Below are 57,671 nucleotides of genomic sequence, written 5' to 3'. Positions count from 1 at the left end.
CATGAAAGTAATTTCTGGTTAAGGCAAATGGTAGACCATTTAATCTTTATCAGTCATTACGTAGATGCATCAAACTACCAACTCCATGATGAAGTTAGAGCGATGACGAAGAAATTCGAGAATTTGATGCTTCAAGCAATATCGCTTAAAACAATGATACGGCGTCCACGTAATAAAATTTCACCCGTCTTAAATACGTTTAACCAAATGGTAATTAAAGAGGCGAAGGCGTTGGAAGCATTTAAGTTGGAACTAAGTGAGCTTATCAAAGCCTGTGCCGCCGTAACTACTGCTCCGCCAAATCTGTTAGAGCATATTGCCAGGGAAGCACATCATTTATGGCGGAACTTGGAAGACGAAATTGTAACTTAAAAAGGAAATACTGAAGCCACAAATTATCCGTGTGATATGGATAATTTATGGCTTTTATATATTATAAAAGTAGCAATGCATCTACATCAATAATTTCAATGTCACGATGATTTAGTTGTCTAATCCAGCCAGCATCTTCAAAGTCGGCAAGTTTTCGACTGACTGTTTCGGGAGTTGTCCCAAGATGTGAAGCGAGATCTTTTCGACTCATTGGTAGTGTTATCGTCTTACTCAGCGTTTCATCGGCAACCTCTGCCAAATACATGGCAATGCGTGTTTCAGCAGTTTCCATCGCAATATTTGCCGCTTGTTTTTCAGTTTTTGCTAATCTTCTAGAAAACTCACTAAGAACTTTCAGCGAAATCGCCGGATATTTTAAGATGAACTGTTGAAAGTTATTCCGACTCATGACGCATAGTTCAACGGATTCCATTGCTTCTGCATAAGAATCATGAACCGATTCCGTGAACAGTGATAGATCGCCTGTAAAATCGCCTGGACCTAAAATCCGAACCAGTTGTTCTTTGCCTGTCTCGGATAAACGATAAATTTTCACGCGGCCTTTGTGGACGATATATAATCCGTCGGAAGTATCCCCAGCGTGATAGATTGTATGACCGCGAGGATGTTTTACAGAGTTGGTCTCCTTTACAATCTCGCTCATTTCATTCGCATCTAAATGGTTGAATATCGGTACAATTGAGATGCACATTTTCTGCATCTCAACTGTACCTTCTGCATGATGTTCGCATTGATTGTTGCCCATCAATTGTCCCCCCCAATTCATTCTGTCTGTAAAATCGGCACCGGCTGTTTAACATCTACTTGCTTTTTAGTATACCGTATTAATCGCACCGCGTTTAGAATAACGAGGAGTACACTCAATTCATGGATGAGCATACCGGATGCGAGAAACACTTTTCCTAAGAGAACGCCGGCGAGAAGAAGGACAACTGTGCCAACTGCGAAATATGTGTTTTGTTTCATATTTCGAATGGTTGCTTTGGCTAGCGAGTAAGCGTGTGAGAATTGATCGAGTCGGTCGGCCATCAAGACGACATCAGCTGTTTCCATTGAGATATCTGTGCCGCCTTCTCCCATCGCAAGTCCTATATCCGCAGTTGCGATTGCAGGTGCGTCGTTAATACCGTCCCCAGCCATTGCAACTTTGTGGCCTGCGTCTTTCAATCTTTGAATCATGGCGACTTTGTCTTCTGGTAGTAATTCTGCATGAACCCCATCTAATCCTAGTTGTTTACCAACAAGTTCTGCTGTATGGCGATTGTCACCAGTAAGCATGATAATCTGTTTTACGCCACTGGCCCGAAGTTCATTCAATGCGCCTTGAGCCTCTGGTCGAATTTGGTCTGCAATGGAGAATATCCCTGCAACGACACCGTCTATTGCTGCAAAAATTGCAGTGTTGCCAAGTTTTTCGCGCTTCACAGCATAACTATCAACTGCATCCTCCACATTGATTCCATTCGCTGCCATCAATTTGCGATTTCCAATCGTGAGAAGTTTACCTTCGATTTGCGCTTGGATACCATTTCCTTCAATAACTTCTGCATTCTCAGGTTCATTCAATAGAGGAATTCCGCGTTTTCGAGCTTCCTTCACAATTGTTTGCCCAAGATGATGTTCAGAAATCATTTCAGCTTCCGCGACGATACGAAGCAGGTCATTTTCATCGCTTGAAAATGTATGAATGTCTGTCACTTCAGGACGTCCTCTTGTGAGCGTTCCTGTTTTATCGAAAACTACGGTGTCGATTTTGGCGAGGGTTTCCATAATGTCTCCGCCTTTAACGAGCACACCGTTTCGTGCGCCGTTACCGATACCTGCAACGATAGAGACAGGTGCGGAAATAACGAGTGCACCAGGACATGCGACAACGAGGAAGGTCAGTGTCATTTCAATATTACGTGTGAAGATGTAAACGAGTACGGATAAGATGACAATAGACGGTGTGTAAACGTTTGCGAATCGATCTAAAAATTTTTGTGTTTTAGATTTAGCTTCTTGTGCATCTTCGACAAGTTCGATAATGCGTGCAAACGTTGTATCATCGCCAACTTTATCGGCAATAACTTCGATGAATCCGTTGTCGACAATCGTTCCGCTAAATACGCGGTCGTCGATGGACTTAGTTGCTGGAACGGATTCGCCGGTAATAGCAGCTTCGTTTAATGAAGCTTTACCCAAAACGATTGCCCCGTCAATCGCAACTTTCTCACCGGAACGAATGATAACGCGGTCACCTTTTTCCACGTCATCCACTGAGATCGTAACCGCTTCTCCTCCTCGCATGACAGTCGCTTCCTGCGGTGCCATGTCAATAAGAGAGCGAAGGGAAGAACGTGTTTTTTCGAGCGTACGCGCTTCGAGGAATGCCCCGAAAAGGAAGAGAAATGTGACGGCTGCAGATTCCACGTATTCGCCGATGAAAAGAGCACCGACAACTGCGATTGTGACAAGAAGTTCAATACTGAAAGCTTTCATTCGTAATGCTTGAAATGCTTTTATAGCAATTGGTATGCCTGCAATAATCGTCGCCGCAATGAGCGTACCTTGACGCCATTCGTGAAGGCCCCCGAAATGGAGGCCAAATGCAATAGCAAGAAGAATACCGGTCACCGCAGTAATTTGGGATGTGCGTCTTGCGTTCATGATATTCCCACCTTTCTATAGTTAGGAAACTTTTTGAGATACAACTGGATAGCCGAGCTTCGTAATGACTTCATGAATCTGCTCCACCTGCACAATATCTTCATTGAAACGAGCACGAACCTTGTTGGAATTAAACAAGACTTTTATTTCTTCCACACCATCCATTTTTCCAACGGTGTTTTCGATCTTCTTAATACAAGTTGGACAGCTTAACGGTTCCAAACCAAATACTGCTTTTTTCATTTTCCTCATCCTCCAATAGGTTATTTACTTTCTATATCCATCATAAGACGCTTTTGGTAATGAATCCTTGACCTGCATCAAGTAAGCGAATAATCTTTATGAAACTTTTTGCGATATAACTGGATAGCCGAGTTTCGTAATAACTTTGTGAATCTGCTTCGCCTGCACAATATCTTCATCAAATTGTGCACGGACCTTGTTGGAATTAAATAATACCTTAACTTCCTGCACACCATCCATTTTTCCAACAGTGTTTTCGATCTTCTTAATACAAGTTGGGCAGCTCAACGGTTCTAAACCAAATACTGCTTTTTTCATTTATCTCATCCTCCAATAGAGTATTTACTTTCTATATACATCATAAGACGGTTTTGGTAATGAATCCTTGACCTGCATCAAGTAAGACGGAGAAAATTGGTTTTTGATCAATCGTAGTGTTCACGAATATCGATTTCCACTGGAAAACCTACACATTTCTTTTTCTTCCCGTGAAATTGCTTTATACTAGAACTATAAGAATAAAGTTGGACGGAAAGGGACGAGGGAATGGAACTCATTTATAAAGGCAAAACAAAGGACGTCTATCATTTGGACGGTGGAAATGTTCTCTTAAAATTTAAAGATGATGTAACAGGTGAAAACGGCGTGTTTGATCCAGGTGCGAACCAGGTTGGATTGACGATAGAAGGTGTAGGAAAATCTGGACTGCGTATGTCAAAATACTTTTTTGAGAAAGTAATTGAAAAAGGCATTCCGACGCATTATGTAGATGCAGATCTCGAGGATGTCTCAATGACAGTAAAGTCTGCGGTCGCATTTGGAAAAGGACTTGAAGTGATTTGCAGGTACCGGGCTGTTGGAAGCTTTCTTAAAAGATTCGGAGCGTATTGCGAAGAAGGCCAATCCTTAGACGCTTTTGTTGAAGTGACATTAAAAGATGACGAGCGAAATGATCCACCTATCAATCAAGACGCGCTGAACCAACTCGGTCTTTTAACAACTGAGGAATATGCAACACTTGAAAAGTTAACGAAACAAGTATCGGGAATTGTTAAAGATGAGCTCGCTGCTAAAGGACTCGAACTCTATGATATCAAGCTGGAATTTGGTCGAAACGGTGAAACTGGCGAAATCATGCTGATAGACGAAATTTCTGGTGGGAATATGCGTGTTTATAAAGATGGAAACGCCATCGTTCCCCTCGAATTAGAAAAACTATTTCTAGATTGAAAAAAAGCGACTCAATCCTTAAAGGAGAGTCGCTTTTATTATACGAATATTTTAATGGAAAATAGGACATCCTAACAAAATGAAAGTATTTTAAGGAGGAGTTCTATTGAAACGTATATTGCTATTGTTTATAAGCAGTTGTCTATTATTTGTCTTGTCGGGTTGTTTTCAAAAGGAAACAAAACTACCAGTCAGTGGAGAGAAAGTGGAAAGCCTAGAAACCCCAATCGTGAATATTGACGGGGAAGAAATTGGACATGTAATATTTACAGAGAATGGTAAGGGTTTAACGATTGATATCCGGGCTGAGGGACTTGCACCAGGTTTCCACGGTACGCATATTCATGAAACAGGCGTCTGTACACCGCCAACATTTGAGTCAGCGGGCGCACACTTTAACCCGACTAGTAAAGAGCATGGATTTGATAATCCGAAAGGTTTCCATTTAGGTGATTTACCTAATCTAGAAGTTGACGAAGAGGGACAGGTGAATGTTCGCTTACATTTAACGGATATTACACTAAAGCAAGGTGTGGAGCATTCAATCCTAGACGATGATGGTAGCGCGCTCGTCATTCATGAAGAAGCAGACGATTACGAAACAGATCCAGCAGGTAATTCCGGTGCACGGATTGCATGTGCGGCAATTACAGCAGATATGCTCAAGTAAATTATTTTAATAAGAAAGTTTCCGTGTAAAACGGCGTTGACTTTTCATTGAAAGCTACCCCTGTGCCGAGATGGCTATATAAATCTTGTAAGATATTATCACGGTGGCCTTTTGAATTCATCAAACCTTCATGCGCGAAAATACTACTTGTTTGACCATATGCAAGGTTTTCTCCTGCCCCTCGAAACTTGATGCCGTTTTCTTCCATGCGGTCGAAAGGGGATTGACCTTCTAAGTTGTCATGGCTGAAGTAATCTTTATCAGCCATATCGATGCTATGTTTCCTAGCGGTATCGGCAGATTGGTCATCCCATTCAAGCGCACCGAGACCATTTCTGACTCGTGAAGCATTTGTTAAGTCGAATAATTGGACTTCGAACCCGTTTCGAAGTGATTGATCTCCGCCGGCGTACATGCCGGTTTTTTTCCGTTCTAAAGAAGTAGAAACAAGTTGCATCGCTGTCACGGTGTCGTTTTTATGTAAATCATAAAAGACATAAGCGTACATACCGTCTACTTCAAACATGTCGAATTCTTCACTGTCTTGTAAGATATATACATTTAAGCCTTTGCGAATTTCTGTTAGTGGCTTGCCAAAAGTTTCACGTACAACCTCTTTAGAAGAACCGTATTCAATACCAATCTCCGAAGAAATTAAATCATCATTCGTATAAATGGCATTCACCTTTTTGTTGGTATCATATGAAAGCATCATGAAATTATGGTAGCCATCGTGATATGTATTCCAGGTGGCTCCGTATTCATTCAATGACTGTCGGTTTGGTTCACCTAATATTTCTAGGACGTCTGTTTCTGAAGTTCCAAGTTCTATATTATAAATCGCAAGTTTGCTATTTACAGGTTTGTCTAATTGAGGTTTATCAACAGGGTCTTCAAGTACATCTGTACCGGCAGTTTTTGAAGATAAGAAAAAATAAGCTTTATCGACCGTATTATTTAATGAGTCAATTGCAGAATGGAAAGATTCGCTAGTTAAGAAAGTCTCAACCTTTTCATCAATCGGTGTTAGAAATGAAAGGTCAACATACTTTGAGACCGGTTCTTCCCAAAGCGGTTTTATAAAATAAATTGTGCCAATGACTAAGAGTAAAAGAAATAGTCTTCTCATAAGTGTAAACTCCTTTATAATAGTATAACCCGAATCAGGCTGAGATTTATAGCGGAAACCTTTCCCACTAAGGATTTCCTATAGCGGTCCACAAAATGTATACTAGAGAGACAACTATGAACGGAGAAAAAGAAATGATGATATCTAAAAAAATGATGAATGCTATGGTAATTGAAAACAACGCCCATTTATTCAGTTGTCCAGTTTGCAGAGAGGGACTAGAACTTATCGATAAGACCAGACTTGTCTGCAAGGAAAACCATTCGTTTGATCTATCGAAACAAGGCTATGTGAATCTAACTTCGGGCGGCCATGCAACAAAATATGATAAGACCCTCTTCGAAGCCAGGAAAATAGTGATCGACAGTGGTTTTTTTGAGCCGTCGCTAGTTCTGATGACCTCTCTCATTGCCAAGCATTTAGCAGATGCAACTGATGCGACAATTATCGATGCTGGGTGCGGAGAAGGATCCCATTTGTCGACCATACGGACAAAACTGAATCGAAATATCACTGGTGTAGGAATTGACCTTGCGAAAGAAGGAATTCTATCAGCGGCAAAGGATCATCCTGGTAACATCTGGAGTGTTGCAGATCTTGCCAACTGCCCGTTTGCAGATGAACAATTTGATGTCATTTTAAATATTTTATCGCCGGCCAACTATGCTGAATTTTCCCGGCTTCTCAAATCGAATGGCTTATTTATAAAAGTCGTCCCAGAAAAAGATTATTTAAAAGAGTTACGTGCTATATTTTATGATGAAGACGAGCGGCAACAAGATGCTGATCCACCATCACGAGTTGCAGAACATTTTAGTACTGTTAAGACGGAACGAATTACATATAAGTTCCAGCTAGATCAGGCATTACTTGTTGAGTTAATTCGCATGACGCCTTTGACATGGGGTGCTAGTGAAGAAAAAGTGGAAGAAGCACTCCGTATCGGAATTCCAGAAATCACAGTTGACTTTACAATCATATACGCCACTAAATAGTATGAGAAATGAGGGTCATTTATATGTTAAGTAGTGTTCCAGGCTGGTTTTATATTCTTGCCATTGCAGTTGTGATTTTATTCATTATTTATACAGAATGGAAAACACGTTAGGAGGATAAGGATGACGAAAAAGAAAGTAGGCAAGCGTCAACGGCCGAAAACATCATTCAATCACGAGGAATTATCGGTTGATGATGTTTGGCGTTTTGAGGGCTACATAGAAAGATCAAGTTTTACTGGCGGAACATTAACTGGCTCTGAAGAGGAACGACTCAACTTCGATGATGTTGTTTTTAAAGATGTTTCATTTTCAGGAAGCGAACTAAGAACAGCAGAATTTGTGGATGTTGTGTTTCAAAACTGCGATTTTTCCAATGTCCATTTTCAAAATGCCATCTTTCATCGATGTGAGTTTTCGAACTCGAAACTGACGGGTTCCGATTTTGCAAATTCGAAAATGAGTCACATATTATTCGAGGATTGCGAAGCACGTTACAGTAATTTTAGTTTTTCAAGTATGAAAGAAGTCGACTATGTGAATTGTAATTTATCAGATGCTGATTTTTACGAATGTCTTTTTAAAGAAGTTCGTTTTGCTAAATGTAAAATGGATAATATTAATTTTTTTGAAACGGATTTAAATGGTGTCGATTTATCGGACAGCACCTATGAGCGTATTGAAGTGACGCTTCCCAACATTGCGGGTTGCATCGTGTCAAAAGAACAGGCAATTGGTTTTGCACGTGTCTTAGGGCTTACAGTAAAAGAAACCTAATGTTATACTAAAATATAAAATGGAAAAGAGAGACTCCTATGCTAACATTTGAACAAAAACAAGAAATTATTGAATCATTTCCCGAATTGACTAAAAAAGATGTGTCCATGAAGCGCGTGAATTATCATTATAAAGAAAGCCGATTCGACAAAACAGTTGTCGTGCAGCATCTACATCCGAATGGCAACGCCTTTGTCTATGTTGAAGGTGTTCCTGGCTATGACACAGATGACCGCGGACTTGTGAATGTCCGAGAAGCAACTGAAGAAGAACTCCGAAAAACGATTGCAGACAGCATTGCTTTATTATCAGAAGAAGAAGCTGAAGAATTGGCTGTTGAAGAAACTTGGGTGAACAGTGAAGGTGTCGAGCTGAAATTAGTGGAAGAAGAAGGCGCATGGAATATTTATCATGGTCTGAACTTAGAAGAAAGTTTTGGTAATTACGGCTATGCACAAGGGTACTTGAAAGATGAACAATTTACTCAAGTTAAGGAGTGATTTGGAATGAATGGGAAACACATGGTTATCGGCATCATCCTCTTTGTCATCGTAGTAATCGCTGCAATCTATTTCGCAGTCATGGCTGAATATAATAAAGATGAAAACAAAACTGAGACCACATCAATTGGTATTGAAATTATTGAAGAAAATCATATAAGTTAACAAAAAAACACACCTGGAATAGTAACGGGTTCGGTTGATGGGGAGAAAACACTAAATAACAATCAATTTGGAGACACAATTCACATATGAATTGGTGTCTCCTTTTTCGTTGGCATATCAATACTATATAAGTTTTAACATACTAATCAGCACATCAATTCGCACACCAATTGAAGACACCGCATAAATTTATGCGGTGTTGTTAAAACACGTGCTAAAACTGGTGCGAATTGGGTATACTAGATGCAGGACTATTCAGACAGGAGACTGATAAGGATGAAGTTCATTAAACCCAAAAATCACAATGCAGACAGAGTAGATTGGCTCATTTCTGAACGGGCAAGAAATATCGTAAAAAGCTATGCAGAGTACACAGAGCATAGCGAGAGCGAAGTGGTCAATTTGTTCCTTCTCAACCTTTTGGATGACAAGGACTTTATTGCTTGGATTGAAAGCAAGAGGAATAACAGAAGGATGGTTAAACAACTTGGAATTGAAAATCTGGTAGGTGACGAAAAGATTGGCTAAATTGAAACGATTGGCTACCAAAGAAGATAATTTAGTGGATGTCCTATCCCCTCTTTCAGCAAGTGAAATCGAAGATAGGAATACAGATTATGACCTACTAACACCCAAGCGGTTCGGAACAAAATATAAGAATCTGCTTTTCACGCCTACCGAATTCACTTGGAATGGCATTACGCATCAAATCCAATACAATCATTGTGCTAATCCGTATTGTAGGTATCACGGTATTCCTCAAACGAAGTTTGCAACCAAAGGAAAGCCGACTCGTTATAAATTAACAGGAACCTCTGATCACAAATCAATAAAATGCAACCCAGACCCGACAAGAGTGACAGGCGATGCGGTACTAGGATGTTACACCTCCACTCTTTCCAATTGGTCTATTGCACAAGAGATGCAACGATTAGTTCAAATCAATTCAATTCTAGACAAAGAAGAGGAATATGAGTTTCATAAAGACGGTTGCATTACGGAAGACTTCACACCGTTCAATGATCCTGATGGATTCTATAAGCAAGGAAAAAGCAGGTTGGGAATGCAGCGGTATCAGTGCAAGGCTTGCAAAAAGAAAACAGCTCTTACGCCAAGGAGAGATGACTCCATCACGTACAATCATAAGCGAAGCGACATTCATCACCTTTTTGCTAAATTGTTGTTAAGTCGTACGCCCGTAACGCGAACTTGCGAAATTTTAGAAATTGGCAGAGGGACTTACTACGATAAATTAGAGTTTCTTTACCGAAGGTGTTTGGAGTTTCTTGAGCGACACGAAACCAAACCTTTTCAACGGTTTAAATTTAAAGAAATGTGGATTAACACTGATAAGATGGTATATTTCCTCAACAACGTTCGGCAAAAAGGGATGGGTGGCAGGCGTTACGATGATGTGGAAGAAATACAATTTCCAACTCACGTATTGGTGTCGGCAGATGTTCTGTCAAGATATATTCTCCGTTCCGATGTAGCCTACGATTGGGAAATCACGCTTGGGGACATTGCTTTCGATACGGCTCTGCAAAAAGAAGATCATCTGAATGAATTTGCCAAAAAATATGCCAGATACCCAAGGTATTCACACTATCCAATGCCCCCTTCGAAAAACGATACTCAAAGTAAAGCGGATTATTATAAAGAGTTGACTCAAGTAGAACGGAGAATGAACTATACGGATGGGTTGCACGTTGGTTCGACTTATACGACAGTTGCACACCTATGGCTCATCAAACAGCTCGTGAATGCGACTGAATGGCGTTTTGTGACCGACGAAGACAATTCTCTGATGACGTCTATCAATCGGGTATTCTCGAAGGAAATACAACTAGCCGATGCTCATCATTTCCTATGCCAAACTGATAAGACGAAAACGAGAAAACAGGCTCGTGAAGAATTTGTTCAGGCAAGAGTCGATTTGATCGATTGGGGGACAATGCAAGGAATTGGAACAAGGTCTCTGAGAGCGTTAGCATTTCTGCAATTGCAGGAATTGTTTAAGCATCACCATTTTCACAAGAAGGTTTCAACCCGTTCAGGAATACACCTGGAATATGCTGATAATCCAATTCTGCATCCCCTCGCTACAATTGATAGAGGGCTGCGTTCCGTTGATTGTACAACAAATCTATCATCGCTCGATCCAAAAGATGTCGCCGCCTTAATAATGAATGTGAATGACAACGCTACCAATACTTTCATCCAACAAATTCGAAGAAGGCTGTCCATTTTAGAAAGACCGTTAACTACTGCACGAGGTGATGGGAAAAGCTATATCTATTCAAATTTCAATCCAAAATATGCTCAAATGGCTATCACCATCTTGCGAACTTATTACAACTTTTGTTTCCCCTATAATTCTAACGGAACAATGGAAACGCCCGCCCAACGATTAGGTATTACCGATAAAAAATTCAACCTAAAAGATATTATTTATCTTAGGTAGTTAGATTAGTGTGAAAATAAATGATTTTCTTGAAGGGAATAGGGAAATCTATGCTAAAATAAAATTATAGATTATAAAGTGATGTTCTTAAACTAATAGGGCAGGTTTATGGAACTAGAAAAATTGAAATTTTATAGGGGGAGAGTGCTCTGGAAAAACGATACAACTTTTGGTCTCTTTATTTAATACTAATTTGTTTAGGAGCAGCCTTCTATTCATTATATTCTAACATTAACAACACTTGGTTAATTTCACCGCCAAATTACATTCTTTTTATAATTAGTGTACTAGCGTTTATTTTAGGTATTAAAGGTCTTAAAGATAAGAGAAATTGGCGGACAAAAACAAGAAGTTGGTTCACGATAACCTTGTCGTCGTTATTATCTATTGCACTTTTTTTAGCACTATCGTTTACACTCCTTTTTTCATCATTTGGGGCAAATGAACATATAAAGACGGTGAGTTCTCCAGACAATAGCTATACCATAGATTTCTATCGTTGGGATGCAGGAGCGGCGGGAACATTTGGGGTAAGAGGAGAATTGAATGGACCACTTTGGTTTAAAAAGAGAATTTATTATGAAAAAAGAACTGAAAACGTAAATGTTGAATGGAAAAGCAATAATAAAGTTTCGATTAACAATCATATTTTGAAATTAAATGAAGGCGATACTTTTGGATATTAATGTTTCTTAGCAACAATCTACTTGAATTTAACGGGTGCTTTAATTCAATAAGGATAGTAAAATATTTTACCAAAAAAACGCTCAGAAATCTGAGCGTTTTTACTTGTTTTTTATATAGCTATTTCACTGTTGAAATATATGCTGATTAACCTGTTATTTACGTTGTTAATTGCACTTTTCTCCCCATCAACCGAACCTGTTACTGGAATAGGTGTGTTTTTTTGTTTTTTGTATGGCTTTATTTTTTCTTTTCAAATCGTCGATTGTCAGAGCGGTAAAGGCCTTTTCCAAATGGCAGCCACCAGTTCCATTTGCCGAATAATTTCATGAGGCTTGGAACGAGTAGTAGGCGAATTATCGTTGCGTCAATGGCGACTGCAATGGCAATGCCGACCCCGATTTGTTTCACCGGCATGACATCGGTAAAAGCAAACGCCCCTGTTAAGACAATCATAATCAGTGCAGCAGACGTAATCACTTTACTTGTCGTTGCGAGTCCTTCAACCGTTGCTTTATCATTATCGAATGACTTGGCATACTCTTCTTGCATCCGTGAGATTAAGAACACTTCGTAGTCCATACTTAATCCAAACACAAGGCTAAAGACGATAACGGGAATGATGAGCGCAATTGTCCCAGCTTCTAGACCGAAATGTCCATATTGGAAAATATAAACGAGAATCCCGAATGTCGCGGACAATCCAATTATATTCATCAAAATTGCCTTAATGGGAATTATGAGCGATCTAAAAGCGATCATAAGAATGATAAACGTCGATATAACGATGAGTGCCAGAGCGTATCCGATTTTATTCCAGATTTCATCAAATATTTCTTGGTTGAATTTGGCTTCTCCACCAATTAGTAAATTCCATTCAGTCTCTTTCTCAGACCAATCACGCACCCAGTCCTGAGCGGCGTCAGCTGAACGGTCCGCTGCAAGTGTCAACGGAATCATCAGTTGATCGCCACTTACAAATGTTTCGAGTAAGGGAGTAAGTTGTGCCGTCATTTCGGGTACTTGCATGGCTTGGTTCCACTGCTGGGCTGAATCTATTTCGCTCACACTAAAGATCGTTGTCATATTCTTTACTAGTGAGTCGTTTTGTAATTGATCTTCAAGTTTCTTCATCGACTCAATTCCATCTTCATCCGTCCAGCCACCAGCTCGTTCGGCAATCATATAGACCTGAGACTCACCAGAGAGCTCAAATTCCTTTTCTATTAATTCGTAGGAGGAACGAGTGTCGTATGACTCGGGAAGCGAATCAATTTCCGGAATGGATAATTCCATATTTTTTACTGGAATGACGGCGATTGCAAGGAGAGCTACTGCAACAATTGTAATAAGAATCGGACGTTTTATGACACCGTTGGCAAATTTTCTCCAGCCATTTGAGTCGCTTGAGCTTACTTTTAATAAGCGGAACTTTTCAATTCGATCGCCAAGTGCAATCAGAACCGATGGTAACAACGTCACTGAACTGAGAACTGCCATAGCAACAACAATCATCCCACCGACAGCGATGTTCTGGAAAATATCCACTCGTATTAATAACATTGCGCCGAGCCCGATAAACACACAAAATGCTGAAAATATGACCGAGCGTCCAGCTGTTAGAATGGTTGTTGTTGTTGCAGCGAGTAAATCGCTATGCACACGTTCCTCACGAAAACGGCTAATGAATAACAATGCAAAGTCTATACTAAGCGCAAGTCCGAGCATTGGAATAATATTTAATACGAATATGGATAAATCAATTTGAGCACCTAGAATTGTCAAAACCCCAAAAGAGGTAACCACAGTGATTATACCAATCATCAGCGGCACTAAGGATGCGACTACGGTGCCGAAAGCAAATAGTAATACAATGATGGCAATTGGAAGTCCAATCGCTTCAGCAGTTATCAGGTCTTTCTGACTTGCTGCATTTATATCTTTGGATATTGCGGGAGCACCCGTTAATGTTATTCCGGCTTCATCTCCAATGACATCTCGAATCTCTGTTACAACATCAGACATATTGTCCATTTCATTTCCAAAGTGGAGGAGTGCATAGGACACATCATCTTTATAAAGTGATTCGTCATCCAGTGGGGAATCGATTGCGGATGCTAACTTAAGTTTACTTATGTCTTCGATGGTGGCGGAGATTTTATCATCACTCACCTTGTCGAATACGAGTAACATAGTTTCAGCTGGCATATCAAAAGTATCCGAGACGATGTCCATAACGGCTGCATGATCTCCGTCCATTTCAAAGCCGTCTCCTTGTAACATACTTGGCAGACGAATTGCGAAGATTGCCATGACGATAAAGATGGCAATCCATGCGAAAATTATGTATTTATAGCCTTTGGTAACAAGGCGTGCAAGTGACTGCAAATGACTCAACCCTTTCATTTGGATATAAAATCCTATTCTTCAATAATAACGGATTAGAACATAAATGTCTTTTTTCATAACCCCATTAATCATTATTAGACAAAGAAAAAAAGCCATTCCCCTAAGGGAATGGCTTTTGAATGGTTAGTTCAAATTAGTTTTTTTCAACGTTTGAAGCTTGAAGTCCACGTTCGCCTTGTTCGATTTCGAAAGTTACGTCTTGGCCTTCTTCAAGTGACTTGAATCCTTCACCTTGGATAGCTGAGAAATGTACGAATACGTCGTCGCCATCTTCACGTTCGATGAAGCCAAATCCTTTTTCTGCGTTAAACCATTTTACTTTACCTTGTTCCATGTTTGTTTCCTCCTCGTGTGTAAATTTTTACACACATTGTGTTACTATCCTTGCTCAAGTCTTGAAGCGGTCAAGAGACCATCATGTTGTCGAACAAAAATAATTCTTCTTTATCATAGCAGAGATGTTTGAACAATGCAAGGGAAATGTTGAAATTAAATAAACAATTAAAAACATCTTAGTTAAATCTATTGCGTCATACGATAAAAAGCTTCATCTTCGAATGTAAAAAACTATTCAAATGAAATCTAGAAAAAATGAAAGAAAAAAATCATATTTGAAACTTTCGTTAACTTCATTCGTATGTATAGTTGATGAAGAGTATAGTAGTATAAAGGGGTGTGGAATATGGAACTATTTGGTTTACCAATCGTGCAATTTTACTTGTATGCATTAATCATTTTAGCTCTCATTACAATTTTGTATGTGTTTTTCAGCGACATCGCCGAAGGAATTGGTGAAGGAAGTCCCTTATTGGATCCGGCAGTAGTGCTTTCATTTTTTACTTTTACAGCCGCAGCCGGTTATATTTTGGAACTCGTTGTGAGCTGGAATAGCGGTATCATTCTAATAGTAGCTTTAGCCATTGCCTTCGTGCTGGATCTATTACTATACTTCTTTGTCTTACTACCACTTTCATCAGCAGAAGTATCACTAGCCTACACAGAAGCCTCGTTAGCAGGCCAAGTTGGGAAAATTATCGTACCTGTACCAGTTGATGGATTCGGTGAAGTTGTCATTGAAACTGTGAATGGACTCATTTCTAAACGTGCATCAGGCTATGAAAACAGCAGCATTGATTACGGGAAGGAAGTACTTGTGATTGATGTGAAAGAAGGTACGCTGATTGTAAAAGAATATGAACCATTCCGTTTCGCAGATACCAATAAAAAAACATAAGGGGGAGTAAACAATGCCAGAAATTTGGATAGCAATTGGCGTCGTCGCATTTGTTTTATTGGCAGTAATTCTTGTATATATTTCGAAATACAAGACAGTAGGTCCAGATGAAGCCTTAATCGTAACAGGTAGTTATCTCGGAAGTAAAAATGTCCATTCGGATGATTCAGGAAACCGAGTGAAAATTATTCGAGGTGGAGGTACATTCGTATTTCCGATATTCCAACAATCAAAACCGTTAAGTCTCCTGTCAAGTAAACTTGAGGTAACAACACCTGAAGTCTATACTGAACAAGGTGTTCCGGTGATGGCGGACGGAACTGCGATTATCAAAATAGGTGGATCAATAACCGAAATCGCGACAGCAGCTGAACAGTTTTTAGGGAAATCGAAAGAAGACCGTGAAAACGAAGCGAAAGAAGTACTAGAAGGTCATTTAAGATCAATCTTAGGATCAATGACTGTAGAAGAAATTTATAAAAATCGTGATATGTTCTCCCAAGAAGTACAACGAGTTGCTTCACAGGATCTTTCCAAAATGGGACTCATCATCGTTTCATTTACTATTAAAGATGTGAGAGATAAAAATGGTTACCTCGATTCACTAGGGAAGCCGCGTATCGCACAAGTTAGACGTGATGCAGATATCGCAACAGTTGAAGCTCAAAAGGAAACACGTATTAAAAATGCGGAAGCATCAAAAGAAGCACAAAAAGCAGAGATTGAACGTGCAACTGAAATCGCCGAAGCTGAAAAAGAAAATCAGTTGAAAGTTGCAGAGTATCGTCTTGAGCAAGATCGTGCTAAAGCGAAAGCGGACCAGGCATACGAATTGCAAACAGCGCGTTCCAAACAAGAGGTTATGGAACAAGAAATGCAAATTCAAATCATCGAGCGTCAAAAACAAATTGAACTTGAAGAACATGAAATATTACGACGCGAGAAGCAGTACGACTCCGAAGTTAAGAAAAAAGCGGATGCGGATCGTTACGCAATCGAGCAAAATGCAACGGCAGCAAAATCTAGACAAATGGCTGAAGCAGATGCTGAGAAATATAGTATTGAAGCGAGAGCAACAGCTGACGCCGAAAAAGTTCGTCTTGATGGTCAAGCGAGAGCGGACTCTCAACGTGCACAAGGTGAATCTGAAGCAGATATTATCCGCCTGAAAGGTCTTGCAGAAGCGGAGGCGAAACGCAAAATCGCGGAAGCATTCGAACAATATGGCCAGGCAGCAATGCTTGATATGGTAATTACCATGATTCCTGAGTACGCGAAACAAATTGCGAGCCCACTTTCAAACATTGACAAGATTACAGTTGTCGATACAGGTGGTGGAGAAGGCGGCGGTGCGAACAAAGTTACTTCGTACGCAACTGATCTAATGTCTACACTCCAAGAAACATTGAAAGCCACTTCAGGCATCGACGTTAAAGAAATGTTGGAAAGCTATGCGGGCAAACACAATCTACGCCCAAGTATCGACCAACTAACACACGCTGTAGCAAAAAGTGATACAGTCGAAGCTGAAACTGCAACAACAGAAGAATAATAGCTTGAACGAAAACGGAACCCATAAAATCGGGTTCCTTTTTTTATGTTGCCATACCGACATGAGGAAGAATACTGGAATCGTCTCGATCCGGGAATAAACGTTGCCGCACCGAGCACAACGGACATCGCAACGGGAGCAACCCGCCCCGCACCGCACCGATCATAAAAACAGGAATCGGCTCGATACGGGAATAAATATTGCCGCACCGAGCACAACCGTCTTCGCACCGGGAACAAACCACTCCTTATCGACCACAACCGTCCCCAAACCGATATCATCTACCAGTTAGCCTGAAAAATCCTAACAATCCACTCGAAAAACTTAAGAATTTCTTCATTTTTATCCTTATATAACCTTAAGAACAATTCCCTATAATTAAAACCAGTAATAGGTGGAGGGGAAAATATGATTACAATCAAAGGATTAAATCATTCATTCAAAATCGGTAAAAAAGGAAAAGAGAAACATATCCCGGTATTAAGGGATGTGAATTTTGAAGTGAATCAGGGCGAGATTGTTTCGATCGTCGGAAAAAGTGGATCGGGGAAGTCAACGCTTTTACATATACTCGCAGGATTCATGACGCCAGAAAGTGGAGAAATTAAAGTGAAAGGCATTGAAACCACTAGCTTTAATGAGGCGGAGAATGCAGCGTTCAGACTGGACAATTATGGCTTTATCTTTCAAAACTTTCAACTCATGCCCGGACTAAACGCATTTGAAAATGTTGAGTTACCACTCAAGCTCAAAGGCATTGAAAAGGCAGAGCGCAAAGAAAAAGTGAAAACATTAATGAAATATGTCGGCCTAACAGAAGTTCAAGACCACTATCCAAACGAATTGTCAGGTGGACAGCAACAACGGGTCAGTATCGCGCGAGCGCTTATTACAGATCCACCAATTATTTTAGCGGATGAACCAACTGGAAGTCTCGATTCGGAAACGGAGCAAGAAATTCTATTACTCATTCAATCGCTGAATAAAAACCGAGGCATCACATTTGTCATCATCACTCACGACGATGAAGTTGCGCAAACAGCGAATCGGGTTTACACAATGCACGACGGTGAATTAAAGGAAGGAGTCGTTCAACATGCAATTTAAAGATCAAATCGACTTCGTTCGACAACATATTTCGAAAAACAAATTACGCGTATTCATGACGGTTCTTGCCGCAACGATGGGAACAGCATTTCTAATCGTTCTAGCCTCAGTCGGTTTTGGGATTCACGATACGATTAGTAAAGAGATTTTATCGGATCGAAAAGTAACCGAAATTCAAGTGTATGCAAGTGAAATGACACAAGAAAAAGCTGATGAGTTTAAAAAAATCGATCATGTGAATGCAGTAGTTAATCGACAAGAATTAAACGCACAAACAGAAACGAGCTTTAAAAACATGAAAGGCCATAATGGCATTATAGCAACCGACTTTATTGAAGAAGGAAAAGTAGGATTCAAACTAGCTGAAGGAAGATTGCCAGAAAACTCGAACGAAGTTGTTGTCGGCAGCCACTTTGGTCAATTCCTCCTTACAGAAGAAGAGGCGAATGGTGAAGTAGTAGTTGAAGAAGGGGAAGAAGGTTTTAAGGGCTATGAAGGAAATCTAGTAGGTGAACAATTTACAGTGCAATTAGGCGATTTCGAAGGAAATATGTTTGGAAATGACGGCCTAACGCTAACAATCGTAGGTGTCGCGACACCCCCTGCTAGAGATTGGTTTACAGATAACAGTATCTATACAAATGCATCGCTCATTCCAACAATCGAAAAAATCTTTACAACTAATGCTGAGGGAGAACTAGACGATCATCCAGATGCAATGCAATTATTTTATAATAACGTAATGGTCTACGCTGATAATTTAGAAAATGTAAAAGGGATTACGAAGACATTAAAGGACCAAGGACTAAGTGTATATTCAGTCACGGAAGAGTTAGATCAGCTTGATGTCTTCTTCTTCGCATTAAAAGCTGGACTCATTTTCGTAGGGACAATTGCAATTTTGATTTCCTCCATCGGGATTTTCAACACTATGACGATGGCAGTGACGGAGCGTACTCGTGAAATTGGGGTTATGAAGGCGATTGGAGCTAAGCCGAAATTGATTCAGCGACTGTTTCTTATGGAGAGTGCGTGGATTGGGATTTTAGGTACATTCCTTGCCATCGTGATTTCATACGGTGTCAGTATGATTGCAAACTTCGTACTCCCAATTATCGTAACTGCAGCATTGGGAGAGGAAGACTTCGGAGACATCCAAGTTAAATTTTCAATAATTCCATGGCAACTTGTTGTGATCGCTTCTACCATTAGTATTTCCGTTGCGATGATCTCAGGGTGGCGGCCAGCACGTAAAGCAACAAAAATTGATGTAATTAATGCACTTAGAACCGAATTATAATAAATAAATAAATTATCAATTAACTGCAATGATTTTCGTATGAATTTCACCTAACCCTTGTTATAATTAACAGGGTTAGGTGAAATTCGACAAGGTACGTCAAAATCTGCAGGAGTTGTTTAAGAAGTTGTCGCTAAACAAATCATATTACACAAAAAATGGTTATCCAACCTTACGTCTCGGATATGCAGAAGTCATCTTATATGGAAGATGGGACGGTTTATCAAACGCGCTTTATTCATTACAAAAAGATAATGTATTATGGGTCCAATATAATAAAAACACAGACACTCCTGGTATTGAGACATACACCTTATTAAACGGGATTGTTGAAATTCGTTATGAAGGCAAGAACCGCCTTATGAAGATCGGGGAAACGATTGATGCCTCTCTATACGAGAACACGATTTTTCTATATGGAAAAGAGGATGCGGATTTATTAATCAAAGCTTCTCATGAACATTTTGAACCTGATTTCTTTGAAACTCAATTGCTTCAAAAAGAAGCCGATGCAATTGAAAAGCTCGATGGGTATACGTACAATCATTGCAACCGTATTAAAGATTATTCACTTGAAGTTTGGACGCACCTCGGGTTACCTCATGAAAAGCTTCGTATACTTAGGTGGGGGGCATACTTTCACGACATAGGAAAGCGCGCAATTCCGCTTGAAGTGCTGAATAAACCCGGAAAACTGACTGCTCTTGAATGGGAGATTATGAAAAATCATACGATCGAGGGCGCAAAAATTATGCGTGAACATAAAGTGAAATGGTTAAAAGATGCGGCTACGATTGTCGAGCAACACCATGAACGTTTTGATGGAAAAGGATATCCTTACGGCCTAAAAGCCAATGAAATTTCACTCAAAGCTTCAATCGTTGCTGTTGTCGACGCATTTGACGCAATGACAACAAATCGTATTTACAAAAAAGCAATTCCCATAAAAGATGCAATCCAAGAACTCATCAACGAAAAAGGAAAGCAATTCAATCCCAAGATTGTCGACGCGTTTATCGGAGTTTTAAAGAAAAAGAGCTATAAATGGCAATAATATAAATGACTATCGAAATGTTTTTAAACAGGATAGTCATTTTTTGTACAATAATATATATTCACGATTTACTAATTATTTCACTTAAACATATCAAGCATTCTCTGAATGGAGTTAACATACAAAAAAGTCATGGTATAATAGAAGTGAATGTAAGGATACATAACGGAAGGCGGATGAAAGATGGATTATCGTATTGAACATGACACATTTGGTGAAATTCAAGTTCCAGCGGACAAACTATGGGGTGCACAAACACAACGTAGTAAACAAAACTTTAAAATTGGCGGCGAAAAAATGCCGATTGGCGTGATTCGCGCATTTGCACATTTGAAAAAAGCCGCAGCGATTGCGAGCCATGCAAACGCTGCCATTTCTGATGCTAAATTGAATGCGATTTCAGCAGCAGCAGACGAAATTATCGCAGGAAAACTAGACGACAACTTCCCGCTAGTTGTTTGGCAAACGGGATCCGGTACACAGTCAAATATGAACGTGAACGAAGTAATTGCCTACCGGGGTAACGAATTACTAAAAGCATGGGCTGAAGAAGAGCGCCTCCACCCGAATGATGATGTAAACAAATCTCAAAGCTCAAACGATACATTCCCAACAGCACTTCATGTTGCAGGGGTAATCGCTGTACAAGAGCAACTACTCCCAGCGATTGCAAAACTAAAAGAAACATTTGCGAAAAAGTCGGAAGAATTCTCTGATATTATTAAAATCGGCCGTACGCATTTACAAGACGCAACACCATTGACGCTAGGACAAGAAATTAGCGGATGGCATCGTATGCTTGAAAAAACTGAGAAAATGATTGCCGATAGCGTCGAATCGATGAAAGAACTAGCAATCGGCGGAACAGCAGTTGGTACTGGTTTAAACGCACCTGAAGGATTTGGTGACCGTGTTGCTGAAGAAATCAGCAGTGCAGTCGGCATTGAATTCACATCTGCAAAAAATAAATTCCACTCACTCACAAGCTATGATGAAATCGTCTATGTTCACGGTGCGGTAAAAGCACTTGCAGCAGACATTATGAAAATTGCAAATGACGTACGTTGGTTAGCTAGTGGTCCGCGTTCTGGTATTGGTGAAATTACAATTCCGGAAAATGAACCAGGTAGTTCAATCATGCCAGGAAAAGTGAATCCAACACAAAGTGAAGCCATCACAATGGTCGTCGCACAAGTAATGGGGAACGACACAACAATCGGATTTGCAGCGAGCCAAGGTAATTTTGAATTAAACGTATTCAAACCGGTTATTATTTACAACTTCCTGCAATCCGTGACTTTACTATCGGATGCAATTATTAGCTTCAATGACAACTGTGCGGTAGGAATCGAACCAAACCGAGAAGTAATCGACCATCACGTGAATAACTCATTGATGCTCGTAACTGCTCTGAACCCGCATATCGGTTATGAAAATGCAGCCAAAATTGCAAAAACCGCACATGCTAACGGTACAACATTAAAAGAAGCGGCACTTGCGACAGGTCTATTAACAGAAGAACAATTTGACGAATATGTTGATCCGTCGAAAATGACTGATAACTCATAATTTGCATTAAGTGAAAGAATATAGGACAACCTTATCAATAAGATAAGGTTGTCTTTTTACTTGGTCTTTTTGCAATTATGTCCTGTAATGCTATAATTTTAATTGAGAATGGTTTTCAGTTGAAAAGTAAAGAGAAGTGTAGGGGGAATTTTGATGAGTCATGAAAATAAAAACACAGCAGTTGAGCTAAATATAATGAATCGAAGAACTATCAAGTCGTTCAAAGAAGACCAAGTTGATACGGAAGAAATCATTGAACTACTCAATATAGCAAAATGGGCGCCAAACCATAAATTAACACAACCTTGGCGTTTTCAATTGTATACAGGTAAAGGCAAAGAAATATTTGCCCAAGCGTATATTGATTCGCAGCCTACTGTTGAAGGGGAAGTTTCCGAAAAGGTAGTTAGAAAAGCACAATATTACAAAGAGATACCTCTCCAACTCGTCATTATTATGCCTGAAGATCCACGTCAAAGAACATGGGACGAGGACTACGGTGCGGTTTCTACGTTTATTCAAAACTTCCAATTAGCCGCTTGGGAAAGAGGAATTGGTATGATTTGGCGGACAAATGAGTGGGTGTATAATCCGATTTTTAGAGAAGGCATCGGAGTGAAACCCGGCGAAAAAATTGTCGCAACGATGATGATTGGCTATCCAAAACATATACCGAAAGCGAAAGAACGGACAGATATTCGGGAACTGATCACAATTATAGATAAATAATTAAGTAAAGAAATATACATAATGGGTAAACCGACGTTACTAAAGGCTTTGTTTATCATACATATAGAGTAGACGGCTGATGAATTAAATGCACCTAGTTAGTATACAGAAATCATTCTGTGATATATTACATGGACTGTACTGTTTTCGGTAGTCTAGTCAAACGAAATGTCGTATTGTCCAATTTGTAGATGAACATAACTATAAAATAAAAGGAATGATTGTATGTTGCACATGAAGATAGAACCCAAAACCCTTGATATTCTAAAGGAAAAGATTCAAATGATTAAGACCGATGAAGGGGCTATTTATCTGGTAGGTCCGATTAGCCTCCCTGTGAATCTATTCGGAGAAACAGTTGTGTTTCAGTGGTATAGCTGGCTTAGTCAATGCCAAGTAACGGACAATTATCAAGAAATCATTGATAAGTTATCATCCGAGAATTTGGCTGAATTTCAACAGTCAAGCGTGCTAGTTTATGGAGATTTTAAAAACACAGAAGATGCGCTAATCCGCCTGCATTCTATTTGTCATACGGGTGATATATTTGGGAGTAAAAGATGCGACTGTGGCTATCAATTAAAGCAGTCGATGAAAAATATTGCAGATCACGGAACAGGGGCCTTATTTTATTTGGCGAATCATGAAGGTCGTGGGATTGGTTTGTTCAGCAAGGCCATGGCTTATGTCCTACAAGAAAATGGATACGATACAGTGGAAGCGAATGAAAGCCTTGGGTTTGTCGATGATTCCAGAAATTATGACGACGCGATTAGTGTTTTAAAAACACTTCGAACAAAACCTGTTAAGCTCATGACGAATAATCCCAAGAAGCTAGAAGCACTACAGAATGCAGGCCTTCCTATATCGGGAAGAGAGCCATTATGGGGCGATAAATCAACGTTCAATGAAAAGTATTTGCAAACAAAAGTAGAGCGTTCAGGACATCTAGATGAAGCAGGAGATTGTCCAAATGACTAACCATGAATTTTATATGAATTTAGCACTTAATAATGCATCTGCAATGAAAGGACAAACTGATCCAAATCCACTTGTAGGTTCAGTTATCGTCAATGAAAATCGTATCGTTGGTATTGGAACGCATTTAAAAGCAGGAGAACCGCATGCTGAAATACATGCCATTCGAATGGCTGGTGACAAAGCAAGAGGTGGAACGATTTATGTGACACTGGAACCATGCTCGCACTTTGGACGGACGGGTCCATGCGCGGTAGCAATTGTGGAAGCGGGTATTAAAAAGGTAGTGATCGCAACGCTAGATCCAAACCCAGTCGTTGCAGGCAACGGAGTTAAGATTTTGGAAGATGCAGGAATTGAAGTAATCGTTGGTGTCATGCAAGAGGAATCTAGGCAGATGAACGAAGTATTTAACAAATTCATCGTCGAACAGAAGCCGTACATCACGATGAAAGCAGGCAGCACATTGGACGGTAAAATCGCTACACATACAGCAGATAGTAAGTGGATTACATCCGCTGAAGCGAGATACGACGTCCATGTGCTCCGCAATGAAAATATGGCGATATTGGTCGGTGTAAATACAGTCATCGAGGATAATCCAGAACTGACAACAAGGATTCCGAATGGCAGAAATCCGATTCGAATCATTCTAGATTCCACCCTGCGAATTCCGCTCGATTCAAAAGTTGTTACGGACGGACAAGCAGAAACGTGGATTTTCACTGCAAATACATGTGACCCGGTTGCTAAGGGAAAGTTGGAAGAAAGAGGCATCTCCATTTATCCAACTTCGGGAATAAAGCATGTGAACCCAAATGATGTTGTTCGTATTCTTGGTGAAAAAAATGTTTCTTCGGTATTACTCGAAGGGGGCGGCACGATTCATGCTGCATTCCTTGAAAGTCAGCTCGTTGATAAAGTAGAAATTTATATTGCACCGAAACTAGTCGGTGGTTCACAGGCACCTACATTTCTTGAGGGTGCTGGGGTTGAACTCATGCGCGATGCCGTGGATTTAGAAAATCTTCAGATTACCCAAATCGGTAAAGATTTCAAGTTCACAGGTTATCCGAAATATGCTAGAAAACAAACTGAGGGAGAATAATATGAGATTCGGTTTTGACATAGATGATACACTGATTAACCTAAGAGAACATGCTTTTCAGCTATATAATAAAAAGTTGAACCAGGACGTGGAAATAGATCTTTTTCATGCACTCGACAAAGTAGAAATTCATGAACTTTTTGGCATGACTAACGAGCAGGGAAGCGAAATGTGGAACAGTTCATTAGATGAAATCTATTACACATCATGCCCGCCTTATCCTGATGCGGTGGAAACTTTGCAAAGGCTAGATAGAGACGGACATGAAATTTATTACATTACAGCAAGGCCGAAAGAACACGGACAACGTACAATGGAATGGATGATTGCCAACAAATTTCCTGTTCAAAAAGACCGGTTTTTTTACGGCATGAATGATGAGGACAAGGTTCATATTATTAAAGACTTGGAACTGGATTATTATTTTGATGACAAGCCTGCCGTTTTAGAGACGTTAAGAGACCAACCGTTAAAGTTATATGCAAAAACTCAGCCCTATAATAAACATTTAGACATTTCACGGATTGAAAATTGGTCAGAACTAAATGCGATACTCGGCTTCACAAAATTGTAACCCCTAAACTTGATGATTATGGTTATGATAGATGGACAACGACGCATTTAGGAGTGACGATAAATGAAAAAAACACTACCATTAATTTTACTGGCATTGATTCTTGTTCTCTCAGCATGCGGAAAAAGTACGAATACGACGCATGAAAAACATGATTTAGCTGTCGGCGAACATCATCAACTTCCTAACGGTGATATCCAGGAAGTGACTGCTTCGGCCGATATTTTGCCATCTTTTCTTGATGACAAACCCGAAGATATGAGACTCGTTTATCAAGTAGCTGCCACCGCCACCGATATCATCGAGTGGATGCCGTGCTACTGCGGCTGTGGTGAAAGTGCGAATCACGAAAGTAATATGAACTGCTTCATTGATGAAATCCGTGAAGATGGTTCAGTCGTATGGGACGATCACAGCACACGTTGTCAAGTATGTCTTGATACTGCTGTAGATTCGGTCATGATGACGCAAGAAGGAAAATCACTAAAAGAAATTCGTACGATTATTGATGAAACTTATAAAGAAGGCTACGCGAAACCAACAGATACGCCGATGCCGTCATAAGCTATGAACGCAGACACGAAAAAGTGCCTGCGTTTTTTTAATCCAATGTTATACTAATCAAAAAAGGATGATAAGAATGATAGGATTACCGTTTGTTGCATCATGGAGCGGCGGCAAGGATTCCGCCATGGCTTATTATCGGGCACTGCAATCCGGAGCTGTCCCAAAAAGAGTATGGACAATGTTTGAAGAAAATCAGGAACGATCGAAATCCCACGCACTTCCAATAGAAATAATTAAAGCGCAAGCAGTGAGTATAGGAGTCCCGCTTATGATTCGCGGGGCGGACTGGAATGGCTACGAAGCACAATTTTTAGATGCGATGAAAGAATGCAAAGAAGCAGGAATTAATCACGGCGTATTCGGCGACATCGATTTAGAGGACCATTTAACATGGATTAGGGAAACCTGTTCGAAAGTTGGAATTGAGGCGGTTCATCCTTTGTGGTTAGAGCCTCGTGAAAAAGTCGTAAAAGATTTCGTAGAAGCAGGATTTGAAGCATACATTGTCGTAGTGAATACAACAATGATGCCGAGTGAATTTATCGGAAGAAAATTCACGACCGAATTAATTGATGAGCTAGAGGTACTCGGCATTGATTCATGCGGGGAAGCCGGTGAATTTCATACCGTCGTTGTAAATGGTCCGATATTCAGCGAACGGGTTCCTATCGTATTTTCGGGTCAACATGAACGTGATGGTTATGTATTTTTAGATGTGACCATAAACTCGTAACGTATCAATCACCTAAAACGTCTGATTGGGTAGGATGGTGATTATATTGGGAATGAAAAAATGGCCACTTGTTGTGTTTGCAATCGCATTATTTATACTAGTTTCAACAGGTTGTTCGAAGCCTGTGCCAAAGATTTCTTCTATGCTTAGTGAAATGCCGGATGATTTTAATTTTAGTCTAGCCTACGGTGTTGAAGGAAAACAAAAAGTGGATACATTCAAAAACATCGTCGTAAAAGACCTTGTAGAAGATGGAACAATTGAAGCGGCAATCACATTAGATGACGGCGACATGAAAAGTATTTATAGCAAAATGGCTGACATGAATATTATGGGGGAACTCGATTTAGGAAATCCTCAAAATCAATGTGCATCAGAACCAGAGATGAATACCGAATGGACGATTCAAGCAAATGGTGAAACTAAAAATCTCCAGTACAAGATATTCTGTAGCGAAACGAAGGACACCGCATCGCTTACGTCCTTAGAACAATATATTCGTGAAATTATAGCGGGAAAAGCTGAATACAAAGAACTTCCAGAGTCTCGTGGAGGTTATGAATAATCGGAAAAGCGGTATAACTGTTCTTGAGAGGAATTGAATTTTGCTTAGTAAAATAAGTGTACAAGAAAAACCGAGCTCATGTGCTCGGTTTTTGTGTATTCATAATTATTCCTATCAAAGCGATGATATACTAAAGACAAGAGCAGTAAATAGAGAGGGGATTGGTTTATGGGGGATAATATGAGGAACTTTATGGGGTTACTTTTGATTTTACTCGCTTAGTCTTTTTCGTTATTTGAATTCTTAACTAGAGATTATTGGCCAACAAGGGTTTTTCCATTAGTATTTTTCGTATTTTTTATAATCGTATTTATTGTATTTATTAAAGAATCTCTAAAAAAAGAAAGAAAGTAGCAGGGGTGAGATGAGATGTACAAAACAATCGGAATTCTAGCGCATGTAGATGCCGGAAAAACAACATTCTCCGAGCAGCTACTTTATCATACAAATAGCATTGGGCAAAGAGGTCGCGTTGATCATAAAGATGCATTTCTAGATAGCCATAGCATCGAGCGAGACCGAGGCATAACTGTATTTGCGGATCAAGCCCAATTTACATACAACAATTCAACTTACACAATCATCGACACGCCGGGACACGTAGATTTTTCGCCGGAAATGGAACGCGCGATACAAGTAATGGATTACGCGGTCGTCATTATTAGCGCGGCAGACGGCGTCGAAGGGCATACCGAAACGGTGTGGCAATTGCTTAGAAAACACCAAGTGCCAACCTTTTTCTTTCTGAATAAAATCGATCGAGAAGGAACGAATATTGCGGATGTTATTAAAGAAATTCGAGAAAACTTAACGGATGATGTCTTTGATTTCACGACAAGTTTTACTAACGGTGTGATGGAAGAAGAGTTAATTGAATTCATCGCTGAACGTGATGAAGACTTATTTGAGCATTATATGGAAAATGGATATGACAAGAGTCTGTGGCTCGGAAAATTGAAAGAAATGATTCGAAATCGTCAAATCTTTGCATGTTCAGCAGGGTCAGCCTTGCATGATAAAGGTGTGGCGGAGTTCCTCTATTTATTAGACCAATTAACGGAAACATCGTATTCGGACGACAGCGATTTCGCGGCGCGCGTGTACAAAATTAGGCATGACGAGAATGGAAATCGAATCACCTATCTAAAATCAATGAGCGGTTTACTGAGCGTGCGAGATGATGTGAAAATTGGAGAGCTGACGGAAAAAATTACGCAAATTAGACTCTATAATAGCAATCATTTTGAATCGGTCAATCAAGTGAAAGCCGGTCAACTATTCGCTGTGGCAGGTTTGAAAAATGTGAATATCGGTGATGGGGTGGGGGGATTAAAGGAGAAGGCGAGTTTCGAGTTAGTGCCTACACTGACATCTAAAGTTGTCTATGATTCAACTATCCATCCGAAAGAAATGTTGCATTGTTTCAAGCTTTTAGATGCGGAAGACCCTTCATTACGAGTGGTTTGGGATGAACATTTTAAAGAAATCCATGTTCACGTGATGGGGATTATCCAGCTGGAAGTGCTCGAACAAATTGTAAAAGAACGTTTTTCTTATACGGTTTCGTTTAGTGACCCGGACATTCTATACAAAGAAACAATAGAAACAACCGTCATTGGCTATGGTCACTTTGAGCCTTTAAGGCATTATGCCGAAGTACATCTTAAAATAGAACCGGCTGACCGAAATAGCGGTATCTCTTTTGATAATGTCTGTCATGCCAATGATTTATCAATTGGGAATCAAAACCTGATCCACAGTCATTTATTTGAACGAAATCATCACGGGTTATTAACAGGATCTACTTTAACAGACGTTAAAATCACATTGTTAACGGGCAGAGGCCATAATGAACATACTTCCGGCGGTGATTTCAGGGAAGCAACGTTTCGCGCCTTGCGACAAGGATTAGAACAAGCTGAAAATAATTTACTTGAACCTTATTATGATTTCAAAATAAAAGTAGATATCGATGTAATGGGGCGTGTCCTCACCGATATTCAAAAAGCACAGGGAACATTCGATTCACCAGAAACAGTGGGGGACAAAACAATCATAAAAGGACGCGTACCCGTCGCTACCTTCATGAATTACAGTCCTACATTTGCATCCATTACTAATGGAAAAGGGATATTATCACTACAGTTTGGCGGTTATGACCGTTGCCACAACCCAGAACAAGTAATCGAAGAAATTGGATACGATAAAAATGCCGATCCAGCGTACACGTCTTCATCAATCTTCTGTGCCAAGGGAAAAGGGTATTCAGTCCCGTGGGATGAAGCGAAAGCTGCGATGCATTGTTTGTAAAAAACAAAAAAACTGCTAACGATGATTTTGTTAGCAGTTTTTTTATTTTATTTTTATCAAACGTACTTCACTCATCTTCCACAGCCACCAGAAAAATGCGTTCATCGAATCCGCCGCGTTTCTTTGCTTTATCGAGACGGATTTTCTCGAGTTCTTCAATGGTTGTCCCATATGTGTTTGCGGCAGCATAAATAAGTTCAAGTAAATCTGCAAGTTCCTCAATAAAATCTTCGTTTGATCTTGCATCTTCATACTCAGCAAGTTCTTCGTGCATCTTCTTATTAATTTCAATCAAATAGTCATCTTCTTCAAGAATGCGAGACGTAAAGGTCTGTCCCGACAACTCAATGATATCCGGAATGCGATCGCGTACAAGTTTATTATAAACTGGCATACCCACAACTCCTTTATAAAGGAACAGATTTCTTCTTATAATAATAGCACGACTATCATTGATTGATAGAATTATCGAGCAATAAAAGTGTTTCCGTACTAATCTTCCACTTTTTGGATTACAATATCAATATAACTATTTACTAGCTATGAAACGAATCGTTGGTATCAAACGTCTTATCTACAGGACCATAAAATGGTAGAAATTCTTTCACATACATAAAGAGAAGGTGCTCAAAATTGGGTGATAAAGAAATCACATTTTTGCTTCCAGCGTTTAATGAAACAGAGAATATCTTGCTAATTTTTGATGCGATTTGCGATCAAATGCAGGGGAGCGGTTATTCGTTTGAATTGCTGTTCATTGACGATGGAAGTAAGGACGAGACGTTATCTGCAATAAGGAGTTTGTCCATTAATTATAAATTCGTCAAATATGTTTCATTCTCAAGAAACTTTGGGAAGGAAGCTGCGATTTATGCTGGGCTGCAACACGCAAAAGGGGATGCGGTCATTTTAATGGATGTGGATTTACAGCATCCGCCTTCTTTAATTCATGAACTAATACAAGGTTATGAAGAAGGTAACCACCAAGTCGTTGCCAAGCGGAACAGAGAAGGAGATTCGAAGTTACGTTCACTTCTCTCATCCACGTTTTACCGGTTTATGAATCAATCCGTAAACGTCAAATTAATTGACGGGGAGGGTGATTTCCGGCTATTGAGTCGAAAAGCGGTTGATGCGCTATTACGATTGAGTGAGGGAAATCGCTTCTCGAAAGGACTTTACGAATGGATAGGCATGGAGAAAAAAACAATCTCTTATGAAAATGTGGCGCGTGAAAACGGGAATTCAAAATGGTCAATTGCACAACTGTTGAATTACGGAATTGATGGTTTAGTTTCCTTCAATACGAAACCACTGCGCCTATGTTTTTATGCGGGTTTTGCAATCATGGGTTTTTCATTGTTGTATATCATTTGGAGCTTCATTTCGATTCTGCAATTTGGCGTTGATGTTCCTGGGTATTTTACACTGATCTCTGCCATTCTTTTTCTGGGCGGTCTTCAACTATTCTGTCTTGGCATACTAGGCGAATATATTGGACGAATTTATAATGAAACGAAAAAGCGCCCGCATTATTTGATTAACGATACAAATATTATGCGTAGTGAAGGCGAGCGAGAGAGCAGGATTTATCATGAGTCGTGAGTTTATAAGGTTTGTCATTGTCGGTGTTGCCAATACGGCTGTTTACTATGCAATCTATTATCTATTCCTGCAAATCATAGAAATCCATTATTTAATAAGTCATGGGATTGCGGTTGGACTTAGTATGATTTTTTCTTATTTTTTGAATGTCTATTTTACCTATAACGTTAAACCAAGTTGGCAGACATTTTTTCTGTTTCCCGTAACGCAAGCGGTGAATATCATTGTGACGGCAATTTCGCTTTGGGTACTTGTCGACTGGATTGGATTATCTGCTTTATATGCGCCGTTTGCAGCACTCGTGTTGACCGTTCCAATTACTTTTTTTGTGACAGGGAGAGTTTTAAAACGAAATGAAAGAACAACTTGAGATAGATAACCCAACTAAAAAGACAAAACACCAATGGTTTTGGATCATTGTAATCGCCATAGCTGTGTCGATTGCTAGCCATGCTTTTTTTATAACAGAATCATTTAAAGGGAATTTAATGACGGGGATGAATGACGGGTTATCACAAATGATTCCGTTTAAGCAATTTATCTATAATGAGTATACGAGTGGGAATTTCTTTTACTCCGACTCTTTCGGGTTTGGCGGTGGATTTTTCTCTCAACTTGGCTATTACTTCACGACGAATATATTCTATTTGCTCGTCGTTGTCGTGGTCTTTTCAATGGAATGGATCGGACTGATTCAGCATCCCGACATTCAGTTTTGGACGGATGCTTTATTGCCAATCAGTATTTTCCGGTTAACACTAATTATTTTGCTAACAACGGCTTTTTTCCGCCAGCTCTCTTTTTCGATTAGGGCTTCGGTTATTGCCGCAATTGTGTACGGAACGAGTATTATTTATTTCCGCCATGTCATGTACTGGGATTTCTTCAGCGACGGTATGTTATGGCTTGTTTTATTGTTGATGGGTGTCGAAAAAATCATTCGGCGCGAGTCACCTGTGTTATTTATTGTTGCGGTTAGTGCGAATTTAATCACGAACTTTTATTTTTCTTATATTAACTTTTTACTCGCTTTTATTTACATCGTTATGCGTTTATTTATACACTTTAGTGCGAATGAAGAGAAATGGTGGAAACAGGGCGTGCAATTCAGTCTGTATGGGGTACTAGGATTCCTCGTGAGTGCATTTGCTTTTATACCAAGTGTTGTCGGGTTCTTGAATAATTCGCGCCCGGCTTTTGAAGACGCCATTCCACTACTAGGATTTACGGAAAATATCATTTTGAATGCGCGCATTATTTACTTGCCTGCATTGGTGTTTATTGCACTTCTTTTCGTAACACTTTATAAGCACCCAAGATTTCGTTTTTTTGCTTTGTTAATCATGATTGGTATACCGATGCATTTCAGTCCAATGATCGCCAGTGTTTTTAATGGGTTTTCCGCTCCGCAATACCGATGGGAGCATTTCTTATGTCTTTGTTTCGCGGGAATTATTGCATGTGTTTATGATTATGTGAAGGAAATTCAGTTACGACAGGTTATTTATGGTTCAGTCGTATTTATCGGCGTCGTCTTAGTCATCCTAATTTATGATTCAGGTTCGTTTCCAGATAGATGGATTGAACTTACAATTCCGTTGTTATCTTTATTGACGATCTTACTTTATGTGTTGATGACGAAATATAATGCGAAACGAGCACGTCTTTCATTCATGGTTGTCACTGTGTTTATCGTCTTAATCACGGCGAATTATTACCAAGCGACCAAATTGACATCGACTACGAGGGTGACAAGCGAAGGCTATATGAATTCGGAACGTTACAATTCACCAGAGCAACAGCAGCTAATTGATAAGTTAACAGCCCAGTTGGTGAATGACGATAGCCGGATTGATTGGCTCGCGCCTACGCGAAATAACACGCCGATTGTGCAAGACTTCGATGGGATGAGTGTGTATTCGAGCATCTTGAATAAGCATTTACTGCATTTCTATTATGATGATTTACAAATTGACATGCCATTTGAAAGCGTTAGTCGTTACGCTTCTTTAGGGCTGCGAACAAATTTATACAGTGTGCTGAATGGTCAATTTTATATGCACAGTAACGATGAAAAGGCTGTGCCATATGGGTTTGAAGACGTCGAGACGTCAGCGAATTATCGTGCTTATGAGAATGGCTATCTACTTCCTTCATTCCGCAAAACGAGCACGTATTATAGCGGCGATTTAATGAAAGACGAACCGATTTTGGCCAGAGAACATGCGATGCTCGAAGGCGCCATTGTCGAAGGAGATCATGAATTTGTGGAACCCCCTCAAGTGGTTGAATTGAGCAATTACGAATTAACCCCCTTTGACGCGGAATATGATGGCAAGCTGCTTGAAGTCGCTGAATCAGGAGGACTTACTTTTCAGTTCAATGATGACGTAGGTGACGGCGATATTTATGTTTCCTTATATATTGAAGGCATTAAGCAGCCGAAGCGTTTTTTATTGGAAGTAAATGAATATCATACGCTCAGAAAAGCATCACAGTCGATTTATCGAACGGGTGTCAATCAACTAACGATTCGAATAAAAGCGGACGACCGAATCACTTTAACCTTGCCAAAAGGGAACTATCATTTACGAGATATTCAATTTTTCAAGGAAGATTATACGACGTTGAAAAAAGTGAAGACATTCTATGAGAGTGAAGAACCTTTGATAATTCAGTGGGAAAATGGGAATGTTACTGGATCGGTGGTTAGTGAACAACCGGGTGAGATTATTGTGACGCCGATTCCATATGAACTTGGCTGGTCATTGCGCGTAAATGGTGAAACAGTTCCGTTAGAAAAAGTGAATTTCGCATTCCTTGGAATTCCTTTGACGGAAGGCATGAACGATATCGAAATGAAGTATCGACCACCTTACTTTAGCTTGACGTGGAAAATGACAACTGTAGGTTTGTTGTTGTTGGGCATGATTATGGTTTATCAGTATAGAAAAAGAAAAAAGCATCATGTTGAGGCACCGAACGACTAAAGTCAATATAAAAAGCATTGGTGATAGCACTAACGGGTTCGGTACACGGGGAGAAAACGTTGAAAAGCATAGCAAATGGGGACGCAATTCACACTTGAATTGATGTCCCCATTTTTGTTGCCATATCAATGTTTAAGGAAATTATCGAAAGAAAATAGCAATACAATTGGTAAACCAATTAACAACAGCAAATAAATTTATGTGCCTCTGCCAATTGCACTGCTAATAAGATTGTTGATTGGAGGTTGAGAAAATGTTTTAGAAATAACTGAAGACATTGAAGGGAGTAAAAGATTTTGTGCTAAAATAGAGCAATAAGACAGCTTATTCAGCAAATGGAGCCAGATTGTTGAAATTAATTAATCATCGGAGGAAGATTTATGAAAAAAACTTTTGGGTTATTCATTATCCTTTTCACATTAATACTTGCCTCTTGTGGGGGAGTATCAACTGCCTCAACGTTGATGGTGATTGAAAAAGGTCAGTTAAGCAACAACAAAGAATATTGGATTAAGGCATATGACCCATACAATCAAAACAAAGAAGAAGCATATAAGATAATGATACAAGAAAAGATGGTCTGGAACCTTATCGAGGAAGATAAAGAGTATTTCGCCTTGTATTCAAAAAAAGGAGATAATCTTCGGGTTTTAGAAAACATTCAGCATTAGTGGCTGGGAAAGCGTAATGTTTAGTGTAATCCTCTCTCATAACAATCGGGCGCGATTGTTGAACAAATGCCCAGGTTATTATACCTGAGCATTTTTTTATTGCTTTTTCTACTGTCAATTCGGGTGCGAATCATACGCTATTTTAGTTGCTTATTGGGGTGTGTTTTTGTATTTTCTCCCCATCAACCGAACCCGTTAGTGATAGCACCGATGCTTTTTCTATGTAACAACTCGTAATCCTCCACTTGTTCTTGCTGGATTTCCAAGTTCATAGCTGATAACTCCCATTCACTATCCACTTCACGGTAAAAGCTCTTTTAATTCATTCTCCAAGTAAGGCGTCGCGTTTAATAAGTTGCGAAACTCTTTATACGTATTGAATTCAACATCTGTCGCTTTACGACCTGTTTGATACGCGCGAATTAAAATGTTTTTCGGCGTATTTTCCATGTCGATGAATTCGAGTAATTGCGCTTCATAACCAACAAGTGACAACAGTTCTACACGGATTGAATCGGTTGCGAGTGCAGAGAAACGCTCTTTAATAAGTCCGTGCTTGAGCATGACGTCTAGCGCTGACGATTTGATCTGACTGAACAGCTCGTGTTGGCAGCAAGGTACGCTCAAAATAACTTTAGCGCCCCATTTAACTGCGCGAGCTAGGGCCATATCCGTCGCAACATCACATGCATGCAGCGTAACGACCATATCCACAGATGTTTCCTCGTTGTACTCATTAATGTCGCCGACAAGAAATTCAAGGTCCTCATAATTAAGGTCTTTTGCGATTAAGCTACATTCCTCGATCACTTCTTTTTTCAGATCAAGCCCCGTGACTTTAATATCCAATCCTTTTTCAATACATAAATAATGATAGAGCGCAAATGTTAAATACGACTTTCCCGAACCGAAATCAAGAATCCGGATGGTCCGATCTGTTGGTAAATGGGCGAGGCTGTCATCGATGAACTCGACGAAGCGGTTAATTTGCCTGAACTTATCGTGATGTTGGTTTCGTACTTTGCCTTCAGCTGTTTGAACGCCAAGTCTGATTAAAAATGGATAAGGTGTATTTTCATCGAGCAAATAATTTTTCTTACGATTATGCGATAAATCTGCCACTTTTTCAGAGGCTGTTTTTTCGGATTTCCACAGCACTTTAAACTTTTTTGAAATTTGGATATGAATTTTCTCGTTAGATAACTCCATATGCACCTGGCGGAATCGCTCCAATAGGTCATTCAATTTAGCTTTCAAGTCGTTAAGTGGAATGTTTTCATGGTTCAAGATACGTTCGTATTGATATTCAAATTGGATATGAAGTTCACCCTGAAGCTCAACAGGTTTAAGGCGAACGCGTTTTAGCTCATCGGACTTCAAGCGCGCCTGGCTAATCGTTCCGCTAATAAACAATCCGCTTGCTAGTTGTTCTGTAAGTGTATTTACTAATTCTTCAAATTGCATGGTTAGTCGCTCCTAATGAAACATTGATGTAATAAGTATTGTACACTAGTTGTTTCGGTTTTGATTGTCCCGCGTCCCGCGCTGATTGTTTCAGTAATTTTTTAATATTCTAGTCAAATTATTCCGATAATGATTGGGAGTTAATTAAAAATGTGGTAAGATTCATTATAGGGTTGGCGTTTTAAATACTGAAGAATATTCGTCATTTTGTTATTCAATTTTCGTAGTAGATCATTTTTTTGACATTAAAAAAGGTGGTTTTTCATGAATTATATGATTAGTTTTATAATAGCTATTTTATTAACATCTCTGTCCTACTTTTTGGGTAGTCGTCTTCTGACAAATGGCATAGCTACCTGGCAAGCTCTAATAATAGGTATTTCCGTTGTTTCATTAGGAGCAATTACTGAGGCACTCGGAGCACCTATATGGCTGATTGTGGTAATACCGTTTCCTGTTGGAATGTTATTGCTCTTTCTATTTTTAAATAAGCCATTGCATACTTGGTTTTTTACTTATTTAACAACATTGATTTTGTACACATTAATACACATTCTAGCAAGCTACTATTTCCATTTTCACTCTTTAATCCCCGCTTGGAAATTATCCTAAACAATCATAATTGTAGGTAGGTTATTGTTATGCAAGTATTTAAATGAGCCCAAATCATATCCGAATTTGGGCTCATTTTATATGTTTAACTGAAAGGGTTAATAGCAATACAGGATGTCCTCTTTTGTTATATCCCACGCCGAAAATCATTCACTTAAATTCAAATCCACGTTTTTTAAGAAACTCTTTCATATGCGTGCGTCGAGGATCCCCTAAAAATGCAGCCATGGAGTCAGACCATGCGGCGTTTTTTTGATTGGAACCGCGGCTCATGTAATAATCATTCATCGTTTTATCATAAGCTGGAATGATATGGTCATATTTGTCGCCGTCATAACTATTCTCGTGAATGATCGCTTCGACTGGAAGTCTTGGTTTCACTTCATTTGCTTCATCTGGCACGCCGATCGTCATCGCATACATTGGCGCGACACCTTCCGGGAGATTTAGTAGTTCGCTAATTTCCTGGGGTGCATTACGCACGCCGCCGATATAACAAATTCCGTAGCCTTTCGATTCAGCTGCAACGGCAATATTCTGTGCAAATAAAGCAACATCCGTCGCCCCGACAAGTAAGTGTTCGGCATAGGAAAAATCGATTTCTTTTCCTAACATTCTTGCGCCTTGTTTCACACGATAAAAATCCATGCACAGGACAAGAACCGCGCCGGCAGATAAAACTTGCCCGGGATTTTTTGACAAACGCGCAAGTTCTTCCCGTGTATCTTTTTCTGTCACATGAATTACAGAATAAGCTTGTACAAAGTTGGAACTTGCAGCATGTTGTCCAGCACGTAAGATTTCATGAAGCTCATCTTTTGATAATGCAACGTCTTTATATTTTCTTACAGAAGCATGACTGGTTAATAATTTAATGGTCAAAAATTTCCCTCCCAATTAATCAATAATTCAAGAGTATCAGACATCATACGTGGTAAACTACTAATAAAGCTTGGGAAGGGTGTGTGGGAGATGAATTGGTTTGTTGAAGGGGTATCGATTACGACGATGATTGTCATCTCGATTCTTGTGATTGTCCCAATTGGAATTGTGATTTTTCTATACTTATTAGACCGTCGCCAAAAGCAACACGCTATTTTAAGAAACTTTCCTATTTTAGGTCGTATGCGTTATATGCTAGAGAAGACCGGACCAGAACTTCGACAATACTTATTCAATGATGACAATGACGGGGAGCCGTTTAATCGAGAAGAGTACTTGCATATGGTCCTCCCAGGCAAATATTTAAATAGTATCATCGGTTTTGGTTCAAAACGCGATTTCAATGAATCAGGTTATTTTATCCGAAATGCGATGTTTACGAAACAGAACGAGGAAATGCGCGTTGATAATGAAACACTGGTTGACACGATGCGCTATCTTGTTGATGAAGACGGGTTATTCGCAAGACGTGAGCATCGTGAGGAGGTTCCTGCGTTGCCATGGTTGTTACCTGAGGAAGATGCAGTGATTATTGGCCGGGATTGCGAACATCCTTTTCACGTACGTAGCTTGCTCGGTCAGTCTGGAATGAGCTATGGATCACTTGGTGAAAATGCAATTACCGCCTTGTCGAAAGGTATCGGGATGGCAAAAGGTGCTTGGATGAACACAGGCGAAGGTGGGTTGTCTAGTCATCATTTAGCTGGAGGCGCTGACATTATCGCGCAAATCGGTTCAGGTCTCTTTGGGTTTAGGACGGAAGAGGGGGAGTTTAGCTGGGAGCGATTACGTGAAAAAGCTGATATACCAGAAGTAAAAGCTTTTGAAATAAAATTAGCCCAAGGTGCAAAGATGCGCGGTGGCCATGTTGAAGGGGAGAAAGTAACGGAAGAAATCGCAGCCATTAGAAACGTCGTCCCTTTTACGACCATTAACAGTCCGAATCGTTTTCATCAATTTGATGACTATCCAACGCTTTTTGAATTCATTGAAAAAATACGTAATCATACAGGAAAACCTGTAGGGATTAAATTGGTCATCGGCGGGAAGCAAGATGCGGAAGAACTTGCTTCATTTATGCATGAAACTGGGTTAGGCCCAGACTTCATTTCCTTGGATGGAGCTGAGGGAGGGTCTGGCGCGACGTATCAAGACCTTGCTGATGGGGTAGGATTGCCACTCCGTTCCGCACTCATTCTACTTGACGATGCGCTTCGAAAATTCGAAGTGCGCGATCATGTGAAAATTATTGCCTCCGGTAAAGTGACAACGCCTGACCGTGCCGCGATTGTCTTAGCGATGGGCGCTGATCTTGTTCAAATTGCGCGTGGTTTTATGATTTCAGTCGGATGTATCATGGCGGAACGTTGCCATACAAATAGTTGTCCGGCAGGTGTTGCGACGACGGATCCCAAATTGCAAAAAGGGCTTGTCGTTGAAGAGAAAAAGTTTCGCGTGACAAACTATATTTTAACGATGCGGGAGGGACTTTTCCGAATCGCAGCAGCAGCAGGACTCGATTCGCCGACGAAGTTTGAAAGAGAACATGTCGTGTACAAAGATGAACGAGGTCGTGTATTTCCAGTGGATTAATATTTAATAGGGGCTGTTTGAGAAGACCGACCGAACTTCTTTTTAGCGGATTTATAGATGTTTTACTGAAAATAATATAGTAGTGAAAAGGTTAAGAAATGAAATGTTTTCTTAGCCTTTTCATTTTACGTACTTATTGGAGTCCCTTTCAATATGAAATTTGACGTCTCTTGTTCGTTTTTGTAGAAACATTCATAAATCTCTACAATCATTTAGAATTTTGTGATAAAATAGAATCACAATTACAAATAAAGATATAGGGGGATTGGCCATGACATTGTTACGAAAAACAGTAGGGGAAATTGTTAAAGAGCAAGCGTCGCTCCATCCTAATCAAGAGGCTTATGTGTATCCTGAACTTGGCATTCGTAAAACTTATAAGGAATTTGACGAGGAAACCGATACACTTGCAAAGGCATTTATTGGAATGGGGATCCAAAAAGGTGACCACGTAGCAATTTGGTCCGACAATAAAAGAGAGTGGTTATTGAGCCAGTTCGCAACAGGGAAAATGGGGGCCATTCTTGTCACGGTAAATACCAATTATCAAGCAGCTGAGCTAGAATATTTATTAAACCAATCAGAAGCGTCGACGCTCATTCTTGATGAGGGCTTTAAAGACACGAGCTATATCGATATTATACGATCGATATGCCCCGAAATTATACATAGTAAGGATGGCATTATTTCAAGTGAAAAACTCCCATTCTTAAAAAGGATTATTCTGATGTCTGATCGCGGTGAAAAAGGCATGTACAATTGGACGGAGTTTCTAGCGCATGCTTATGGTGTATCAGACAATACATTACAAGAGCGTTTGAATGGACTCCATCCTGATGATGTTATTAATATTCAATATACTTCTGGGACAACTGGCTTTCCAAAAGGTGTCATGTTGACACATAATAATGTGGTCAATAACGGAAAACAAATTGGAGATTGTATGAATTTAACCGAACAAGACCGTGTTTGTATACCTGTTCCATTTTTCCATTGCTTCGGGTGTGTGCTAGGGACCCTAGCAGCTGTAACTCATGGTTCGACTATGATACTACTGGAACAATTTAATCCGGAAAAAGTATTAAAAGCAGTACAGGATGAAAAGTGTACAGCGCTACACGGCGTTCCGACGATGTTTATCGCTGAGTTAAATCATCCAAACTTTGAAATGTACGATACTTCTACATTACGCACAGGAATTATGGCCGGATCAACTTGTCCAATTGAAGTCATGCGTCGCGTCGTTCATGATATGGGTGCAAGTGAAATTACGATTTGTTATGGTCAAACGGAATCATCACCTGTCTTTTTACAAACAACAACAGACGACCCAATCGAAAAGAAAGTATCAACGGTCGGAAAGCCGCATCCAAATGTTGAAGTGAAAATTGTTGACCCTGTGACTGAGGTGGAAGTTGAAGTCGGCGAACCTGGAGAACTATGGACGCGAGGATATCATGTTATGAAAGGTTATTATAATAACGAGGAAGCCACGCGTGAGGCGATTAACGAAGAAGGTTGGTTGCGCACAGGAGATTTGGCTATCATGGACGAGGAAGGCTATTACAGTATTACGGGTAGAATTCGTGATATGGTCATTCGCGGCGGTGAAAATATTTATCCGCGCGAAGTGGAAGAGTTTCTATACTCGCATCCTGCGATTGCTGATGTACAAGTTGTCGGTGTGCCTGACCCTAAATACGGGGAGGAATTAATGGCGTGGATAATCCCTAAAGAAGGCGTGGAAATTGATGAAGCATCAGTAAAGGCATTCTGCCAAGGTAAAATCTCATTCCACAAAATTCCGCGTTATATTGAATTTATAGATGAATATCCAATGACTGCGTCGGGCAAGATTATGAAATTTAAATTACAGGAAATGTCAGAGGGGAAAATATAATTGGATACGCGTATTCCTTAAAGTAGGAATACGCGTATTATGCTAAACAGAAAGTTTATTAGGTGAACTGTCTACTTGTTTTTCTTATTCCATTCATGAAAAGGTGCAAGGGAATTCTCGATTTCTATCTGAATGAAAGGAACCTCCCGGTGATTGGGGGCTTTCGTTTGGTCAGAAAAGAATCCGTCAAGTGGATTGTCGAAATTCGCATCATCTTGTGCTTCTGACTTGCTACATGCATAGTAAATATTTCCGACAGTTGACCAATAGGCTGCTCCTAAACACATCGGACATGGTTCACCACTCGCATATAACACGCAATCGGAAAGATCTACTGATGAAAGTGTCTGGCATGCTTCCCGAATAGCGAGTAATTCAGCATGTGCGGAAGGATCATGATTTACGTGAACAAGATTTGTACCAGATCCAATGATTTCGTCGTCCTTCACAATAATTGCTGCGAATGGACCACCACCATTTGCTACATTATCAATTGCCATTTGGACAGTTTGAGCAAGCCATTTAGTATGTCCCATTAACAAAAACCTCCTTGTCGTTTCCTGTATATTTCCCGGGGAATTTAGGGGGAATATAGAATAGTTGTCTATCAGTGTACTATATTTTCAAATGAAATACTTAGTTGGGAGTGAGAGCAATTAAACTTGATCATGTTGTTTACTTTACAGAAAAGCCGCCTAAGATGATTATAGAGGAACAAAAAGAAATGGGTTGGCATACAGTTATTGGTGGAAGTCATGAGAAATGGGGTACACATAATGCACTTATGTATATGAAAAATGCTTATATCGAATGGCTGTCAGTTGAAAATAAACAAATCGCAGAAAAATCGGGACACCAATTGGTTGAATTATTACTAGAAGATGTTCGAGAGGGTGAAGGTTGGGGGACGATGTGCCTTTCTGTTAATCGACTTGAAACCTTTAATGAGAAGATTCGTGCAGCGGGTTATCAGACTTCTGGAGTTATACAAGCTGAAAGAAAAACAGTGAATGGAAATATACGAAAGTGGCAAATGCTCTTTGTAAATCAAAAGCCTTCAGAAAATCTACCGTTTCCTTTTTTCATCGAATGGGAAAAAGGTGAAACAGAACGATATAATGAGCTTCGAACAGAGGGAACGATTTTATCAGATAATGAGAAGTTAGCAATTACAGAATGCGTTTTAAGTGTGAAAGACCCGGTCGTGGCTATAAATGAATGGTCAAAGTTATTATCTATTACGCCTTCTGGAAATACACTAAAGTTACCAAATGCTAAGTTGAAATTCGTAGGAATCGAATCGGATGTCAACAAGGAAAGATTGGTTGAAGTTGTCGTAGAGCATATATGAGCGACTGTTACCATTCCCTTCGTTTGCCTGTAAAAATTTGAATATGCTAAAATGAGGTTAGTTGGTCGTTGAAGGGAGTCGTTTTCTTGGAAATATTAATTGAACGTGCTGTACTAGTTGGTGTAAAAGTTCAAACTGATGATCATTTTGAATACTCAATGGAAGAACTCGGAAATCTGGCTGAAGCAATTGATGTCGAAGTTGTCGGCACAGTTGTTCAAAATATGGAACGGGTGAATCCTTCTCATTATGTTGGAACTGGGAAAATAAATGAGATTAAAAGTTATTTCGAGGAAACTGATGCGAACTTAATTATTTTCAATGATGAGTTATCGCCTTCGCAAATTCGGAATTTAGAAAACGGTCTTGACTGTAAAGTGATAGACCGAACCATGCTGATTCTTGACATCTTTGCAAGACGAGCGCGTTCTAGAGAGTCGAGAATGCAAGTGGATCTAGCGCAATTGCAATATATGTTACCACGTCTTGTGGGTCTTCGTGCATCACTGGGAAGGCAAGGCGGTGGAACGGGCGGTGGTTTTCAAAACAAAGGCGCAGGGGAGACGAAACTCGAACTTGATCGAAGAGTGATTGAAGATCAAATCGCTAAGTTGAAACGGGAATTAGAAAGTGTTGGGGCGCAGCGAAAAACACAGCGAAAACAACGTAGACGAAGTGGTTTACCTGTCGTTTCGCTCGTTGGTTACACAAATGCAGGGAAGTCTACACTCATGAACGCACTTCTTGAGAAGATGGATGCGGCTGAGGAGAAACAAGTATTTGAAAAAGATATGTTATTTGCAACGCTAGATACTTCAGTAAGACAAGTTAAGTTAAATGGAAATAAAGCCTTTCTGTTAACAGACACTGTTGGTTTTGTTGGAAAACTCCCGCATAATTTAGTCAAAGCGTTCCGTTCGACGCTAGAGGAAGCAAGGGATGCTGATCTTCTGCTTCAAGTGGTGGACGTTTCGCACCCTGAATATAGATTCATGATGGAAGTTACAGAACAAACACTGAATGACGTAGGTGTAGAAAATGTGCCAGCAATTAATGTGTTCAATAAATCAGATTTAGCAGAAGTTAACTATCCATATATAAGTGAAAATAATGTGTGGTTATCTGCAAAAGATGGACAAGGGCTCGAAGAACTTGTTGATTTGATTAAGAAACATGTTTTTGATAAATACATTACTTGTAAATTGATGATTCCCTTTGACAGAGGTGATATTGTTGCCTATTTAAATGATAAGGCAAATGTAAAAAGCACATCCTATGATGAAGAAGGAACTATTATGACAGTTGAAATGTTAGCTTATGATCGTGAACGGTTCGAGGAATTTGTAACGAGTTATTAAAAGGGAAAATGCACCGCGGTGGACCTGGGATGGTCACTTGCGGTGCATTTTTTGAGAAAGGGGGATGAACTTATCCTATCCAGAAAATCAAATCTTAAACTTTTTGAAATTGAATATTATGCAGATGGGCAAAAATCCCGTCCTTGTCAAGCAATTCCTTATAGGTTCCGTCCTCTGCAATCCCATCTTCAGTGACAACAATGACGCGGTTTGCATCGCGAATGGTTGCAAGTCGATGTGCAATTACGAGGGTCGTCCTATTTTCAGCCAGCTCATTAAGCGACTGTTGAATAATCCGCTCAGTTTCTGTATCAAGTGCAGAAGTCGCCTCATCTAAAATTAGAATAGGAGGATTTTTCAGGAACATACGGGCAATGGCAAGTCTTTGTTTTTGACCACCGGAAAGCTTAAGTCCACGTTCACCAATTTGCGTTTCGTATCCTTTAGGTAAAGATGCAATATAATCCTCCAGATGTGCTTTTCGCGCTGCCTCATAAATTTTTTCATCCGAAGCTTCTAGGTCTCCATAAGCAATGTTTTCTTTAATTGTACCTGTAAATAGGAAGACATCTTGTTGAACAATCCCTATTTGAGCGCGTAATGATTTTTGTGTCATTTCGCGAATATCAATGCCATCTATTGAAATAGAGCCTGCGGACACATCATAAAATCTAGGGATTAATGAACAGATTGTTGTTTTACCCGCACCAGAAGGTCCAACGAAGGCAACAGTTTGACCATTTTGTATGCTTAAGTTAACACCGTCGAGAACAACTTTCGTGTTGTCATATTTAAAGGAAACATCTTTAAAGTCGATATCACCGCTTAAATGATCAACAGTAATGGCGTTTGTCTGATCTTCGATTTCAGGTTCTTGATCGAGTAAGTCTCGGAATCGTCTAAAACCGGCCATTCCTTTTGGATAAAGTTCAAGTAATGCACTAATTTTATCAACAGGTTTAATAAGAATATTAACAAACAGGATAAATCCAACAAGTTCACCGTATGTTAATTTTCCGTTGAAGGAAAACCATGCGCCGACAACGAGTACGACAAGCGTCATTAACCTGGTCATCATGTACATACTAGAATGAGTCCAGGCCATTACTTTATAGGCGACAAGTTTGGCGATTCGGAAATTCCCATTATCCTTTTCAAAACGTGCAATTTCAAAATTTTCGTTTGTGAAAGATTGAACAACACGTGCGCCTGAAACGCTATCCTCAACACGTGCATTTACATCAGCAATTTTACCGTACATATTGGTCCATGCTTTATTCATTTGAATATTACAGAATGTAACGAGCACGACAAGAAGCGGCACGATAACGATTGCAATAATTGCTAGCTCTGGATTGATATTATACATAAGAATAAATGCGCCGACTAAAGTCATTATCGCGATAAACAAATCCTCTGGTCCATGATGGGCAAGTTCACCAATGTCGAATAGGTCGTTCGTGATCCGACTCATAATATGGCCGGTTTTTGTATTATCAAAAAATCTAAATGATTGGCGTTGTACATGATTGAAAAGTTGTTGTCGCATATCCGTTTCAATATTAATACCAAGTTTATGACCCAAATAACTGACGATATATTGAAGGAACGTACTTACTACATACACCATAAGTAATAAAATACTAACTGTAACAATTCTGCCCCAATCTCCACTTGGAAGTAAAACGTCGATAAACCATTGAACTGCCAAAGGGAATGCGAGTTCGAGTAAAGCGACAAAAACAGCACTTGAAAAGTCAACAATAAATAACCGTTTATGGGGTTTATAATACGAGAAAAACTGTTTTAACATAATGCGAATGCCTCCTTCTTCACTAAAAGTTAGTATAGCGGATATTCCTCGTTAAAACGACATATAAATTCGGTATTCGAAATATATGACATAAAAAAACTTACTTAGCAGATGCTAAATAAGTTAGAAATAACTATTTACATTGTTTTCAGTATAGACTGTAGCAGAATCTAATTGATAATCATTTTCAATTATAATTGACTTCAATTTCAACGGTGCTATAATAAAGATTGAGCCTAATTGATAATGGTTTTCAGTAGTTTATTCTCAATTAGATTCAAATAATCGATATCGAGGCTATCCATGAAGAAACGTTATTTGATAATCGCGCTAATTGCATTTTCATTCCTATCATTGTTTGTAGGAGTGAGCCGTATTACACCGATGAGTCTACTGGATTTCAAATCGGAAGAGACTGAAATATTCTTAATTAGTCGTTTGCCAAGACTTGTTGCCATTCTCCTAGCGGGCGCTGGGATGAGTATTGCGGGTCTTATTATGCAACAACTAAGTAGAAATAAGTTTGTTTCACCGACTACGGCTGGAACGCTAGATGCTACACGGCTCGGGATTCTTGTCTCGATGTTACTGTTTGCGAATGCTTCCACTATAGAGAAAATGATTGTCGCATTTGCATTTGCGCTCGCCGGCACGCTATTGTTCATGCAAATTCTTGATCGAATAAAGTTCAAGGATGCGATTTTTATTCCACTCGTAGGGCTCATGTTCGGAAGTATACTGTCATCTCTGACAACGTTTTTTGCTTATCGGGCAGACGTTATTCAGAACATGTCGGCATGGTTGCAAGGCGATTTTTCAATGATCATGAAAGGACGCTTCGAACTACTCTATATAAGTATACCTGTCCTGATTATAGCATATATCTATGCAAATAGATTTACTGTTGCAGGAATGGGAGAAGATTTTTCAAAGAATCTTGGACTTGCTTATAGACGAGTTGTAAATATCGGACTAATTCTTGTTGCACTAATCACGACAACAGTCGTTTTGACAGTTGGGATGATTCCCTTTCTGGGACTTATCATTCCAAATATAGTCTCTATTTTTCAAGGAGACAACTTGCGGAAGACGTTACCGCATACGGCATTACTAGGCGCGATATTCCTGCTAGTTTGTGATATTTTAGGTCGGGTACTCATTTTTCCGTATGAAATTTCAATCAGCTTAATGGTAGGCGTCATCGGTAGTGCTATATTCCTCTATTTATTGTTTAGGGGGAAAGCATATGCGTAATTCTACGAAAATGATTATTTTAAGTGCTTTGGCATTGTTCTTCTGTGGATTGTACTTGTTTCAAGGATTAAATGGTAGTTTTGATTACGCACTGCCGCGGCGTGGGATTAAAGTTCTCGCAATGGCTCTTACAGGTGTCGCAATTGCTTATTCAACCATCATCTTCCAAACGATTACACACAATCGAATTTTGACGCCAAGTATTATGGGATTCGATTCACTATACATACTCCTCCAAACAGTCGTAATTTTTTTCTTGGGGTCGAGTCATGTCACGATTGTCAATAAGCATGTAAACTTTTTCTTATCAGTATCAGCAATGATTGTATTTGCACTTCTTTTATACCGATTTTTGTTTAAATCTGGTAAAAGACCAATCTATTTTTTATTGCTTGTGGGAATTATCGTAGGAACATTCTTCGGAAGTATCTCAACATTTCTCCAAGTTTTGATTGACCCAAATGAGTTTATGCTAGTGCAAGATAAAATGTTTGCGAGTTTTAATAATGTAAGTGGTGAACTTGTTTGGTGGGCGCTTGGGATAATTGTCATCTCATTGTTCATTGGATGGCGGTCGATCAATGATTTGGACGTTATGTCGCTTGGAAGAGATGCTGCTGTCAACTTAGGTGTTTCTTATGACAAAGTTGTTAAGAAATCACTTATTATCTCATCAGTATTAATTGCTGTTTCAACTGCGCTTGTTGGTCCAATTACTTTTTTTGGTTTAATCGTAGCAAATTTATCTTATCAATTCTTTAAAACATATAAGCATTCTGTGCTCGTCGTCGGTGCATCAATTATGAGTGTCTTTGCACTCGTTGGTGGCCAATGGGTAGTAGAACGCGTATTCACATTCTCGACGACATTAAGTGTCATTATTAACTTCGTTGGGGGAGTTTACTTCATTTACTTACTACTAAAGGAGAGTCGATCAACATGATTCAAGTTCGTGAGCTATCGAAGTTTTACGGGAAAAAAGCAGTCGTTGAAAAAGTGAGTGTGAATATACATCCCGGAAAAATTACGTCATTTATCGGGCCGAATGGTGCTGGGAAATCAACCCTCCTTTCGATGGTAAGTCGTCTTCTAGACGCAGACACTGGAGAAGTGCTAGTCGATAAAGAAAATGTGAAAAAAATGAAGTCCAATGATTTTTCAAAACGTGTTTCAATATTAAAACAATCGAATTTCATGAATGTTCGTTTGACCATACGTGAACTCGTTTCATTCGGTAGATATCCCTACTCAAGAGGCAGATTGACTGCAGAAGATCTTCGCATAGTCGACCAGGCTTTGGAGTACATGGATTTAATGGAAATGCAGCACAAGTATATGGAAGAACTTTCAGGCGGGCAAAGCCAACGTGCATTCATTGCAATGGTAATTGCACAAGATACTGATTATATTTTATTGGATGAACCACTCAATAACTTGGATATGAAGCACTCGGTTCAGATTATGAAAATACTACGTAGACTTGTTGATGACCTCGGAAAAACGGTCATAATTGTCTTGCATGACATTAACTTTGCATCCGTATATTCTGATCGAATTGTTGCGCTTAAAAACGGCCGTATCATCAAAGACGGACCGACCAACGATATTATTAACTCAGATTCACTGAAAGAAATCTATGATATGGATATCCCGATTAAGCAATTGAACAACTGTCGGATTTGTGTGTACTTTAACTCATAAAAATTAAAGGATGGTAACTTATAATGAAAAAATTATCGATAGCAGTTATGATGTTTGCTTTAATGGCTTTTCTTGTAGCTTGTGGAAATGATACTGATGAGGCTGATACAACTGGATCAACAGGTAACGAAACTGAAACTAAAGTGATTGAAATTACACATGAATTAGATAAAACACCTGTAGAAGTGAAGAAAAACCCTGAAAAAGTTATTGTTTTTGACTTTGGTATTCTAGATACACTAGATGAGCTTGGTGTTGAAGTATCGGGCGTTCCACAAAAAAACGTACCTTCATACTTATCTAAATATGAAGATAAAAAATATGAAAATGTTGGTGGCCTTAAAGAGCCAGATTTAGAAAAAATTCACTCCATGAAACCAGATGTTATCTTCATTTCTGCTCGTCAAGCTGATATGTATGAGGAGTTAAGCGAAATTGCACCAACAGTTTATGTAGGCCTTGATACCGCACACTATATGGAGTCATTTAAAAGAAATATGAATATGGTTGCAGAAATCTTTGATAAAGAAGCTGAAATGACTGCGGAACTTGCTGATATCGATGAGAAGATAGCGGCAGTTAAAGAAAAATCAGAAGCTTCAGATGCAAAAGCACTGATTGTTCTTGGAAATGAAGGAAAAGTGAGTGCTTATGGACCAAATTCACGTTTTGGTATCATTCATGATGTATTTGGTTTTAAAACAGCAGATGATAAAATTGAAGTATCTACACATGGTCAAAGTATTACATTTGAATATATTCTAGAAACAAATCCAGACGTTCTATTCGTAATTGACCGCGATGCAGCAATTGGTGGAGAAGCAAGCGCGAAAGATTCAATCGAAAATGATCTAGTTAAAAAGACAACAGCATTTCAAGAAGAGGCAATTTACTACTTAGATCCTAACTACTGGTACCTATCTGGTGGCGGACTTCTATCCATCAAAGAAATGATCAAAGAAATCGAAGCAAGTTTCTAATCGCTAATATGCACAAGGAGAATCGACCGTAATCAGGTCGATTCTTTTTTTATATTGTTTTGAAGTGGGGTATGCTGTTCTTGGAAGGATATTATACGCTGAAAAAAGGAGCAAGAATTGCAAGAAGTTTTACACATATGAATCTCATGGCATACAATAGCATTAACGAAATAGTAGAAAGAAGATGTGTGTATGGATGGAAATGTGCTTTTTGCATTCGCGTTAACCTTGTTTGCAGGCCTTGCCACGGGTATTGGTAGCTTGCTCGCCTTTTTTACAAAGAGAACAAATACGAAGTTCTTATCGGTTGCGCTGGGATTTTCAGCGGGTGTAATGATTTATGTCTCATTGGTTGAAATATTTGTTAAAGCAAAAGCAGAACTTGTACTTGAACTTGGCGTAAAAAATGGCTATTGGATGACCATTGCTGGATTTTTCGGGGGTATGCTATTAATCGCACTTATTGATCATTTTATTCCAGCAATCGGAAATCCCCATGATGTGAAAAGCGTTGAGGATGTTAATGCAGGACCGACGAATGATGAGTATGCAAAATTGAAGAAAATGGGTATGTTTACAGCATTAGCAATTGCCATTCATAATTTTCCGGAAGGGATTGCGACATTTACTTCAGCTTTGCAGGACCCCGCACTTGGTGTAGCCATTGCAATTGCAGTGGCCATTCACAATATTCCGGAAGGGATTGCAGTTGCGATTCCAATTTATTATGCAACTGGTAATCGAAAACAAGCATTCAAGCTTTCATTTCTTTCAGGACTGGCTGAACCAGTTGGGGCAGTTGTTGCTTATCTTGTTCTTATGCCGTATTTAAATGGTATTATGTTCGGCGTTATTTTTGCTGCGGTTGCAGGGATTATGGTGTTCATATCCATTGACGAACTATTACCTGCTGCTAAGAAGTACGACGAAGCCCATTCATCAATTTACGGAATGATTGCCGGCATGGCGGTTATGGCAGTAAGTCTTGTCTTAATCGCTTAAAAAAACCTTTGTGTTCGCCTATTTCATGGGGTATAATGACATGTGTCAAGACACCTGAATATAAACACGGGGGAGAAGAAGAATTTGAAGCATAAGAAAAAAGAAATCTCAAGAAATCGTTTGCTTGGCCTAGCAGGAACTGGTTGGATGTTTGATGCAATGGACGTCGGGATCCTATCATTTGTTATCGCGGCAGTGGCGATTGAATGGAATTTAACTTCTGTTGAAATGGGCTGGATTGGAAGCGTAAATTCTATTGGTATGGCAGTCGGTGCATTAGGGTTTGGAATGTTGGCGGATCGCATCGGTCGAAAGAATGTTTTTATGATGACACTTGTATTATTCTCTGTTGCGAGTGGGTTATCCGCGTTAACGATGTCATTGACTGCTTTTTTGATTTTACGTTTCTTTGTCGGTGCGGGACTAGGCGGCGAACTACCGGTGGCATCCACGCTAGTTTCGGAAAGTGTTGAAGCGAAAGAACGTGGACGAGTTGTTGTTCTGTTAGAAAGTTTTTGGGCTGCTGGTTGGCTGATTGCCGCACTAATTGCTTATTTTATAATTCCATCATTCGGTTGGCGGGTGGCTTTAATCATTACTGCATTACCTGCATTCTACGCCATTTACCTTCGAAGAAACTTACCGGATTCACCAAGGTATGTTAAAGAAGGCGAGCCAAAACAATCGGCGGGTGCGAAACTGAAACTTCTTTTTTCCAGACAATATGCTAGGCGCACATTGATGCTGTGGATTGTTTGGTTTACGGTTGTGTTTTCATATTACGGGATGTTCCTTTGGTTGCCGAGTGTGATGGTGATGAAAGGGTTTAGTATGATACAGAGTTTTGGTTATGTCCTTTTAATGACGCTTGCACAACTGCCAGGATATTTTACAGCGGCTTGGCTAATTGAAAGAGCTGGAAGAAAGTTTGTTTTGGCTACATATCTGATTGGAACAGCAGCCAGTGCGCTTATATTTGGTAATGCGGAAACACTAAGTTTACTGCTAATTTCAGGTGCACTCTTATCATTTTTCAATCTTGGAGCATGGGGTGCTTTATACGCGTACTCACCAGAACAATATCCAACATCTATTCGCGCGACTGGTTCAGGTATGGCCGCAGCCGTTGGTCGAATTGGGGGTATTTTTGGGCCGCTACTAGTGGGTTCATTACTTGCAGCAGGCTACGGTTTTGGATTAATCTTTGGGATTTTCTGCGGTGCTATTATTATCGGTGTCTTAGCAGTTGTTTTCTTGGGTACAGAAACGAAACAGTTGGAGTTGGAATAAAATCTTTTACCGAGTGCTTGGGCGATTTATTGTTCAAGCACTTTTTTGTGCAAAATACTCGGCGGAAAAACCAAAATTCCCGATGCGAGAATAAACCATTGAGCGACGAGCATTACTTTACTCGCATCGAAAGCAAACCACCACTCGCAACGAGAATAAAAAATCGGTAACGCCTGATACGAGCACAACCGCGGAAGCACCGAGCACAACGCGACTCGCACCGAGCATAAAAAATCAGTGCCGCCCGATACGAGCACAACCGCGGGAGCAACGAGCATAACCGTACTCTGACCGAGCACAACGCGACTCGCACCGAGCACAACGACGGGGGCAACGATCATAAAAAATCGCTACGAGCACAACTGCGGTCGTACCGAGCATAACCGTACTCGCACCGAGTACAACAACACTCCCAACGAGCAAAAACTAACCGCATGCACCGCAACAATAAAAATTCTCCCTAAGTATCCAATGCCTTTCCTTTAGCGGAGAGGTTATTTTTGTTACAGTAAAACATAATGGAAAGAGGTGTTCTAATGTTCCGCATACCTGAATCGATTGCTCAGCTTGGAAAGGATCGCATTAAAGGATATCCAGTAGAAGGATTTGTTTACGGAGAAGGCCCGAAAACGCCAGAACTGATGCTAATCGGGGAAGCACCCGGTGAGTTTGAGCTGGTGGACGGAATTCCATTTATTGGTCGTGCCGGTAAGGAATTGATGAAATCTCTTGCTACAATTGGTTTATCACGGGAAGACGTATACATCACAAGTACTGTGCGAAGTAGACCTTACAGATGGGGAACAAAAAAAGAACGTGATGGAACGTTGACGGAACGGAAATATAACCGTCCACCAACACAAAAAGAAATCTTAGCACATGCACCGGTTCTTGATTATGAATTGTTAACTGTTAAACCAAAGCTAATTGTTACGCTCGGAAATGTCGGATTACAGCGTTTATTGGGAAGAGATTCAAAGGTAACTGAATTGCATGGGCAGTTGTTAGAAAGACCTGTTCAATATCTGAAAGAACTTGATGATATGAAATTTAACAGGACGAGCAATACCTATACAATTGTTCCAACATTTCATCCTGCATCTATCTTTTATCGCCCATCACACCGCCCAGCGCTCGATGCAGATTGGCTGGAAATTGGACGAATACTTCGTAACATGCAAAAGTCATGAGTGTTTCAGACAAATATCTACACGTTAAAGAAGGAAGTGTTATGAATGTCCAAACAAATTGAAGCCAAGAAAAATGCGCCGACAAAAGATTTCTTTGCGCTATTAAAAAAGTTGAAATGGCCACTTGGTGTTACAATCTTTGCACTCGTTTTATCATTAGTGACAACAATTGCGGGACTCGTCATCCCATTAATCACAAAAGAACTTGTTGATACATTAGCAGATGCGTTATTTAATTGGAAAACAGCAGCGTTTTTGTTTGTTATTTTTATTGTGCAAGCGCTCACAGGTGGTGTTTCTCATTATTTACTCACTTATATAGGGGAGACTGTCGTTGCAGATTTACGAGAGAAACTATGGAATAAAGTGCTCCGCTTACCTGTAAATTATTACGATGCAAATGAAACCGGAGAAACGATGAGCCGAATTACACAAGATACAACGACATTAAAAGAATTGGTGACAAATCACCTTGTGACCTTTGTAACCGGAATAATCTCTATTGTTGGTTCCATCATCATTTTGTTTTTTCTATCTTGGCAAATGACGTTAATTATGCTAATTAGCATTCCAATCAGTATGGCAATTATCATTCCACTTGGGCGTGTTATGCATAAAGTAGCGAAGGCAACGCAAGCTGAAATGGCGAAATTCTCTGGTCATCTCGGACGTGTTCTCGGGGATATCAGGCTAGTGAAAGCATCGCGCGCAGAGAAAACCGAAGCCGAGCAAGGAAAAAAAGCCATTCGTTCATTATTTGGCTATGGTTTAAAAGAAGCCAAGATACAGGCTGTTATTTCTCCAATTATGACATTAACGATGATGAGTATTTTAGTCGTTATTTTGGGTTATGGCGGTGCGCAAGTATCCAGAGGGGAATTATCTGCGGGTACGCTTGTAGCGATCATTTTTTTCATGTTTCAAATTATTGTCCCGTTTGCGCAAATGGCATCATTTTTCACTTCATTTCAAAAAGCGGTTGGAGCGACTGAACGTATTCAATATATTATTGAAATGGAAAGTGAAATTGCTGATGGGCAGCCAGTGGTCCCTGAAGGCGTTATTACATTTGAGGATGTTCATTTCTCTTATGAAACTGGAAAAGAGGTCCTCCGTGGTATTTCGTTTGAAGCCAATCCAGGAACAGTCACCGCATTGGTTGGCCCTAGTGGGGGTGGGAAAACGACAGTGTTTTCCTTGCTAGAAAGGTTTTATGAGCCAACGAATGGGGTAGTTGCAATAGGAGGTATATCTATACAGAAAATTGGACTTTCCAAATGGAGAGGTCAAATCGGATATGTCTCACAGGAGAGTCCATTGCTAAGTGGATCAATTATGGATAATATCGCTTATGGACTGGACCGCAGACCGTCGATTGAAGAAGTGGAAAAAGCTGCTCAGGCGGCAAACGCACTTGACTTCATCCAAGAAATGCCAGAACGGTTTGACACGCTGGTTGGAGAACGAGGAATGAAATTATCGGGTGGGCAGCGTCAGCGGATAGCAATTGCTAGAGCGCTACTCTATAATCCGGAAATATTGCTTCTCGATGAGGCGACATCCAATTTAGACAGTGGCTCAGAAACACATGTTCAGGAGGCGCTTGTTCGACTGATGAAGGGGAGGACGACCCTCATTATTGCCCATAGATTGGCCACTGTCATTCATGCAGATCAATTAATCTTTCTTGAAAATGGAAGAGTTACTGGTAAAGGTAAACATGAAGCGCTTTTTGCGACGCATGAATTATACCGAGAGTTTGCACAGGGCCAAGGACTTTCCTAATTAGCTTATAGGGGTGAAATTGTGATTCGTTTTAATGATGAACAAAATTATACCCAGATGGAACCGAAGCTTGAAAAGGTATCAGAGTAACAATCCACACGCATAAACTGAAGAAGAGATGTTAAAAAAGATGAACGCCCGTGTCGATTTAGATAAAGAAAAACCAGAAGATGTAGCGAGAGAGTTTTTGATTAAAAGAATAAGATGTCGATAAGTTCTCCAAAACGATTACTTGAAGAGTTATTCGAGTAATCGTTTTTAAAATTCATTTATTCAAATTAGAATTTATCCCTTCAATATTTGTGTTTTAGTTAGTTGAAATAAAGGGAATCATGATGAAGGGAAGGGGGTGTTTTTGTATGTATAAACCTATCAACAAATCATTTTTCGAGACACCTGGATTAGAACTTGCAAGAGACTTATTAGGGCAATATATTGTCCACGAGCAACCATCTGGACTGTTGGTAGGAAGAATTGTAGAAACAGAAGCTTATCAAGGACCGGAAGATCAAGCTGCACACAGTTTCAACAATCGGAAAACCAAAAGAACAGAGATTATGTTTGGAAATCCTGGACTTGTTTATACGTATCAAATGCATACGCATACACTTATCAACGTAGTTGCAGGTTCAGTTGGAACGCCGCATGCAATTCTTATACGCGCTGTTGAACCAGAACTCGGACATGACGTCATGCGGGAAAACCGCGGAGCCCATATGAAGGAAATCGATTGGACAAATGGTCCAGGAAAATTGACAAAAGCCATGAATATAACTATGGATTATTATGGACACCACTGGTCCGATAGACCGCTTTTCATTGCCCAAGGTGAAAAAGTCAAAGAAATTGTAGCAGGTCCAAGAGTCGGAATCGGTAATTCTGGTGAAGCGGTCCACTATCCATGGCGGTTTCATGAGAAAGGGAATCCATTTGTTTCGAAATATAGATAAGTTTACCATTCATTACAACGGGTAGAGAAGTTATATAACAAACAAAGAGGAGTGTCTCATTCAAATGGCTAAAATCGCTACATTAATCACAAATGAGTTCGAGGACTCGGAGTTTACGGTTCCCAAAAAAGAATTTGGAAAAGGAAGCGGGAGCCGAAATTACTGGAAAGAAAGGGGCAACCTTTACGGTAGATAGTGGCATCGATGATGTAAAACCAGAGGACTTTGATGCATTGCTGTTACCCGGCGGATTTTCTCCCGATATTTTACGTGCAGATGATCGTTTTGTGGCATTTACAAAGGCATTCATGGATGCTAAGAAGCCCGTTTTTGCAATTTGCCACGGACCACAATTATTAATCACAGCGAAAGCACTCGAAGGCAGAGATGCAACTGGATTCAAATCTATTAAAGTGGATATGGAATACGCCGGAGCTGCGTATGTGGATAAAGAAGTGGTCGTGTGTCAAAACCAACTTGTAACAAGCCGCACACCCGATGATTTACCAGCCTTTAATCGTGAAGCACTGAAATTACTCGGAAAATAATATACAAAAAAAGCCGTTCTTTATTTATAAAGAACGGCTTTTTGTATTAAGCATTTACTAATTCAAGTGCTACAGCTGGACCAAAGAATTCAAAGTGTACTTTTTCTTCAGGAACGCCGAGCTCATACAAAGTGCTAATGATTGCTTGTAGGAATGGAATGGGGCCACAGACGTAAATATCGCTGCCTTCAATAACATGTTCAGCTAAGAATTCACGATTGATGAAGCCATCTCCCTCTTCGGAATAAAGCGCGGCATAGTTTGAATTCGGCATGGATGCGTTCAATTCTACTAAACGCTCATGGAATGCTTGGTGTTTTCGAGTACGTGCAGAATGGAGAAACGCGACTTGACGTTCTGGTGTGTCTTTCGCAATGGTTTCATACATACTCATCATTGGTGTAACGCCAACTCCACCACTTATTAATGTAACAGGTGCTGTAGCTTCTGTATCTAAGTAGAAGTCTCCAGCTGGTACGCTAACTTCGAGTGTATCCCCAACATTAACTTGGCTGTGTAAGAAGACAGATACTTTTCCGTTTGGCATGATTTCATCTTCCCGTTTTACAGATATTCGGTAGACATCTCCAGTGGAGGCTTGAGATAAGCTGTATTGACGGTTGAGTGTATTGATTTCACCTGGAATTCGAGTGCGAACAGTTAAGTACTGGCCAGGCTTGTAAACAGGAAGTTTTTTTCCGTCTGCTGCTTCTAAATAGAACGATGTAATAACATCACTTTCGACAACTTTATTGACAATCTTGAAGTCTTTGAAAGTTCTCCATCCATTATCAAGATTTTCTGCAGTATCATACATTTCCTTTTCGATACCGATAAATACACTAGCAATTACCCCGTAAGCTTCGCCCCATGCCTCGATAATTTCAGGTGTAGCTGCATCGCCTAGAACTTCCTTAATCGCTCCTAAAAGATACTGACCGACGATTGGGTACTGATCTTCTGTAATTCCAAGAGATTTGTGTT

At 39.8% G+C, this 57,671-nt stretch carries 55 protein-coding genes and 1 pseudogene (2 of these 56 cut by a window edge); 43 read left to right on the top strand and 13 right to left on the bottom strand.

Annotated features, from left to right (window positions below; genetic code table 11):
• Nucleotides 1–372, top strand: the end of a protein-coding gene (locus tag AC25Y1_RS13920; protein ID WP_488148595.1) for a DUF2935 domain-containing protein. The gene continues 402 nt to the left of window position 1, outside the view; 372 of the gene's 774 nt are visible here — the last part of the coding sequence; its start codon lies beyond the left edge, outside the window; its stop codon occupies nt 370–372.
• 61 nt (nt 373–433) lie between these two features.
• Here AC25Y1_RS13920 and AC25Y1_RS13915 read toward each other — a convergent pair whose 3' ends face one another.
• The 4 genes from AC25Y1_RS13915 to AC25Y1_RS13900 all read right to left on the bottom strand — a co-directional run bounded on the left by AC25Y1_RS13915 (nt 434) and on the right by AC25Y1_RS13900 (nt 3,603).
• A complete protein-coding gene (locus AC25Y1_RS13915; RefSeq protein WP_488148594.1) occupies nt 434–1,138 on the bottom strand; it encodes a Crp/Fnr family transcriptional regulator in 705 nt (234 codons plus the stop codon).
• Nucleotides 1,139–1,155: 17 nt separating this feature from the next.
• Entirely contained in the window at nt 1,156–3,042 is a 1,887-nt protein-coding gene (locus AC25Y1_RS13910; RefSeq protein ID WP_488148593.1) for a heavy metal translocating P-type ATPase, read from the bottom strand.
• Between the two features lie 21 nt (nt 3,043–3,063).
• The gene (locus tag AC25Y1_RS13905) at nt 3,064–3,285 is read right to left on the bottom strand and encodes a heavy-metal-associated domain-containing protein (RefSeq protein ID WP_488148592.1); all 222 of its coding nucleotides are present in this window, start codon (nt 3,283–3,285) and stop codon (nt 3,064–3,066) included.
• Nucleotides 3,286–3,381: 96 nt separating this feature from the next.
• Nucleotides 3,382–3,603 carry a heavy-metal-associated domain-containing protein gene (locus AC25Y1_RS13900; protein ID WP_488148591.1) on the bottom strand — a complete coding sequence of 74 codons (222 nt, stop codon included), beginning with the start codon at nt 3,601–3,603 and terminating at the stop codon, nt 3,382–3,384.
• 228 nt (nt 3,604–3,831) lie between these two features.
• Between AC25Y1_RS13900 and AC25Y1_RS13895 the strand changes: the two genes are divergently transcribed.
• Nucleotides 3,832–4,515: a phosphoribosylaminoimidazolesuccinocarboxamide synthase gene (locus AC25Y1_RS13895; protein WP_488148590.1), complete on the top strand. Its 684-nt coding sequence runs from the start codon at nt 3,832–3,834 to the stop codon at nt 4,513–4,515.
• Between the two features lie 106 nt (nt 4,516–4,621).
• On the top strand, nt 4,622–5,185 hold the full coding sequence (locus AC25Y1_RS13890) for a superoxide dismutase family protein (protein WP_488148589.1): 564 nt from the start codon (nt 4,622–4,624) through the stop codon (nt 5,183–5,185).
• A 1-nt stretch (nt 5,186) separates the two neighbouring features.
• On the opposite strand, the gene AC25Y1_RS13885 is transcribed toward AC25Y1_RS13890, so the two are convergent.
• Nucleotides 5,187–6,314, bottom strand: a complete 1,128-nt coding sequence (locus AC25Y1_RS13885) for a CAP domain-containing protein (RefSeq protein ID WP_488148588.1) — start codon at nt 6,312–6,314, stop codon at nt 5,187–5,189.
• A gap of 134 nt (nt 6,315–6,448) precedes the next feature.
• Between AC25Y1_RS13885 and AC25Y1_RS13880 the strand changes: the two genes are divergently transcribed.
• The 7 genes from AC25Y1_RS13880 (at nt 6,449) to AC25Y1_RS13850 (ending at nt 11,901) form a co-directional block, all read left to right on the top strand.
• Nucleotides 6,449–7,309, top strand: a complete 861-nt coding sequence (locus AC25Y1_RS13880) for a putative RNA methyltransferase (protein ID WP_488148587.1) — start codon at nt 6,449–6,451, stop codon at nt 7,307–7,309.
• A gap of 123 nt (nt 7,310–7,432) precedes the next feature.
• Nucleotides 7,433–8,086 (top strand): pentapeptide repeat-containing protein, encoded by a 654-nt coding sequence (locus AC25Y1_RS13875; RefSeq protein WP_488148586.1) that lies wholly within the window; start codon nt 7,433–7,435, stop codon nt 8,084–8,086.
• 38 nt (nt 8,087–8,124) lie between these two features.
• Entirely contained in the window at nt 8,125–8,586 is a 462-nt protein-coding gene (locus tag AC25Y1_RS13870) for a hypothetical protein (RefSeq protein WP_488148585.1), read from the top strand.
• A gap of 6 nt (nt 8,587–8,592) precedes the next feature.
• Nucleotides 8,593–8,751: a hypothetical protein gene (locus tag AC25Y1_RS13865; protein ID WP_488148584.1), complete on the top strand. Its 159-nt coding sequence runs from the start codon at nt 8,593–8,595 to the stop codon at nt 8,749–8,751.
• Nucleotides 8,752–9,027: 276 nt separating this feature from the next.
• On the top strand, nt 9,028–9,279 hold the full coding sequence (locus AC25Y1_RS13860) for a hypothetical protein (RefSeq protein WP_488148583.1): 252 nt from the start codon (nt 9,028–9,030) through the stop codon (nt 9,277–9,279).
• Nucleotides 9,272–11,215 carry a transposase gene (locus tag AC25Y1_RS13855; protein WP_488148601.1) on the top strand — a complete coding sequence of 648 codons (1,944 nt, stop codon included), beginning with the start codon at nt 9,272–9,274 and terminating at the stop codon, nt 11,213–11,215. Before AC25Y1_RS13860 ends, AC25Y1_RS13855 begins: the two co-directional genes overlap by 8 nt.
• Before the next feature lie 368 nt (nt 11,216–11,583).
• On the top strand, nt 11,584–11,901 hold the full coding sequence (locus AC25Y1_RS13850) for a DUF5412 family protein (RefSeq protein WP_488148582.1): 318 nt from the start codon (nt 11,584–11,586) through the stop codon (nt 11,899–11,901).
• 238 nt (nt 11,902–12,139) lie between these two features.
• On the opposite strand, the gene AC25Y1_RS13845 is transcribed toward AC25Y1_RS13850, so the two are convergent.
• Nucleotides 12,140–14,305, bottom strand: coding sequence for an MMPL family transporter (locus AC25Y1_RS13845; protein ID WP_488148581.1), 2,166 nt, complete (start codon nt 14,303–14,305; stop codon nt 12,140–12,142).
• Nucleotides 14,306–14,441: 136 nt separating this feature from the next.
• Entirely contained in the window at nt 14,442–14,642 is a 201-nt protein-coding gene (locus AC25Y1_RS13840) for a cold-shock protein (RefSeq protein WP_172370628.1), read from the bottom strand.
• Nucleotides 14,643–14,990: 348 nt separating this feature from the next.
• On the opposite strand from AC25Y1_RS13840, the gene AC25Y1_RS13835 reads away from it, so the two are divergent.
• The 14 genes from AC25Y1_RS13835 (at nt 14,991) to AC25Y1_RS13770 (ending at nt 29,688) form a co-directional block, all read left to right on the top strand.
• On the top strand, nt 14,991–15,542 hold the full coding sequence (locus AC25Y1_RS13835) for an NfeD family membrane protein (RefSeq protein ID WP_488148580.1): 552 nt from the start codon (nt 14,991–14,993) through the stop codon (nt 15,540–15,542).
• Between the two features lie 13 nt (nt 15,543–15,555).
• On the top strand, nt 15,556–17,094 hold the full coding sequence (floT, locus tag AC25Y1_RS13830) for a flotillin lipid rafts scaffold protein FloT (protein WP_488148579.1): 1,539 nt from the start codon (nt 15,556–15,558) through the stop codon (nt 17,092–17,094).
• A 408-nt stretch (nt 17,095–17,502) separates the two neighbouring features.
• Complete coding sequence (locus AC25Y1_RS13825; protein WP_488148578.1) at nt 17,503–18,201, top strand: ABC transporter ATP-binding protein; 699 nt, start codon at nt 17,503–17,505, stop codon at nt 18,199–18,201.
• Nucleotides 18,191–19,501: an ABC transporter permease gene (locus tag AC25Y1_RS13820; RefSeq protein WP_488148577.1), complete on the top strand. Its 1,311-nt coding sequence runs from the start codon at nt 18,191–18,193 to the stop codon at nt 19,499–19,501. The genes AC25Y1_RS13825 and AC25Y1_RS13820 overlap by 11 nt, the downstream gene beginning before the upstream one ends.
• A 115-nt stretch (nt 19,502–19,616) precedes the next feature.
• Nucleotides 19,617–20,555, top strand: coding sequence for an HD-GYP domain-containing protein (locus AC25Y1_RS13815; protein WP_488148576.1), 939 nt, complete (start codon nt 19,617–19,619; stop codon nt 20,553–20,555).
• A gap of 183 nt (nt 20,556–20,738) precedes the next feature.
• A complete protein-coding gene (gene fumC, locus AC25Y1_RS13810) occupies nt 20,739–22,124 on the top strand; it encodes a class II fumarate hydratase (RefSeq protein ID WP_488148575.1) in 1,386 nt (461 codons plus the stop codon).
• Between the two features lie 153 nt (nt 22,125–22,277).
• The gene (locus AC25Y1_RS13805) at nt 22,278–22,853 is read left to right on the top strand and encodes a nitroreductase family protein (RefSeq protein ID WP_488148574.1); all 576 of its coding nucleotides are present in this window, start codon (nt 22,278–22,280) and stop codon (nt 22,851–22,853) included.
• Between the two features lie 225 nt (nt 22,854–23,078).
• Nucleotides 23,079–23,834: a GTP cyclohydrolase II gene (locus tag AC25Y1_RS13800; protein WP_488148573.1), complete on the top strand. Its 756-nt coding sequence runs from the start codon at nt 23,079–23,081 to the stop codon at nt 23,832–23,834.
• On the top strand, nt 23,827–24,939 hold the full coding sequence (ribD, locus tag AC25Y1_RS13795; protein WP_488148572.1) for a bifunctional diaminohydroxyphosphoribosylaminopyrimidine deaminase/5-amino-6-(5-phosphoribosylamino)uracil reductase RibD: 1,113 nt from the start codon (nt 23,827–23,829) through the stop codon (nt 24,937–24,939). Before AC25Y1_RS13800 ends, ribD begins: the two co-directional genes overlap by 8 nt.
• 1 nt (nt 24,940) lies before the next feature.
• A complete protein-coding gene (locus AC25Y1_RS13790; RefSeq protein WP_488148571.1) occupies nt 24,941–25,513 on the top strand; it encodes a 5' nucleotidase, NT5C type in 573 nt (190 codons plus the stop codon).
• Between the two features lie 63 nt (nt 25,514–25,576).
• Nucleotides 25,577–26,077, top strand: a complete 501-nt coding sequence (locus AC25Y1_RS13785) for a PCYCGC motif-containing (lipo)protein (protein ID WP_488148570.1) — start codon at nt 25,577–25,579, stop codon at nt 26,075–26,077.
• A gap of 76 nt (nt 26,078–26,153) precedes the next feature.
• Complete coding sequence (locus tag AC25Y1_RS13780; protein WP_488148569.1) at nt 26,154–26,813, top strand: Dph6-related ATP pyrophosphatase; 660 nt, start codon at nt 26,154–26,156, stop codon at nt 26,811–26,813.
• A 46-nt stretch (nt 26,814–26,859) separates the two neighbouring features.
• The gene (locus AC25Y1_RS13775) at nt 26,860–27,378 is read left to right on the top strand and encodes a hypothetical protein (RefSeq protein WP_488148568.1); all 519 of its coding nucleotides are present in this window, start codon (nt 26,860–26,862) and stop codon (nt 27,376–27,378) included.
• A 369-nt stretch (nt 27,379–27,747) separates the two neighbouring features.
• The gene (locus AC25Y1_RS13770) at nt 27,748–29,688 is read left to right on the top strand and encodes a GTP-binding protein (RefSeq protein ID WP_488148567.1); all 1,941 of its coding nucleotides are present in this window, start codon (nt 27,748–27,750) and stop codon (nt 29,686–29,688) included.
• Nucleotides 29,689–29,755: 67 nt separating this feature from the next.
• Here AC25Y1_RS13770 and AC25Y1_RS13765 read toward each other — a convergent pair whose 3' ends face one another.
• Complete coding sequence (locus AC25Y1_RS13765; RefSeq protein WP_488148566.1) at nt 29,756–30,082, bottom strand: pyrophosphohydrolase domain-containing protein; 327 nt, start codon at nt 30,080–30,082, stop codon at nt 29,756–29,758.
• A 239-nt stretch (nt 30,083–30,321) separates the two neighbouring features.
• Here AC25Y1_RS13765 and AC25Y1_RS13760 point away from each other — a divergent pair, with 239 nt between their 5' ends.
• From AC25Y1_RS13760 to AC25Y1_RS13745, 4 genes are all read left to right on the top strand, one after another.
• Nucleotides 30,322–31,293 carry a glycosyltransferase family 2 protein gene (locus AC25Y1_RS13760; RefSeq protein WP_488148565.1) on the top strand — a complete coding sequence of 324 codons (972 nt, stop codon included), beginning with the start codon at nt 30,322–30,324 and terminating at the stop codon, nt 31,291–31,293.
• Nucleotides 31,283–31,663: a GtrA family protein gene (locus AC25Y1_RS13755; RefSeq protein WP_488148564.1), complete on the top strand. Its 381-nt coding sequence runs from the start codon at nt 31,283–31,285 to the stop codon at nt 31,661–31,663. Before AC25Y1_RS13760 ends, AC25Y1_RS13755 begins: the two co-directional genes overlap by 11 nt.
• Nucleotides 31,647–34,283, top strand: coding sequence for a YfhO family protein (locus AC25Y1_RS13750; protein WP_488148563.1), 2,637 nt, complete (start codon nt 31,647–31,649; stop codon nt 34,281–34,283). Before AC25Y1_RS13755 ends, AC25Y1_RS13750 begins: the two co-directional genes overlap by 17 nt.
• A 380-nt stretch (nt 34,284–34,663) precedes the next feature.
• Nucleotides 34,664–34,954, top strand: a complete 291-nt coding sequence (locus tag AC25Y1_RS13745; RefSeq protein ID WP_488148562.1) for a hypothetical protein — start codon at nt 34,664–34,666, stop codon at nt 34,952–34,954.
• A 300-nt stretch (nt 34,955–35,254) separates the two neighbouring features.
• Here AC25Y1_RS13745 and AC25Y1_RS13740 read toward each other — a convergent pair whose 3' ends face one another.
• Nucleotides 35,255–36,418 carry a class I SAM-dependent methyltransferase gene (locus AC25Y1_RS13740; RefSeq protein WP_488148561.1) on the bottom strand — a complete coding sequence of 388 codons (1,164 nt, stop codon included), beginning with the start codon at nt 36,416–36,418 and terminating at the stop codon, nt 35,255–35,257.
• 264 nt (nt 36,419–36,682) lie between these two features.
• Here AC25Y1_RS13740 and AC25Y1_RS13735 point away from each other — a divergent pair, with 264 nt between their 5' ends.
• Nucleotides 36,683–37,030: a hypothetical protein gene (locus tag AC25Y1_RS13735; RefSeq protein WP_488148560.1), complete on the top strand. Its 348-nt coding sequence runs from the start codon at nt 36,683–36,685 to the stop codon at nt 37,028–37,030.
• Nucleotides 37,031–37,180: 150 nt separating this feature from the next.
• On the opposite strand, the gene nfsA is transcribed toward AC25Y1_RS13735, so the two are convergent.
• Complete coding sequence (gene nfsA, locus AC25Y1_RS13730) at nt 37,181–37,912, bottom strand: oxygen-insensitive NADPH nitroreductase (RefSeq protein ID WP_488148559.1); 732 nt, start codon at nt 37,910–37,912, stop codon at nt 37,181–37,183.
• A 90-nt stretch (nt 37,913–38,002) separates the two neighbouring features.
• Between nfsA and AC25Y1_RS13725 the strand changes: the two genes are divergently transcribed.
• Together AC25Y1_RS13725 and AC25Y1_RS13720 are read left to right on the top strand one after the other, a co-directional pair.
• Entirely contained in the window at nt 38,003–39,565 is a 1,563-nt protein-coding gene (locus AC25Y1_RS13725) for an FMN-binding glutamate synthase family protein (RefSeq protein WP_488148558.1), read from the top strand.
• 271 nt (nt 39,566–39,836) lie between these two features.
• Nucleotides 39,837–41,465 carry an AMP-binding protein gene (locus AC25Y1_RS13720; protein WP_488148557.1) on the top strand — a complete coding sequence of 543 codons (1,629 nt, stop codon included), beginning with the start codon at nt 39,837–39,839 and terminating at the stop codon, nt 41,463–41,465.
• Nucleotides 41,466–41,536: 71 nt separating this feature from the next.
• Here AC25Y1_RS13720 and AC25Y1_RS13715 read toward each other — a convergent pair whose 3' ends face one another.
• Nucleotides 41,537–42,001 (bottom strand): nucleoside deaminase, encoded by a 465-nt coding sequence (locus tag AC25Y1_RS13715; RefSeq protein WP_488148556.1) that lies wholly within the window; start codon nt 41,999–42,001, stop codon nt 41,537–41,539.
• Nucleotides 42,002–42,111: 110 nt separating this feature from the next.
• Here AC25Y1_RS13715 and AC25Y1_RS13710 point away from each other — a divergent pair, with 110 nt between their 5' ends.
• Entirely contained in the window at nt 42,112–42,816 is a 705-nt protein-coding gene (locus AC25Y1_RS13710) for a VOC family protein (protein WP_488148555.1), read from the top strand.
• 86 nt (nt 42,817–42,902) lie between these two features.
• Entirely contained in the window at nt 42,903–44,174 is a 1,272-nt protein-coding gene (gene hflX, locus AC25Y1_RS13705; protein WP_488148554.1) for a GTPase HflX, read from the top strand.
• Nucleotides 44,175–44,268: 94 nt separating this feature from the next.
• Here the strand turns inward: hflX and AC25Y1_RS13700 are convergent, their stop codons facing one another.
• Nucleotides 44,269–45,987, bottom strand: a complete 1,719-nt coding sequence (locus tag AC25Y1_RS13700) for an ABC transporter ATP-binding protein (protein ID WP_488148553.1) — start codon at nt 45,985–45,987, stop codon at nt 44,269–44,271.
• Between the two features lie 303 nt (nt 45,988–46,290).
• On the opposite strand from AC25Y1_RS13700, the gene AC25Y1_RS13695 reads away from it, so the two are divergent.
• The 10 genes and pseudogenes from AC25Y1_RS13695 (at nt 46,291) to AC25Y1_RS13650 (ending at nt 56,687) form a co-directional block, all read left to right on the top strand.
• On the top strand, nt 46,291–47,241 hold the full coding sequence (locus tag AC25Y1_RS13695; RefSeq protein ID WP_488148552.1) for an ABC transporter permease: 951 nt from the start codon (nt 46,291–46,293) through the stop codon (nt 47,239–47,241).
• Nucleotides 47,234–48,184, top strand: coding sequence for an iron chelate uptake ABC transporter family permease subunit (locus tag AC25Y1_RS13690; protein ID WP_488148551.1), 951 nt, complete (start codon nt 47,234–47,236; stop codon nt 48,182–48,184). The genes AC25Y1_RS13695 and AC25Y1_RS13690 overlap by 8 nt, the downstream gene beginning before the upstream one ends.
• Nucleotides 48,181–48,942 (top strand): iron ABC transporter ATP-binding protein, encoded by a 762-nt coding sequence (locus AC25Y1_RS13685; RefSeq protein ID WP_488148550.1) that lies wholly within the window; start codon nt 48,181–48,183, stop codon nt 48,940–48,942. The genes AC25Y1_RS13690 and AC25Y1_RS13685 overlap by 4 nt, the downstream gene beginning before the upstream one ends.
• A gap of 23 nt (nt 48,943–48,965) precedes the next feature.
• A complete protein-coding gene (locus AC25Y1_RS13680) occupies nt 48,966–49,922 on the top strand; it encodes a siderophore ABC transporter substrate-binding protein (protein ID WP_488148549.1) in 957 nt (318 codons plus the stop codon).
• Nucleotides 49,923–50,114: 192 nt separating this feature from the next.
• The gene (zupT, locus tag AC25Y1_RS13675; protein ID WP_488148548.1) at nt 50,115–50,924 is read left to right on the top strand and encodes a zinc transporter ZupT; all 810 of its coding nucleotides are present in this window, start codon (nt 50,115–50,117) and stop codon (nt 50,922–50,924) included.
• Between the two features lie 147 nt (nt 50,925–51,071).
• Nucleotides 51,072–52,214, top strand: a complete 1,143-nt coding sequence (locus AC25Y1_RS13670) for an MFS transporter (protein ID WP_488148600.1) — start codon at nt 51,072–51,074, stop codon at nt 52,212–52,214.
• A 518-nt stretch (nt 52,215–52,732) separates the two neighbouring features.
• A complete protein-coding gene (locus tag AC25Y1_RS13665; RefSeq protein ID WP_488148547.1) occupies nt 52,733–53,404 on the top strand; it encodes a uracil-DNA glycosylase in 672 nt (223 codons plus the stop codon).
• Between the two features lie 45 nt (nt 53,405–53,449).
• Nucleotides 53,450–55,189, top strand: coding sequence for an ABC transporter ATP-binding protein (locus AC25Y1_RS13660; RefSeq protein WP_488148546.1), 1,740 nt, complete (start codon nt 53,450–53,452; stop codon nt 55,187–55,189).
• 359 nt (nt 55,190–55,548) lie between these two features.
• A complete protein-coding gene (locus tag AC25Y1_RS13655) occupies nt 55,549–56,139 on the top strand; it encodes a DNA-3-methyladenine glycosylase (RefSeq protein WP_488148545.1) in 591 nt (196 codons plus the stop codon).
• A gap of 64 nt (nt 56,140–56,203) precedes the next feature.
• Nucleotides 56,204–56,687: pseudogene (locus tag AC25Y1_RS13650) on the top strand (type 1 glutamine amidotransferase domain-containing protein).
• A gap of 46 nt (nt 56,688–56,733) precedes the next feature.
• Here the strand turns inward: AC25Y1_RS13650 and hmpA are convergent.
• Nucleotides 56,734–57,671, bottom strand: the 3' portion of a protein-coding gene (gene hmpA / locus AC25Y1_RS13645; protein ID WP_488148544.1) for an NO-inducible flavohemoprotein. The gene runs 250 nt beyond the window's last position; 938 of the gene's 1,188 nt are visible here — the last part of the coding sequence; its start codon lies off the right edge, out of view; its stop codon occupies nt 56,734–56,736.

The organism is Sporosarcina sp. Y1009, assembly GCF_057669865.1.
The sequence above is the reverse complement of the archived record's forward strand: the minus strand, read 5'-3'. Positions and strand labels throughout refer to the sequence as shown.

Excerpts from the sequence above, each read along its gene's own strand:
- AC25Y1_RS13915 (WP_488148594.1), bottom strand. The coding sequence starts at position 1,138 with ATGGGCAACAATCAATGCGAACATCATGCAGAAGGTACAGTTGAGATG.
- AC25Y1_RS13910 (WP_488148593.1), bottom strand. The coding sequence starts at position 3,042 with ATGAACGCAAGACGCACATCCCAAATTACTGCGGTGACCGGTATTCTT.
- AC25Y1_RS13905 (WP_488148592.1), bottom strand. The coding sequence starts at position 3,285 with ATGAAAAAAGCAGTATTTGGTTTGGAACCGTTAAGCTGTCCAACTTGT.
- AC25Y1_RS13900 (WP_488148591.1), bottom strand. The coding sequence starts at position 3,603 with ATGAAAAAAGCAGTATTTGGTTTAGAACCGTTGAGCTGCCCAACTTGT.
- AC25Y1_RS13895 (WP_488148590.1), top strand. The coding sequence starts at position 3,832 with ATGGAACTCATTTATAAAGGCAAAACAAAGGACGTCTATCATTTGGAC.
- AC25Y1_RS13885 (WP_488148588.1), bottom strand. The coding sequence starts at position 6,314 with ATGAGAAGACTATTTCTTTTACTCTTAGTCATTGGCACAATTTATTTT.
- AC25Y1_RS13880 (WP_488148587.1), top strand. The coding sequence starts at position 6,449 with ATGATGATATCTAAAAAAATGATGAATGCTATGGTAATTGAAAACAAC.
- AC25Y1_RS13875 (WP_488148586.1), top strand. The coding sequence starts at position 7,433 with ATGACGAAAAAGAAAGTAGGCAAGCGTCAACGGCCGAAAACATCATTC.
- AC25Y1_RS13870 (WP_488148585.1), top strand. The coding sequence starts at position 8,125 with ATGCTAACATTTGAACAAAAACAAGAAATTATTGAATCATTTCCCGAA.
- AC25Y1_RS13865 (WP_488148584.1), top strand. The coding sequence starts at position 8,593 with ATGAATGGGAAACACATGGTTATCGGCATCATCCTCTTTGTCATCGTA.
- AC25Y1_RS13860 (WP_488148583.1), top strand. The coding sequence starts at position 9,028 with ATGAAGTTCATTAAACCCAAAAATCACAATGCAGACAGAGTAGATTGG.
- AC25Y1_RS13845 (WP_488148581.1), bottom strand. The coding sequence starts at position 14,305 with ATGAAAGGGTTGAGTCATTTGCAGTCACTTGCACGCCTTGTTACCAAA.
- AC25Y1_RS13840 (WP_172370628.1), bottom strand. The coding sequence starts at position 14,642 with ATGGAACAAGGTAAAGTAAAATGGTTTAACGCAGAAAAAGGATTTGGC.
- AC25Y1_RS13835 (WP_488148580.1), top strand. The coding sequence starts at position 14,991 with ATGGAACTATTTGGTTTACCAATCGTGCAATTTTACTTGTATGCATTA.
- floT (WP_488148579.1), top strand. The coding sequence starts at position 15,556 with ATGCCAGAAATTTGGATAGCAATTGGCGTCGTCGCATTTGTTTTATTG.
- AC25Y1_RS13825 (WP_488148578.1), top strand. The coding sequence starts at position 17,503 with ATGATTACAATCAAAGGATTAAATCATTCATTCAAAATCGGTAAAAAA.
- AC25Y1_RS13820 (WP_488148577.1), top strand. The coding sequence starts at position 18,191 with ATGCAATTTAAAGATCAAATCGACTTCGTTCGACAACATATTTCGAAA.
- fumC (WP_488148575.1), top strand. The coding sequence starts at position 20,739 with ATGGATTATCGTATTGAACATGACACATTTGGTGAAATTCAAGTTCCA.
- AC25Y1_RS13805 (WP_488148574.1), top strand. The coding sequence starts at position 22,278 with ATGAGTCATGAAAATAAAAACACAGCAGTTGAGCTAAATATAATGAAT.
- AC25Y1_RS13800 (WP_488148573.1), top strand. The coding sequence starts at position 23,079 with ATGTTGCACATGAAGATAGAACCCAAAACCCTTGATATTCTAAAGGAA.
- ribD (WP_488148572.1), top strand. The coding sequence starts at position 23,827 with ATGACTAACCATGAATTTTATATGAATTTAGCACTTAATAATGCATCT.
- AC25Y1_RS13790 (WP_488148571.1), top strand. The coding sequence starts at position 24,941 with ATGAGATTCGGTTTTGACATAGATGATACACTGATTAACCTAAGAGAA.
- AC25Y1_RS13785 (WP_488148570.1), top strand. The coding sequence starts at position 25,577 with ATGAAAAAAACACTACCATTAATTTTACTGGCATTGATTCTTGTTCTC.
- AC25Y1_RS13780 (WP_488148569.1), top strand. The coding sequence starts at position 26,154 with ATGATAGGATTACCGTTTGTTGCATCATGGAGCGGCGGCAAGGATTCC.
- AC25Y1_RS13770 (WP_488148567.1), top strand. The coding sequence starts at position 27,748 with ATGTACAAAACAATCGGAATTCTAGCGCATGTAGATGCCGGAAAAACA.
- AC25Y1_RS13765 (WP_488148566.1), bottom strand. The coding sequence starts at position 30,082 with ATGCCAGTTTATAATAAACTTGTACGCGATCGCATTCCGGATATCATT.
- AC25Y1_RS13755 (WP_488148564.1), top strand. The coding sequence starts at position 31,283 with ATGAGTCGTGAGTTTATAAGGTTTGTCATTGTCGGTGTTGCCAATACG.
- AC25Y1_RS13750 (WP_488148563.1), top strand. The coding sequence starts at position 31,647 with ATGAAAGAACAACTTGAGATAGATAACCCAACTAAAAAGACAAAACAC.
- AC25Y1_RS13745 (WP_488148562.1), top strand. The coding sequence starts at position 34,664 with ATGAAAAAAACTTTTGGGTTATTCATTATCCTTTTCACATTAATACTT.
- AC25Y1_RS13740 (WP_488148561.1), bottom strand. The coding sequence starts at position 36,418 with ATGCAATTTGAAGAATTAGTAAATACACTTACAGAACAACTAGCAAGC.
- AC25Y1_RS13735 (WP_488148560.1), top strand. The coding sequence starts at position 36,683 with ATGAATTATATGATTAGTTTTATAATAGCTATTTTATTAACATCTCTG.
- AC25Y1_RS13725 (WP_488148558.1), top strand. The coding sequence starts at position 38,003 with ATGAATTGGTTTGTTGAAGGGGTATCGATTACGACGATGATTGTCATC.
- AC25Y1_RS13720 (WP_488148557.1), top strand. The coding sequence starts at position 39,837 with ATGACATTGTTACGAAAAACAGTAGGGGAAATTGTTAAAGAGCAAGCG.
- AC25Y1_RS13715 (WP_488148556.1), bottom strand. The coding sequence starts at position 42,001 with ATGGGACATACTAAATGGCTTGCTCAAACTGTCCAAATGGCAATTGAT.
- AC25Y1_RS13700 (WP_488148553.1), bottom strand. The coding sequence starts at position 45,987 with ATGTTAAAACAGTTTTTCTCGTATTATAAACCCCATAAACGGTTATTT.
- AC25Y1_RS13695 (WP_488148552.1), top strand. The coding sequence starts at position 46,291 with ATGAAGAAACGTTATTTGATAATCGCGCTAATTGCATTTTCATTCCTA.
- AC25Y1_RS13690 (WP_488148551.1), top strand. The coding sequence starts at position 47,234 with ATGCGTAATTCTACGAAAATGATTATTTTAAGTGCTTTGGCATTGTTC.
- AC25Y1_RS13685 (WP_488148550.1), top strand. The coding sequence starts at position 48,181 with ATGATTCAAGTTCGTGAGCTATCGAAGTTTTACGGGAAAAAAGCAGTC.
- AC25Y1_RS13680 (WP_488148549.1), top strand. The coding sequence starts at position 48,966 with ATGAAAAAATTATCGATAGCAGTTATGATGTTTGCTTTAATGGCTTTT.
- zupT (WP_488148548.1), top strand. The coding sequence starts at position 50,115 with ATGGATGGAAATGTGCTTTTTGCATTCGCGTTAACCTTGTTTGCAGGC.
- AC25Y1_RS13670 (WP_488148600.1), top strand. The coding sequence starts at position 51,072 with ATGTTTGATGCAATGGACGTCGGGATCCTATCATTTGTTATCGCGGCA.
- AC25Y1_RS13665 (WP_488148547.1), top strand. The coding sequence starts at position 52,733 with ATGGAAAGAGGTGTTCTAATGTTCCGCATACCTGAATCGATTGCTCAG.
- AC25Y1_RS13660 (WP_488148546.1), top strand. The coding sequence starts at position 53,450 with ATGTCCAAACAAATTGAAGCCAAGAAAAATGCGCCGACAAAAGATTTC.
- AC25Y1_RS13655 (WP_488148545.1), top strand. The coding sequence starts at position 55,549 with ATGTATAAACCTATCAACAAATCATTTTTCGAGACACCTGGATTAGAA.